The 44,137-nt window shown below is 59.9% G+C and carries 43 protein-coding genes; 12 read left to right on the top strand and 31 right to left on the bottom strand.

Translation table 11 applies throughout. The features are described 5' to 3' along the window. The first annotated feature begins 62 nt into the window (after window positions 1-62). Entirely contained in the window at window positions 63-1,199 is a 1,137-nt protein-coding gene (locus AC24GY_RS28375; RefSeq protein ID WP_487689976.1) for a transposase, read from the top strand. Window positions 1,200-1,403: 204 nt separating this feature from the next. Further along, the gene (locus AC24GY_RS28370) at window positions 1,404-2,027 is read left to right on the top strand and encodes a hypothetical protein (RefSeq protein WP_487689974.1); all 624 of its coding nucleotides are present in this window, start codon (window positions 1,404-1,406) and stop codon (window positions 2,025-2,027) included. Window positions 2,028-2,649: 622 nt separating this feature from the next. Here the strand turns inward: AC24GY_RS28370 and AC24GY_RS28365 are convergent. From AC24GY_RS28365 to AC24GY_RS28340, 6 genes are all read right to left on the bottom strand, one after another. Beyond that, window positions 2,650-3,900: an ISL3 family transposase gene (locus AC24GY_RS28365; protein ID WP_487689971.1), complete on the bottom strand. Its 1,251-nt coding sequence runs from the start codon at window positions 3,898-3,900 to the stop codon at window positions 2,650-2,652. A gap of 458 nt (window positions 3,901-4,358) precedes the next feature. Further along, window positions 4,359-5,204: a ferredoxin family protein gene (locus AC24GY_RS28360; protein ID WP_487689969.1), complete on the bottom strand. Its 846-nt coding sequence runs from the start codon at window positions 5,202-5,204 to the stop codon at window positions 4,359-4,361. 39 nt (window positions 5,205-5,243) lie between these two features. Beyond that, window positions 5,244-5,588 carry a hypothetical protein gene (locus tag AC24GY_RS28355; protein WP_487689966.1) on the bottom strand — a complete coding sequence of 115 codons (345 nt, stop codon included), beginning with the start codon at window positions 5,586-5,588 and terminating at the stop codon, window positions 5,244-5,246. Window positions 5,589-5,737: 149 nt separating this feature from the next. After that, window positions 5,738-7,093 (bottom strand): sigma-54-dependent transcriptional regulator, encoded by a 1,356-nt coding sequence (locus tag AC24GY_RS28350; RefSeq protein ID WP_487689963.1) that lies wholly within the window; start codon window positions 7,091-7,093, stop codon window positions 5,738-5,740. A gap of 348 nt (window positions 7,094-7,441) precedes the next feature. Next, window positions 7,442-7,936 carry a hypothetical protein gene (locus AC24GY_RS28345; RefSeq protein WP_487689961.1) on the bottom strand — a complete coding sequence of 165 codons (495 nt, stop codon included), beginning with the start codon at window positions 7,934-7,936 and terminating at the stop codon, window positions 7,442-7,444. Between the two features lie 12 nt (window positions 7,937-7,948). Then, window positions 7,949-8,443 (bottom strand): hypothetical protein, encoded by a 495-nt coding sequence (locus AC24GY_RS28340; protein ID WP_487689958.1) that lies wholly within the window; start codon window positions 8,441-8,443, stop codon window positions 7,949-7,951. Between the two features lie 206 nt (window positions 8,444-8,649). On the opposite strand from AC24GY_RS28340, the gene AC24GY_RS28335 reads away from it, so the two are divergent. Next, window positions 8,650-12,336, top strand: a complete 3,687-nt coding sequence (locus tag AC24GY_RS28335) for an ATP-binding cassette domain-containing protein (RefSeq protein ID WP_487689955.1) — start codon at window positions 8,650-8,652, stop codon at window positions 12,334-12,336. A gap of 41 nt (window positions 12,337-12,377) precedes the next feature. On the opposite strand, the gene AC24GY_RS28330 is transcribed toward AC24GY_RS28335, so the two are convergent. The 8 genes from AC24GY_RS28330 to AC24GY_RS28295 all read right to left on the bottom strand — a co-directional run bounded on the left by AC24GY_RS28330 (window position 12,378) and on the right by AC24GY_RS28295 (window position 17,876). Continuing rightward, window positions 12,378-12,701: a type II toxin-antitoxin system RelE/ParE family toxin gene (locus tag AC24GY_RS28330; RefSeq protein WP_487689952.1), complete on the bottom strand. Its 324-nt coding sequence runs from the start codon at window positions 12,699-12,701 to the stop codon at window positions 12,378-12,380. Beyond that, window positions 12,689-12,946 carry a type II toxin-antitoxin system Phd/YefM family antitoxin gene (locus AC24GY_RS28325; RefSeq protein WP_487689949.1) on the bottom strand — a complete coding sequence of 86 codons (258 nt, stop codon included), beginning with the start codon at window positions 12,944-12,946 and terminating at the stop codon, window positions 12,689-12,691. Before AC24GY_RS28325 ends, AC24GY_RS28330 begins: the two co-directional genes overlap by 13 nt. A 130-nt stretch (window positions 12,947-13,076) precedes the next feature. Beyond that, window positions 13,077-13,427, bottom strand: a complete 351-nt coding sequence (locus AC24GY_RS28320) for a VOC family protein (RefSeq protein WP_487689946.1) — start codon at window positions 13,425-13,427, stop codon at window positions 13,077-13,079. After that, window positions 13,424-13,888 carry a hypothetical protein gene (locus tag AC24GY_RS28315; protein ID WP_487689943.1) on the bottom strand — a complete coding sequence of 155 codons (465 nt, stop codon included), beginning with the start codon at window positions 13,886-13,888 and terminating at the stop codon, window positions 13,424-13,426. The genes AC24GY_RS28320 and AC24GY_RS28315 overlap by 4 nt, the downstream gene beginning before the upstream one ends. Then, a complete protein-coding gene (locus AC24GY_RS28310; RefSeq protein ID WP_487689941.1) occupies window positions 13,885-15,798 on the bottom strand; it encodes a protein-disulfide reductase DsbD family protein in 1,914 nt (637 codons plus the stop codon). The genes AC24GY_RS28315 and AC24GY_RS28310 overlap by 4 nt, the downstream gene beginning before the upstream one ends. Before the next feature lie 97 nt (window positions 15,799-15,895). Beyond that, on the bottom strand, window positions 15,896-16,135 hold the full coding sequence (locus AC24GY_RS28305; protein ID WP_487689939.1) for a CDGSH iron-sulfur domain-containing protein: 240 nt from the start codon (window positions 16,133-16,135) through the stop codon (window positions 15,896-15,898). A 61-nt stretch (window positions 16,136-16,196) separates the two neighbouring features. Beyond that, on the bottom strand, window positions 16,197-17,222 hold the full coding sequence (locus AC24GY_RS28300; protein ID WP_487689936.1) for a quinone-dependent dihydroorotate dehydrogenase: 1,026 nt from the start codon (window positions 17,220-17,222) through the stop codon (window positions 16,197-16,199). Window positions 17,223-17,225: 3 nt separating this feature from the next. Further along, entirely contained in the window at window positions 17,226-17,876 is a 651-nt protein-coding gene (locus tag AC24GY_RS28295; protein WP_487689934.1) for an SGNH/GDSL hydrolase family protein, read from the bottom strand. Window positions 17,877-18,047: 171 nt separating this feature from the next. Here AC24GY_RS28295 and rpmJ point away from each other — a divergent pair, with 171 nt between their 5' ends. The 5 genes from rpmJ (at window position 18,048) to AC24GY_RS28270 (ending at window position 20,198) form a co-directional block, all read left to right on the top strand. Further along, on the top strand, window positions 18,048-18,161 hold the full coding sequence (rpmJ, locus tag AC24GY_RS28290; protein WP_133796336.1) for a 50S ribosomal protein L36: 114 nt from the start codon (window positions 18,048-18,050) through the stop codon (window positions 18,159-18,161). Window positions 18,162-18,191: 30 nt separating this feature from the next. Continuing rightward, the gene (gene rpsM / locus AC24GY_RS28285; protein ID WP_395731177.1) at window positions 18,192-18,566 is read left to right on the top strand and encodes a 30S ribosomal protein S13; all 375 of its coding nucleotides are present in this window, start codon (window positions 18,192-18,194) and stop codon (window positions 18,564-18,566) included. Between the two features lie 32 nt (window positions 18,567-18,598). Further along, window positions 18,599-19,168 (top strand): 30S ribosomal protein S11, encoded by a 570-nt coding sequence (gene rpsK, locus AC24GY_RS28280; protein ID WP_422323627.1) that lies wholly within the window; start codon window positions 18,599-18,601, stop codon window positions 19,166-19,168. Window positions 19,169-19,195: 27 nt separating this feature from the next. Continuing rightward, a complete protein-coding gene (gene rpsD / locus AC24GY_RS28275; RefSeq protein ID WP_422323625.1) occupies window positions 19,196-19,810 on the top strand; it encodes a 30S ribosomal protein S4 in 615 nt (204 codons plus the stop codon). 82 nt (window positions 19,811-19,892) lie between these two features. Continuing rightward, window positions 19,893-20,198 (top strand): gamma-butyrobetaine hydroxylase-like domain-containing protein, encoded by a 306-nt coding sequence (locus AC24GY_RS28270; RefSeq protein WP_487689930.1) that lies wholly within the window; start codon window positions 19,893-19,895, stop codon window positions 20,196-20,198. A 24-nt stretch (window positions 20,199-20,222) separates the two neighbouring features. Here AC24GY_RS28270 and AC24GY_RS28265 read toward each other — a convergent pair whose 3' ends face one another. From AC24GY_RS28265 to AC24GY_RS28245, 5 genes are all read right to left on the bottom strand, one after another. Then, on the bottom strand, window positions 20,223-20,642 hold the full coding sequence (locus tag AC24GY_RS28265; RefSeq protein ID WP_487689928.1) for a secondary thiamine-phosphate synthase enzyme YjbQ: 420 nt from the start codon (window positions 20,640-20,642) through the stop codon (window positions 20,223-20,225). Between the two features lie 213 nt (window positions 20,643-20,855). Beyond that, window positions 20,856-21,326 carry a redoxin domain-containing protein gene (locus AC24GY_RS28260; protein ID WP_487689925.1) on the bottom strand — a complete coding sequence of 157 codons (471 nt, stop codon included), beginning with the start codon at window positions 21,324-21,326 and terminating at the stop codon, window positions 20,856-20,858. A gap of 121 nt (window positions 21,327-21,447) precedes the next feature. Beyond that, the gene (locus AC24GY_RS28255; protein WP_487689923.1) at window positions 21,448-22,875 is read right to left on the bottom strand and encodes a DUF1501 domain-containing protein; all 1,428 of its coding nucleotides are present in this window, start codon (window positions 22,873-22,875) and stop codon (window positions 21,448-21,450) included. A gap of 36 nt (window positions 22,876-22,911) precedes the next feature. Beyond that, complete coding sequence (locus AC24GY_RS28250) at window positions 22,912-23,832, bottom strand: alpha/beta hydrolase (protein WP_487689920.1); 921 nt, start codon at window positions 23,830-23,832, stop codon at window positions 22,912-22,914. A gap of 13 nt (window positions 23,833-23,845) precedes the next feature. Continuing rightward, a complete protein-coding gene (locus tag AC24GY_RS28245; protein WP_487689917.1) occupies window positions 23,846-26,659 on the bottom strand; it encodes a PVC-type heme-binding CxxCH protein in 2,814 nt (937 codons plus the stop codon). Window positions 26,660-26,800: 141 nt separating this feature from the next. Between AC24GY_RS28245 and lnt the strand changes: the two genes are divergently transcribed. After that, entirely contained in the window at window positions 26,801-28,507 is a 1,707-nt protein-coding gene (gene lnt, locus AC24GY_RS28240) for an apolipoprotein N-acyltransferase (protein WP_422323610.1), read from the top strand. A 6-nt stretch (window positions 28,508-28,513) separates the two neighbouring features. On the opposite strand, the gene AC24GY_RS28235 is transcribed toward lnt, so the two are convergent. From AC24GY_RS28235 to AC24GY_RS28190, 10 genes are all read right to left on the bottom strand, one after another. Continuing rightward, window positions 28,514-29,788: a hypothetical protein gene (locus tag AC24GY_RS28235; protein WP_487689914.1), complete on the bottom strand. Its 1,275-nt coding sequence runs from the start codon at window positions 29,786-29,788 to the stop codon at window positions 28,514-28,516. 191 nt (window positions 29,789-29,979) lie between these two features. Further along, complete coding sequence (locus AC24GY_RS28230) at window positions 29,980-31,083, bottom strand: type IV pilus twitching motility protein PilT (RefSeq protein ID WP_395731191.1); 1,104 nt, start codon at window positions 31,081-31,083, stop codon at window positions 29,980-29,982. A 38-nt stretch (window positions 31,084-31,121) separates the two neighbouring features. Then, entirely contained in the window at window positions 31,122-32,225 is a 1,104-nt protein-coding gene (locus AC24GY_RS28225; protein WP_422323606.1) for a type IV pilus twitching motility protein PilT, read from the bottom strand. Between the two features lie 15 nt (window positions 32,226-32,240). Next, window positions 32,241-32,642: a hypothetical protein gene (locus tag AC24GY_RS28220; RefSeq protein ID WP_487689911.1), complete on the bottom strand. Its 402-nt coding sequence runs from the start codon at window positions 32,640-32,642 to the stop codon at window positions 32,241-32,243. After that, complete coding sequence (locus tag AC24GY_RS28215; RefSeq protein ID WP_487689908.1) at window positions 32,615-33,016, bottom strand: phage holin family protein; 402 nt, start codon at window positions 33,014-33,016, stop codon at window positions 32,615-32,617. The genes AC24GY_RS28220 and AC24GY_RS28215 overlap by 28 nt, the downstream gene beginning before the upstream one ends. 24 nt (window positions 33,017-33,040) lie before the next feature. After that, window positions 33,041-33,406, bottom strand: a complete 366-nt coding sequence (locus AC24GY_RS28210) for an ElaB/YgaM/YqjD family protein (protein WP_487689905.1) — start codon at window positions 33,404-33,406, stop codon at window positions 33,041-33,043. A 114-nt stretch (window positions 33,407-33,520) separates the two neighbouring features. Beyond that, a complete protein-coding gene (locus AC24GY_RS28205) occupies window positions 33,521-34,174 on the bottom strand; it encodes a hypothetical protein (RefSeq protein WP_487689902.1) in 654 nt (217 codons plus the stop codon). Window positions 34,175-34,273: 99 nt separating this feature from the next. Further along, window positions 34,274-34,702 (bottom strand): hypothetical protein, encoded by a 429-nt coding sequence (locus AC24GY_RS28200; RefSeq protein WP_487689899.1) that lies wholly within the window; start codon window positions 34,700-34,702, stop codon window positions 34,274-34,276. Window positions 34,703-34,752: 50 nt separating this feature from the next. Further along, window positions 34,753-36,462 carry an arylsulfatase gene (locus AC24GY_RS28195; RefSeq protein WP_487689897.1) on the bottom strand — a complete coding sequence of 570 codons (1,710 nt, stop codon included), beginning with the start codon at window positions 36,460-36,462 and terminating at the stop codon, window positions 34,753-34,755. A gap of 25 nt (window positions 36,463-36,487) precedes the next feature. Then, window positions 36,488-37,114, bottom strand: coding sequence for a hypothetical protein (locus AC24GY_RS28190; RefSeq protein ID WP_487689894.1), 627 nt, complete (start codon window positions 37,112-37,114; stop codon window positions 36,488-36,490). Window positions 37,115-37,217: 103 nt separating this feature from the next. Here AC24GY_RS28190 and hrpB point away from each other — a divergent pair, with 103 nt between their 5' ends. Next, a complete protein-coding gene (gene hrpB / locus AC24GY_RS28185; RefSeq protein WP_487689891.1) occupies window positions 37,218-39,794 on the top strand; it encodes an ATP-dependent helicase HrpB in 2,577 nt (858 codons plus the stop codon). Window positions 39,795-40,091: 297 nt separating this feature from the next. Beyond that, a complete protein-coding gene (locus AC24GY_RS28180; protein WP_422318923.1) occupies window positions 40,092-40,499 on the top strand; it encodes a hypothetical protein in 408 nt (135 codons plus the stop codon). Window positions 40,500-40,511: 12 nt separating this feature from the next. Here AC24GY_RS28180 and AC24GY_RS28175 read toward each other — a convergent pair whose 3' ends face one another. Both AC24GY_RS28175 and AC24GY_RS28170 read right to left on the bottom strand, forming a co-directional pair. After that, window positions 40,512-41,522: a zinc-dependent alcohol dehydrogenase family protein gene (locus tag AC24GY_RS28175; RefSeq protein ID WP_487689888.1), complete on the bottom strand. Its 1,011-nt coding sequence runs from the start codon at window positions 41,520-41,522 to the stop codon at window positions 40,512-40,514. A 743-nt stretch (window positions 41,523-42,265) separates the two neighbouring features. Beyond that, window positions 42,266-42,865: an LOG family protein gene (locus AC24GY_RS28170; protein ID WP_487689885.1), complete on the bottom strand. Its 600-nt coding sequence runs from the start codon at window positions 42,863-42,865 to the stop codon at window positions 42,266-42,268. Window positions 42,866-42,942: 77 nt separating this feature from the next. On the opposite strand from AC24GY_RS28170, the gene AC24GY_RS28165 reads away from it, so the two are divergent. After that, window positions 42,943-43,875 carry an amidohydrolase family protein gene (locus tag AC24GY_RS28165; protein WP_487689882.1) on the top strand — a complete coding sequence of 311 codons (933 nt, stop codon included), beginning with the start codon at window positions 42,943-42,945 and terminating at the stop codon, window positions 43,873-43,875. Window positions 43,876-44,137: the final 262 nt, after the last annotated feature.

Below are 44,137 nucleotides of genomic sequence, written 5' to 3'. Positions count from 1 at the left end.
CAGAAAAGATGCCAGGCATTTAGTTTATTGACTTTCCCCGCTTTTTGCTCATCTTTGCCCCCATGAAGCCCGCTCAAACCTCTGATCCCCAGACGCTCCCGCTTGAAGAGCAACTCGTCGGTGTGAATGCGAAAACGGGGCTCTATCCTGGCGCGCGGTCGTGGTCTGGCGGGCGGTTCCGCATTCTGGGCAAGGGGCCTCTGGAGTCGTATTGTTACCATGTGATGTCGCGGACGTGTGGTGGGGAGGTGTTCTTTGATGATGTGGAGAAAGAGGCGCTGCGGCGGGTGATCTGGCGCATGGCGGAGTTTTGCGGCATCAAGGTGCTGACCTACTGTCTCATGGGGAATCATTTCCATCTGCTGGCCGAGGTGCCTCACCGGGGGACGTGGTTGCAGCGGTTTGAGGGCGCGGATGGTGAGGCGAAGCTGCTGGAGCACCTGAGCATTCTCTACAGTCGCGCCTACGTGGGTCTGCTGCGCGATGAACTGGCGGATCTGCGGGCGCGCGGCATGGCGGTGCTGGCCGAGCAGAGGCTGGCTGCGCTGAAGAAGCGGTTTTGCGATCTGTCGTTGTTCGTGAAGGAGGTGAAGGAACGCTTCAGCCGGTGGTTCAACAAGCGGCGGGGACGCCGGGGGACGCTGTGGATGGATCGATTTAAGAGCGTGCTGGTGGAGGGCCAGGGCGAGGCGCTGCGCACGATGGCGGCGTACATTGATCTCAATCCGGTGCGTGCGGGGTTGGTCAAAGATCCGAAGGACTACCGCTGGTGCGGGTATGCGGAGGCGCTGGGCGGCAGCCGGAGAGCGCAGCGGGGCCTGTGCAAGGCGCAGGGGAAGCCGGTGGATGGATGGAAGAGCGCGGGAGCGGCGGAGGCGTATCGCTGCCTGCTGCATGCGGAGGGGCGGGAGGTGAAGGATGCGCAGAATGAGACGGTGGTGTCGCGAGGCGTGACTGTGGAGTCGGCACGAGCGGTGCTGGCGCAGAAAGGCAAGCTGAGCCCGGCGGAGTTGGTGAGGCTGCGCGTGCGCTACTTCACCGATGGCGTGGTGCTGGGCAGCAAGGAGTTTGTGGAAGGCGTCTTCGAGGCGCAGCGGGAGCTGTTTGGGCCGAAGCGGAAAGAGGGCGCCCGCCGCATGGCGGAATCGGATGCGCCCTTTTATACGCTGCGGCATCTGCGTCTCAAGCCCCTGGGATGAATCAACCCGAGTGAACTAACGAATTCACCCAACGAAGAGGCCCATGTCTTGGATCGCGTAAACATCGTGGATGGATAACCGCGACGTTTTTGAAATTAACGGTCCCTTTGCCCGAGGGAATGCATTGTTGATGTAGGATTCAGTTGCAAGGAGGCTGCCGCTTGGTCAATAAAAAGACCTGACTCAATTCACTACCCAATCACCATGAATTCATCCGCGTCCCTTTGCACCAAAGTCCTGAGTCTGGCAGTTGTCGTCTGGGCGGTGATGTCCACCAATGTGCTGGCTGCGCAAGATGCGGGGTGGGTGCCGTGGGCAGCGTTTTTGCTGCTGATGCTGCTGGAGGCCTATGCGACCGATTCCAAGCCGGCAGCCTGGTCGCAGTGGTCGGCAGGTCTACAGCGGATCGTGGGGCCGGGCATGCTGCCGTACTACGCGGTGCTGGCCGCTTTCCTGGCCTTTGGGCCTTACCAGGTGCGCCACATTTCACCGCCTAGCCTGCCGGCGTTTTCTGGGGCTCCGACGGGCCGCCCGGGGGGATTTCCAAATCAGTATCCTGGGGGCCAACCCACGCCGGGGCGGCCGACGGGTTTCCCTGGTAATGCTGCGCCGCCACGCCCTACGACTGTCAATCCAGCTCCTGCCCAAGGAAAGCCCGGAACCAATGCCACAGGTGCGCCGCCCAGACCGGCTCCTTTTCCAAGCAATCCAGCGAATGGCGGCTCAGCCCGGACTCCGATTCAACCCGCCACGGGTGCCCCAGCACCCGCCAGCGGCGCTGTGGCTCCAACCTCAACTGCCAAGCCGGCGGCGACGCCTTCGAAGTAAAAGGCTGATGGGCTACACTGCTAAACTTTTTACCAGTGCGCACGGGTAAGGGAGACCGGGCACGGCCGCAAGTGACCGAAGACGACTGAGTTCGCCAGCGGTCGGCATCTCAAGACAATGCTCCCAACGTCGAAGCCTCTGGTGAACGACACCGACTACCCGTGCCAATTCTTTCTGATCCATGCCTTGGCATCGCCGCGCTTTGAGCACCACATCTGCAGCTGTTTCTTCGTGAGCAGGGTAGTAACCGAGGAAGGAGATGATTTTCGGCCACTCGGAGACGACAGGCTGTCGTTCGTCACGTTCCCAACGCTCATATACCTCGCGTAGGGTGTCCAACTGGCCTGCCACGTCCTCCTGGCGCAGGCCCAGAATCAGCCGCTGGTTGCGAAGGTGCTGACCAAGAGTCTGGGGATAGGGGGTAATGCCTTTTTTTCTGAGTATGAATGATTTAAATGCTTCGGGTGCCAGCCGAATCTTGAAAAAGCAAAATGGCAAAATAGGGGGATACGTATTTTGAGTAAATTTTCGCAGCAGGGGCCATCGGCATTAAGTTGTCTGCAACGATGAGCCGTGTGAGGCGGCTGTTTTTTTGCTTAGCAAAAGAGGTTCTACACGGGTTTTAATGGGTGAAGGCGGGCTTGAGATCAAGTCTGCCGCAATGGAACAAGATGCGGATGCGGTAGTTGGCGAATGAGCGGAACCCTCTGGCGGCGCTTTTGATGGACTGGATGCGGCTGTTGAGGCCTTCGCTCGCAGCATTGGTGATGCGGTGTCTGATGTAGTTGAAGATCTCGCGCCAATGTGCGTCGATGAGCTGCACCACCTTCTTTAACGGCTCAAGCCTGCTGCGCATCACCGCCTTGCGCCAGGCTTCGTAGAAGCGCTCGGCGGCAGTTGGCTGGTGGTAGTTCCAGAAGTGGCGGAAGTCTTCCTTGTAGTGCCAGGCGCGGCTGGTTTTGAGGTCGAGCTGGTGCAGGGCGCGAAAGCTCACCGCCGCACTGCTGCGCCTGTCGGCATAAGTGCGCAGCCACTGGTGTTTGCTGCCCTTGAGCGTGGTGTCTCCCGCGCTTTGCAGCAGCCGGTGCTCATCCTTGCGCACGCGGTCCACCGCCGCGTTGAGATGAGCGCTGATGCGGTAACGGTCATGCACGATGTCAGCCGCTGGCAGCACCTTGCGACAGGCCTTCAAACAGGCCTCCCACATGTCCATGGCCACCGCCTTGATCTGCGGACGCTGCGCTGCGGGGATGTGCTCGAGCAGCTTGATGGCGGCATCACAACTGCGCCCGGGCACCACTTCAATGACCCGTGCGGCATCTGCCCGCAGGTCGTTGAGCGTGGTGATGCAGTCATGACCGGCTCCAAAGCTCTTCTCATCCATGCCCGCATGCTCGAACTCCGCAAGGCTGCGACGGTCCAGGCCGCGTGCCACGGCGCGCTCCATGAGTCGCTGGGCCGCCTCCCAGCCTATGTCCAGCAGGGCGCAGGCCTCCTGGGTGCTGGCCGCGCTTTGCAGCACCGCCACCGCAAAGGCCTCGAACATCCAGGTGAAGGACGAGTGCTTCCCGGCCCATGGCACGGCGATGGTTTTGACGCCGCAGTCCTTGCACTGGCAGCGCGGCACCCGTGCACGCAGCACGGTCTCAAACTGCATGGTGTCGAGATGCCGCCACTCACGCTCGGGGGCGTGGTCGAACATGACGCAGGCGTTCTGACACTGCGGCCAAGTAAGCGCAGCACCACGGACATGCCGCAGATCAATGCGCACCTGCTTGGCTGCCAGTTGCAAATCTACCCGCTCGACCTCCCAGTGCTTGTCGAGTCCCAAAAGCAGGCTGTAGTGGTCATTGAGGCTCGGTGATGTGTTCATCCGTTCATTTTACAGCTCCCTCTCACCCATTAAAAGTCGCGAAGAACCAATAATAAATGCTTTGGAATGAATCGCGTTGATACCGTAGCTTCAAGGAATGCCTTGAGCTATTTCAACCGGTGGTGCGGCTTGATCCTCGGCTACCGCAAGGATAGGACCCACAACGGAGATGGAAAGGCCATTGGCAGCTGCAATGCCACAACGGAGGAAGTCATTGGCCAGTCTGGTGCAATAGTCCATGTCTGGAAATCCCTTGCCCGCAGCATACCAATCCTCTGCCTCCATTCCCATGAGGTCTGCAGCTATTTCGTGTGATATACGAACGCGACTGGCCTGCTTGATTGGTTCGCTGTTCTTCGACGCGTATCAACTCGCGCAGATGTTCAAAGCGCGAGGCGTCTGGATTTTGTTTGCTCATGTGAGTAAGTCTGTTGAATCCTAACGCGACAGGTCTTTTTCTACTGCGCAGCCAGCGCCGCCGCAGCCCTCGCCTTGGCGATCTCTGCCTTCTTCAAAATCTCTTCCGTGCTTGGCAGGCTGGCCAGCACATCGGCCGGGATAAACCCATCGCCTACCAGCTTGGTGAGGCACTTCTTGCGCTCGTCCAAGGCCTTGTCGGGGCTGCGTTCTTTGCTGAAGCGGGATTTGGCTGCGGCGCTGCGGTCTTTGAGGGCGGAGTAGATGTCGCCGCCGAGGAGGGAGGAGATGTCTACTTTGATCTTTTCGCGACCGGCTTCGTGCTCGTTGATTTCGTCGCCGTTGATCGGTCCCGCTTGGTATTTGGGGAACATGATGGCGACTTCGGGGCAGACGCGGGAGCAGGCGGGGCAGTTGGTCTTGCAGTTGTCGTTGTTCTGCACCTGGATCTTGTTGTCCTCGCTGACGCCATAGACATCGAAGAGGCAGAAGCTGAGGCACTGCATGCAGTTGGTGCAGCGGGAGTAGTCGATGACGGGGAACCATGGCTTCCATTTGCCGGGTTCGTTCATGGTTTTCTCGCCGCGTGATTTGTCCACCAGCGCCACGATAGCATCAGGCTCAAGACCGGTGATGTCGCAGGTGTCGATGGTGATCTTGCCGGTGGCGTCTTCCAGGGTGGGGGCCTTCCCTTCAAAGGCGCCGAGCACGAGGAGGTTGCGCTCATCATGCGGCATGGCGGGCGCACCGAGACTGCTGCGGGTGACTGTGTAGCCTTTGTCGAGCAGGGCCATCATGACCTTGGCACGGGACTCGGCGGGAAGCTGGATGCTGCCATTTCCTTCGTAGAGGACGACGCGGAGAGGGCGGTGTGTGTGGGTGATCATGGGAAGAATGACGAAACCAGAATGACGAATGACGAAGGATCAGGCAGCGGGTGTTGCTTCGGCGCTGAGGAGTGCGTCGGCGATTTCCTGCGCGGTCTGGGTGCGCATGTTGAGGATCTCGGTGTCGGCGGGGAGGGGGAAACCGGCCTGTTGGAAAAGGCCTTTCACGGCGCGAGGGTAGCAGGCGGCGATGCGGAGCTTGCCACAGGCGGCGATGGCCTGGAGGCGGGGATCGCGGTGGGCGGCCATCTCGCAGAGATCGGAGACGGTTTCAAAGCTGGCGTTAGAGTCGCAGAGCTTCTGCAGAACTTCGTTTTTGACGCCGGTGGGCACGACCTGGGCGTAGGCGCAGCGGCAGTAGAGGATGGTGGCAGGGGTACTCAAAAGGGCGCGAAAAAGGTAGAGATCAGTGTGGGCTCAGGTGGCGTACTACGCAACACCGGCGAAGGCGGGCATGACGAATTTAGGCCTAAAGCACAAAGTCGGCGCGAGGCCGACTTTGTGGTTTAGCGCGAGTCGATTTGTACGAAGACCTACGAGGTGGTCTTGCGCTCAACGTTGAGGCCCATCTTCCGGTACAGCGTGGCGATGGAGACGCCGAGCATGCTGGCGGTCTTTTCGCGGGAGCCGCTGTTGTACTTGAGGGTTTCCTGGATGAAGGCGCGCTCCTGCCCCTTGATGAAGTCATCGAGCGTAGAGCCGATGGGCAGCTTGGTGATGCCTTCGGTGGTGGAAGGGGTGGGAATCTCGATCTGCTGCGTGACTTTGGCCGGCAGATCGGAAGGGCGGACGCGGTCGTTTTCCGCGAAGGCGCAGGCGCGTTCAATGGCGTTGCGCAGTTCGCTGACGTTGCCGGGCCAGTTGTACTTCTCCAGGAATTCGATGGCCCCGGCGTCGATGGTCTTGGGCTTGGAGTCAGTGCGGTCGGCGAGGTCTTTGAGGAAATGCTCGACAAGCGGGCGCACGTCCACGCGGCGTTCACGCAGCGGCGGGATCTTGAGGGGGACGACGGAGAGCTTGTAGTACAAGTCTTCGCGGAACTTGCCGGCTTTCACCGCGTCTTCCAGGGAGGTGGTGCTGGAGACCACGAGGCGGAAATCCGCGCCGCTGGAGCCATTGCCCCAGCCTTTCTTCGACTGGGATTCATCGAGGAAGGTGTTCAACTGGGCCTGAATGCGGGCCGGGAGCTGATTGATCTCCGCCAGATGGATGGTTCCGCCGGAGACGCGGTTGAAGATGGCGGTCTGGCCGAAGAGCTCGGTTTCGAGGGCATCCTCAGGCATGGCGCTGCACTGCAGTTCCTTATAGGGAGAGTTGTTGCGGCGGCTGGCTTCATGCAAAGCGCGGGCGACCATGTGCTTGCCGACGCCGAATTCGCCTTCAAGAAGAACGGGGCTGTCGTTGTTGGCCACGCGGCGCACAATATCAAAAATGCGCTGAATGGCATCGCTATGACCGATGAGCTTCGAGGCCGAGGAGGAACGCAGCGTCGCGCTGGGGATGCTCGTGGGGGTGGCAGCGGCGATGCCGTTGCGCTGCAGGGCCTGATTCACTGTCTTGATCAGATCTCCCAGATCGAAAGGCTTGGTGAGGTAGTCAAAGGCACCCAGACGCATGGCTTCCACGGCGGTTTCCACGCTGCCATGACCGGTGACCATGATGACGGCGGTGCTGGGGAACTGATCCTTGCACATGCTGACGAGATCGAGCCCATTCACATCACCGATGCGAAGGTCCACAATGACGAGGTCGGGCTGGTTGGAACGGATGGCCGCAATACCGTCGATGCCGGTGGTACAGCCAAAAACTTGGTGACCCGCAGCTTTGCAAAGCTTGGTCATGAGTTCCAGGATGGCGGCTTCGTCGTCTATGATTACTAGTTTAGCCATATTATTTTCGTGAAGTGAGAGGCATGGTTGATTGTTAAATAGGCTAAACGTTTCTCAGGATTGCGTCAATTTAAGATTCTCAAAAAAGAGAATGGGGGCATTTGGGGGCATGTCGGAACCACCGATGCACGCGCCATAAGAGCTTGATTGGATGGTCATTGATGCGCTTTCAGCGTCTAACCCGCGATGTAAACAGTGAGGGATTTACCGGGGCCGCGCTGGAGGATCGCAACTCTTGGTTTCTACGAGTGTTTCTTCACCCGCAGTCAATCCAACCAGCACACCCACATGAAATCCAAAACCAACCGACTCTCCTGGCTTTGCGGTGCTCTCGCGCTCAGCGTCGCTTCATTGCAAGCCCAGGATACCAAGCCTGCAGGCCAACCGCCCGCCGTAGTTCCACTTCCTCCCGCAGTGCCCAAAGTGGATGCTCCGCCTCCTGCGGCACCACGTGATCTGCCGCGTCCTGGCGAGCAGCGAGATGGCAATGGTCCCGGACCTGACAAAATGCGTGAGCCGCAGCGCCGCCCGGATGGGGTTGGTCCGCGTGATGGCGCTCAGCCTCAGCGTGACGCACAGCCCCAGCGGGATGGGCAGCGTGGACCTGTGAATCCTCCGCAGAGCGGCGGGCCCGGCCCCATGAATCCTCCCAACGCTGGCAGTCGCACTCCTGATCAGGGGCCAGGACATGGTCGCGAAGGCTTTCGCCGTCCCCCCATGGATGGCCAGCAGGGTGGTGAGCATCAACGCGGCGAACCGCAAACCCAGGGCAATCGAGGCCCGATGAACAACCCGCAGCACGAAGGCAATCGGGGTCAGGAACATGCGGGCCGTCAGGACCATTTCAGACAGCCTTCAGGGCCACGTGGCAATGAACAGGGAGGTTTCCGGCCTCGCGCCGAAGGCCGTGGTCCGCAGTCTTTCGCCCAGCGCGGAGCGTTTGGTGCACAGCGTGGTGGTGAAGGTTTCAGGTCGCCACAGGGTGGAGCTCAGGGCGGGCAGATGCATCGTGGTCGCGGCCCTGAGGGCAGGATGGGGCGTGGCAGGGGCCAGCGTTTTGGGGGGCGGCAGCAGCCTCAGAATTTCGGCAGTTCTCGTGGAGATTCGAGATTTGGCGGTCCACGCGGTCCTGCGCCTCGCTTTGACAAGCATCGTGGTCCCGGCCCGCAGCAGTTTGGGCAGCAACGCGGTGGGGAACATCGTGGCGAAGGCCCCCAGCACTTCGAGCGGCCCATGCATCAGCCACCGCAGGAGGGCATGCGTGGCGGCGACCGGGGGCACGGTCGATCTCCACGAGACGGTGGCCCGCATTTTGCCCCGCCTTTCCACCGGGGTCAGGAAGGACCGCATGGCCCGCCGCCGATGAACCACGAGCGTGGCCGCGAAGGCCCGCCGCGTGATCGGAGCGTGTGACAATTGAGAGCGCCAAAAATCAAGGCATGGCGGCCCGGGCAACCGGGCCGCTTTTTTTTGCGTAATTGCAGGCGGCATTCGCGTCTCGTGTGTTGTGTTTGTGCAAACGAACTCCATAGTCGCGCCGCCGCCCGCAGCCCCGCATGGGCCGCCACGAAATCCACCGCATGAGCTTGGTCAAAAAACTCGCCAAAATGTTGAACTCAAAAGCGCAGTCCTCTGCGAACGGAGTTCATGGACCGGCGGAGCTGCCATGGTGGTCGCCGGACCGGTGGGCACACCTTTGGAACGGTCAGCCGCAGGTTTCAGCCGCTTCAGCCGCCACGGCCAACACCATGCTGCCGGTGCTGATCGAAGTCTTCGCGGCTTTCAGCAAGCTGGACGGCAACATCGAGGAGGAGGAAGTCGAATCCAGTCTCGGCTACCTGCGCTATGACTACCCCGAAGCGATCTACGCCGACATGCGGCGTCTCTACTTTGAGGCGCTGCAGGAGCCGCAGGACCTGACGCAGCGCGCGAAGGAGCTGAGCCAGAAACTCACCCAGGAGCAAAAGATCCTGCTGGGCGTGCAGTTGTACCTGCTCATCTCGCGTGCGCAGCAGAATCAGCGGCAGATGGTGGAGTTCTACCTCTTCATGACGAATCTGGGCATCGCCGCCCAGGCCATCGATATCGTCTATCAGCTCAATGCCGGGGACAAACCGCCGGAGGAGGGGTTTTCCACCAAGGGCGGCCAGCCTTTGGACACGCTGCGCATCGGTGCCACGAAGAACTGCGATGTGCTGCTGCGCTCCCTTTCGGATGACTGCTCCGTGGTGGCGTTCCGATTTCAAAACCTCGTGCTGCTGAAAAACACCGGCAGCATTTCCATCCTGGTCCGCAGCCGTCGGCAGCCGCCGGGAGAATTCTCGCGGCTTTATCCCGGCGAGCGCGTGGTGATGGAGGACGTGACGCTGGACTACAATGACCTGATCACCTACTTCAACTCTAAGAAGACGCTGTCGGGCACGCAGATTTACCTGACCCTCACGGAAAATGGCAGCGCAGAAATCGCCCCGCAACGCACGCGCGGCACGAATCTGCGGCTCAGCTTTGGTCTGGGCGTTACGGTGGAGGCGTTGCGCACGACCAAGGCAACGCTGAATGGCGTGGTGCTCAGCAGCGGCACCGTGGTGGAGGCCAGCATTGAGGACAGCATCATCGCTCATGGCGAAGTGGAAATCGCGCTGCGCGATCTGCGCGTGCGCGCGCAGGAGTTTGGCGGGCAGTTCCGGCTGGAAGGCAGCCGCAACACCTACCTCGTGTCCAACAAACCCGAACTGCTGGATGAGGGGGACATTCTTCTCTCTGAAGACACCGATGGCGAAATCCTGCTGCGCATTGAGTGCAACTACGCGCAAAAGACGGGTGTGCTGGAAGTGCTGCGCTCTTCGCGCCCGCTCTACATTGGCCTGATTCCGGTGCGTGACAGGATCACTCTCAATGACGGTGACACCATCACGCTGGGTGAAGGGCAATACCTGCGCTGTCATTTTGCCGATCGCATCATCGAAGAGGAGCGCAACACCGTGCGCCAGATCGAGGTGCGTGAACTCAGCCATCGATTTGATGGTCGTGACACCGCGCAGGACGGCGTGAGCTTCATCGCGCGTCGTGGTGAGATGATCTGCGTCATGGGGCCCAGCGGCTGCGGCAAGAGCACGCTGCTGCGCATTCTCGGCGGGCAGCTTAAACCCAAGGGGGGCGAAGTGCTGATGAACGGCATGGCGCTGTATGACAACCTGCACAATCTCACGCCCTACATTGCCTACATTCCGCAGGAGGATGCCTTTGACCCCTTGCTGAAGGTGCAGGAAAATCTCGACTTCTCGGTGGCGGTGCGCTGTCCGCATCTGAAAACCGAGGAGCGGCGCAAACGCGTGGATGCAAAGCTTGCGGAACTCGGCCTGGCCGATCTGCGGGACCGGTTGGCAGGCACGCCGCAGCAAAAATTTCTCAGCGGTGGTGAGCGCAAGCGACTCAATGCCGGGCTCGACATGATCGGCATCTCCGACGTGTATCTCTTTGATGAACCGACTTCCGGCCTCTCATCCAAGGACAGCGAGCACGTGCTCGAAATCATTCGCAGTCTGGCGCGCAACAAGATCGTCATCACTTCCATCCATCAGCCCAGCTCGCGTCTGCTGCAGATGTTTGACAAGGCGCTGCTGCTCGACAAGGGCGGCAAGCTAGCCTACTTCGGCACGCCGCAGGGGATGATCGAATACTTCTGGCGCGTGTATCACACGGAAACCGGTCAGGCAGGAGATGCCGAGGCTCAGCCGCCTGACAAGCTCACACCGGACTTCGTCTTCGACGTGCTGGAAACACCACTGCGAGACATCAGCGGAGACATCATTCATGAGCGCAGTGCGGACGGGCATCTGGTGGCTGCGCGCCGCTTTCCGCCGAACTTTTGGCGCGACTCTTATCAGCGGCATCTCATCATGGAGAGCATGGCCAAGCAGCGGTCCGCGCCGGGCAGCACCAGCCTCATTGCCCGGCCCAAGCGGGATGAAAGCCACAGCGCCAGCCGCATGCGCAGCACGCCCAAGCCGCCGAAGCACACCTTCCGCGAGGAGAGCATTCTCTTTTTCACCCTGCTGAAGCGCGCCTTCCTCAGCAAGCTGCGCAACCGCACGAACCTGCTCACGACCCTGCTTGAGGCCCCTTTGCTAGCCTGGATCATTTCCAGCGTGCTCAAGTACTCTGAGGAGGCGCACTACACCTTTGCCACCGCCTTCCACATCCCGACGTACCTCTTCATGAGCCTCGTCGTGGCAATGTTTCTCGGGCTTACCAACAGCGCCGATGAAATCATCCGTGACCGCCACACCCTGAGCCGGGAGCGAAATCACAACCTGCGAACGTTTTACTATCTCAGCGGCAAGATCATCTCGCTCTCCACCTTTGCGCTCATCCAGTGTGTGATTTATCTGCTGATCGGCAACTGGGTGCTCGAGATCCGCGACATGTTCCTGATTCACCTTTGGTGGATGTTCCTCACCTCTCTCACGGGCGTCTGTCTGGGGCTGTTCATTTCCAGCATCGTCAGTGACAATCGCACTGCGGTGAATGCCATCCCGCTGCTCCTGATTCCGCAGATTATTCTTGGTGGTGCGCTGATCAAATACGAGGAGATGAACAAGAACCTCGACCTCGTCTATTCCGTGGGCAAGTGGCTGAAAAAATCCGGCAATGACGAGGAAAACGCCAGCAAACTCAAGGTGCCCTTCATCTGTCAGTTCATGCCGCTGCGCTGGTCTTATGAGGGCATGGTCATCTCGCAGTCCAAGCTCAATCCGCTTACGCGCAACCAGGACTTCCTCGACGAACGTATCCAGTCGCTGCTGCCGCCTTCAGGGGCGGAAATGAATGATCGGCAGCGTCATGAACTGGAGCTCACCAAGCAGTCCCTCGCGGTCGTTTCCGGTCTCTATGCCGAGAACCCGCGCGAAATCTCCAAGCGCCTCGGTTCCATCCGCGATGCCGTGCTCAGCGGCCGCATCGAGCCTCCGATGCTCGACAGCATGCTGCAGCAGAACGACGGCGTCAGTGCCGAAGAAATCTACGTGAATCGCAAGGTGCTCGACCTCGTGACCAAGGCCGAGATGGAACGCGAGGACTATCGTCGTAAGACCAGCCCGAATGTGTTTTTCGGCACGCGGAAGATGTATCTGGGCACCAAGTACAACACCCTTTGGATCAACAGCATCGTCATCCTGTTTACGCTGTCGCTCATCATCGCCGCGGTGGAGTTGAGTCTGCGCAGGCAGTTGACGAAGGTCTAAGGGGCTCTTGTTGCTGCCAAGGGCAGGCCTTCAAGCACTGACTAAGCGCTCCGACTGCCTCGGTCCCGCTTCACCAGCCTGGCTTTTCGGAACAGCATCTCGCCACGCATAACGGAAAGAATGAAAACCCGCTCTCCATCGTGACGATAAAATACACGACATGGAGCTTCGACAATCTGGCGGTAGCGCGACCGTCGCATTTCCGGCAGGCGTGAGCCGCTGTCGGGATGTTTTTCAAGCTGCTCGACATGCTCAAAGACTTTCCGAACCAGATTGCGTGCCGCCTGCGGATCATCGAGGGCAATGTAATCGGCAATGGTGTCGAGGTCACTAAGAGCTGGTTCGGTCCAGATTATTTGAGCCATCGCGACATGCGTTTCTTGGCTTCGGCATGTGTGACAACCCGCCCTTCTTCAATGGCACGTTCTCCGCGAGCGATGCCTTCTAGGATGCCGATTCGCCGGTTGAGTGTCTCAAACGTTTCGACGGCCATCAGATAGGCTGCTGGTTTGCCATGCTGGGTGATGAGCACCGGAGCTTGGTCGGAATCGAGACTGGCAATGATTTCTGTGGCCTTGCGCTTCAGGGTTGTCACAAGTTCTGTTCGCATAAAGTGCTACTTTAGTGCTACTTGCCTCCAGGGCAAGCGGTGAAATGCTCGGCGATCAGGCTCAGTAATGAGGGAACCAAAAAGGTCTGAAGTCTTACGATTCCCCATAGCTTACAGTTGGTTGTAGCGGTTATTTCTCCACAAGCTCAAGGCGGTGCCCATCAGGATCTTTCACGACAGAGCGACGCCCCCATGGGGAGTCTTGAGGCGGGGAGAGGATGGCGTCAGGATAATCGCTGAGGGCAGTAATTACAGAATCAAGAGATGGAACACTGAAGCCAATGCGAGTGCCAAGTGTTGAAGCGCCATTCGGAGAAAGCGGATACAACTCGAAGACACAACTTCCAAGTTTAGCAGACAAATGTTCCGGACCACTGCCATGCCGATGGCGGGTAAACTGCAAACCCAGGCATTCATAGAAAATTGCTGCCCGCTCAAGGTCAGCAGAACGTAGTACGACAAGATTCAATGCCGGAGTCATCGGGGAGGATGGGCCGCTTCTGTTTCTCCTTCGAAGAATTTTAATAAAATGCAGAAGGTTCCGGCAATGAAGATCGGAAGCTCATAAAACAGAACGAAGCGTGTGACGCTTCGATCAAGGTCTAGCTTGGCGATTTCGGGATCGTTTAAGCTGAGCCACCAAAGATAGCTTTGAAAAGCGATCATGAGAAACAAGAAGATGCCGACGCCGAGGCCCCACTGGCGGGGACATTTCCAAATTTTCCAAAGTATGCCTGACCAGATGGCGATGCCGAAAAACGGTGCGAGGGTTATCTCCGCAGGTGCGCCTGGACTTTGGCGCAAGCTTCCGACGATGCTCATGACGGCAACTAAAAGCAGCGACACCATCGCAAGGCGGTGAATCACAGTATTAGTTTTTAGGCTCATGTCAGAAGACTGTTGTGCGCCGAGAGATTTGAATTCTGTGAGCTGCCTGTTCACTTCTCCAACTTCTTCAGCGCCGCCGTCACATTCCCCACCGTGAGCAGTTCATCGAGAATGAAAGGTTCTTCCACGCCGGGGATGTAGAGCACATTCACTGGCACGGCGCGTTTGCCCAGGGCTTCGAGGGCGAGACGGATGGTTTCGTTTTCATCGGACCAGTCGGCCTTGAGGGTGGCGACATGGTGCTGCTTGAAGAGGGCTCGCAGACCTGTGTCGGAATAGACACGTTTGTTGACCTGGCAGGTCCAGCACCAGGAGGCGGTGAAGTCGATGTAGACGGGCTGCTTGGCGGCACGCAGCGCGGCCACTTTTTCGGGCGACCACGTTTCCCAGTGCAACGCATCGGGATCTTTAAGATTCACGGCTTCTTCGGCATGAGTGCGTTTGGCCGAGGCATTGGGCAAGCCGAACCACAGGCCGCCTGCAATGGCGAGGAACGTGAGCAGTCGTGCGATGTTCTGTGTGCGAGCGGGCTTGTGCGGGAGCGCCCAGCGGCCGTAAATCCAGCAGCCCAGGGCGATGAGCACGAGGCTTAGGATGGCGAACAGCACTGGAAGGCCTTCGATCTGATTGGTCAGCACGTAGAGCATGAATCCCACGGTGCCGAAGAGCAGGAAGGACATGCCCTGCTTGAAGCTTTCCATCCATGCGCCGGGGCGTGGCAGTGCGGAGATGAGGCCGGGGAAAAGGGAGAGCATCAGAAAGGGGCTGGCGAGACCGAGGCCAATGAGTGTGAAGATCAGCATCGACTGGTAGGGGGGCATCGCGAGCGTGGCTCCCAGAGCGGTGCCGAGAAACGGAGCGGAGCAGGGGGTGGCGACCACCGTGGCCAGCAGGCCGGAAAAGAAGGAGCCACCGAGTCCACCTTTGGACTGCAAGCCTGAGCCAACGCCGATGGCCGAAGTGCCGATCTCAAACAGGCCTGCCATGTTCAGTGCGAAGATGAGGAAGAAGGCCGCGAGGAAGAAATTGAAAGCCGGTGATTGAAGCTGCGAGCCCCAGCCCTTGTTCAGCGCAATGGCGAATCCGCCCAGCACCCAGAACGAGAGCAGCACACCCACGGTGTACATCAGGCCATGCAGCACCACCTTGCGACGGTCTTCACCCGCCTGCTGCACCACGCTGGTGACCTTGATGCCGAGCACCGGAAACACGCAGGGCATGATATTGAGGATCAAGCCGCCAATGAAGGCGTAGAGGAGCAACTCCGCAAAGGTCAGGGGAATTTTAGGTGCGGCGGTTGGCGCGGCAGCAGGGGCTGTTGCTGGTTCTACAACTTTGGGCGCAGCAGGCTTTGCTTCATTCGCAGCAGGCGCTACGGCTATGCCCTCAGGGCCTTTTTTTTCTGCGGCAGGTGTGCTGCCAAATGCGGCGGCATTCGCTGCGTTGACTACAGGCGCTGCGGCCACATTCAGTGTGAGCGCGACTTCTTTGACAAAGGGCAGGCAGCTCTTCGGATCGCACACGAGCGCATTCACTTTCACTTTCAGTTCGGCACTGCTTCCCACGGCGGCACTGGCTGGTGGGGTGATCTTCACCGGCAGGTACACCGTGCCATCATAGCCATCGCTGATCGCTCCGTCGGTGGAGGGGACTTGATGGGTTGCCGGCCAGGGCAGTTCCTCGATCTGCCAGCCTTCGGGCAGGGTCCAGGTCAGCTTGGTGGGTTTGCCGATGACGCCCGGCGGCAGAACCTTGCCATAGGTGTGGCAATCCTTGGCATGCACTAGTTTGACCGCAGCCTGAAACGGCTGGCCCGGTGCTGCGGCAGACACTGCGGCAACCAGTTCCGCCGTGACGCGCTCCTGCTTCGGAGCAGCGGCTTCGCCAAAGCCAAAGGATTGCGAGTGGGCGATGGTGGCGACGAGCAGCGAGACGGCGAGTGACAGGAAACAGCTTCGATTCATGGTTGGGGAGGGATTGGCAGGTAGGAGAACGCGCCGTGCGGGTTATTCCCATCACGGCGCGTTTCGCGGACTTAGAATACTTAAAGAGCTCTACGAATCAGAGCGCCTTGTGGCTGCCATCGCAGAAAGGCGGGTTCTTGGTGTGCTTGCAGTTGCACAGCCAGACCTTCTTGGCTTCGGGCAGATTGAACTTCTTCGGGCCCAATCCACTGCCTTTGTGGCTGCCGTCGCACATCGGCTGGTGACCGCTCAAACCGCAGGCGCACCACCAATGGTCTCCAGCAGGAAGTTCAACGGCGACGGGTTGTTTCTCGTGAATTTTGGGAAGATTTTCCATGGCGGTTAATCTGGCAGATGGGGAAAGAAGGTCAAGGCGTGCAGGTGGTTGTTGTGACTGGCTATTTGATCGTCTCCAGTACTTCTCTCACGAGGCCCGGTCCACGATACACCAGCCCGCTGTACACCTGCACAAGGACGGCCCCCGCTTTCATCTTCTCAACCGCATCTTTTCCGCAGACGATGCCGCCGACTCCGATGAGCGGGATCTGCTCCTTCAGAAGCATGCGGAAGGCCTGCAGCACGAGGTTGGAGCGCTCACGCACTGGCGCACCACTCAGGCCGCCGGTTTCATTCGCCAGCCGGTGACCTGTGATGGCCGTGCGATCAATGGTCGTGTTGGTGGCGATAACGCCGTCGATGTCCTGTTCATTGAAGACGCGGGCGAGCGCCTCGATCTGCGTCTCATTGAGGTCTGGGGCGATCTTGACGAGAAACGGCACCTGCTTGCCGTGCTCCTGCTTCAGAACGGCCTGTTCTTTCTTTAAAGCAGAGATCAGTTCACGAACTGCCCCCTCGGCCTGGAGATCGCGCAGGCCCTTGGTATTCGGAGAGGAGATGTTCACTGCGATGTAATCAGCGACGGGATATGCGGCCTTCAGGCAGATGAGATAATCACTCACGGCATCTTCGTTCGGCGTGTCGAAGTTCTTGCCGATGTTCACACCGACCACGGCTTTGGTGCGGCGATGCTTGAGCTTTGCCACGGCGGACTGAATGCCGGGGTTGTTGAAGCCCATGCGGTTGATCAGCGCTTCATGCTCGGGCAGGCGGAAGAGGCGCGGCTTTGGATTCCCCGGCTGCGGGCGCGGCGTGAGCGTGCCGACTTCCACGGCGCCAAGCCCAAGCGCTCCCCAGGCCTCCACCGCGCTGGCAGACTTGTCCATGCCGGCTGCGAGTCCGAGTGCATTGGGAAAGGTGAGCCCCATCACGCTGCGCGATTGCTGGGGGCCGCTGACCACTGACCTGAGCATGCCGAGGCGATGCGCGATGATCATCATCTTTACCGTGAGTGTGTGGGCACGTTCGGCATCGAGGCGGAAGAGCCACGGTTTCAGCACGGGGTAAAAAGATTCGATCAAGGTCATGCGTCAGGCGGGGAGGATGGATTTCACGAGTGCTGCCACGGCTTTGCCGAGCCGTCCATGCGCAGCCGCATCTAAATGGATGCCGTCGCTGCCGGGCTCGATCAGTGTTTGCGTATTGAGGAAGCCGCAACCGAGTGAACTGGCAACGGCTTCATAATACTTGGGCAGCCTGCGGCTGTCTTTTTGACCGTTGGGGAACTTGGCGGCGACATCTGGCAGGTGCAGTTGATCGCCGATGGCTGGCGGGCAGAGCAGCAGGAGTTTGGGTGCTTTGTTGCCGATGCCGGCATCGCTGCCCAGGATCATCTGCGCCAGCATTTTGACGCCGGTGGCGATTTCTCCGGGGGAAACGCCATATACGGCTTTGAGGTCATTCGAGCCGAGCATCAGCACCACCAGATCCAGCGGCTTGTGGGATTCCAGGATGGCAGGCAGCACCGTCTTGCCATTGCGTGCCAGCGCAAAGGGGTCGTCGTGCACGGTGGTGCGACCATTTTGACCTTCTTCGATCACCCGAAAGCTGGTGCCCAGTTCGTGGGCCAGAATTCCCGTCCAGCGCACGTCATGCGGGTGGCGTTCAGGGCAGGGGAGAGATATGCTTTCGGGCTTGAAGCCCCAGGTGTTAGAATCGCCAAAACAGAGAACGTTTTTCATCAGGCGTGCATGATGCCTTTCATCGAGGCGGGGGCAACTGCTCTCCACAAATGTGAATAACTCATCAAATTCCAGCTTGCGCCTCTTTTTGTCTGTGTTAGACATCCTGCCCCCTGCTCCAAAAGCAGGGTTTTGAGTTCCCCCAGACTCACCTTCTTTCACTACTCCTGTATGCGCGTCCGTACCTCCGTTAAACCTCTCTGCGAACTTTGCCGTGTTATCCGCCGCAAAGGTGTTGTCCGTGTTGTCTGCAAAAATCCACGCCATAAACAGCGTCAGGGTTAATCCTTTCTTTAAATCCCAATACACTGAATTATGGCCCGCCTGCTTGGAGTCGAAATCCCGAACGAAAAGAAAATCGAATACTCACTTCCGTATATTTACGGCATTGGGCTTTCCGTCAGCCGCAAGATTCTTGCCGCCACCAACATCGACCCGAACATTCGGGCAGGTGAACTGAGCGACGAACAGATCGCTGCGATCACCCAGACCGTTCAGGGGATGAAGATTCCGATCGAAGGCGACCTTCGTCGTGAGCTTCAGATGCACATGAAGCGCATCCTTGGTATCAACTGCTACCGTGCACATCGTCATCGTCGTGGTCTGCCAGTGCGCGGCCAGCGTACACACACCAACGCCCGCACTCGCAAGGGTCCACGTAAGACCGTGGGTGCCCAGAAGGCGAAGTAATCTGAATTTTAGCAACGTCCCCGTTCCATATCATGGCTGAAGAAACGACCCCCACCGCACCCGCCGCCGCAGCACCAGCTCCGGCAGCAGCCCCCGCTCCGGTAGCGGCACCCGCCCCTGGCGCAGCACCTGCTGCTCCTGGTGCAGACCAACGCCCCTCCGGCAGTGGCGACAAGCAGGTTTCCCAGAGCGTCTGGCTCGAAATCGGTGGTGAAGCCGCCGAACAGAAGGTCGTCAAGGCCAAGGGGTCCAAGAACGTCTCCTCAGGTCTTGTCCACGTTTACGCCACCTTCAACAACACCATCGTTACGATCACCGACCGCGCAGGTGGTGTGATCGGCTGGTCCACCGCTGGCAAGATGGGCTTCCGTGGTTCCCGTAAAGGCACTGCATACGCCGCTCAGGTGGTTGCTCAGGATGCCTGCCGTCAGGCAATGGGCCATGGTCTGCGTGAAGCTGAAGTCCGCCTTCGTGGTCCTGGCTCCGGTCGTGAGTCCGCTGTGCGTGCCGTTCAGGCCCTCGGTGTCGAAGTGACCACCATCAAGGACGTCACTCCCATCCCGCACAACGGCTGCCGTCCGCCAAAAGCACGTCGCGTCTAATTTTTCAGCTCTTTTCTCTTACCCACTATGGCACGCTACACAGGTCCTCGCGAAAAAATCAATCGCCGTTTCGGCATTGCGCTTTTCGGTCCTTCCAAATCTCTCGAAACCCGTAATTTCCCACCAGGACAGCACGGCGCCCGCAACACCCGCCGCAAGACCTCTGAGTACGGCACCGCCCTCGCTGAAAAGCAGAAGCTGCGCTATCAGTACGGCCTCATGGAAAAGCAGTTCCGCCGCTTCTTCGCTGAAGCTCAGCGCCGCAAGGGCGTGACCGGTGAAAACCTGCTTCAGATGCTCGAACTGCGCCTCGACAACGTGGTGTATCGCATGGGCTTCGCCAACACCCGTTTTGCTTCCCGTCAGCTCGTCAGCCATCGTCACATCACTGTGAACGGCAAAGTGGTCAACATCGCCAGCTACCAGGTCAAGCCCGGTGACGTCGTCGCCGCCCGCGCCAGCAGCCAGCGCAGCCAGCAGCTCATCGGTCGTTTCCTTGAAATGACCCAGGGCACTCCTGCTTCCGACTGGATGACTGTCGATCGCGACAAGATGAGCGGTGTGGTCAATCGCGTCCCAGTGCGTGAAGAGATCAACCCGATCGCCAACGAGCAGCTCGTCGTCGAACTCTACTCCCGTTAATCCCTCCGGATTAGCCATCATTCTTCAAGAGGGACGCTTTCGAGCGTCCCTTTTGCTTTCCCACCCTCGTAGCCTTTCCCTCATGACACCGACCCGCCTGGAACTCATTGGAACCGAAGTTGCCCTCGTTTGGAGCGATGGCACAGAGCAGTTCATCTCCATGGAAAAACTGCGCGCCGCCTCACCCAGCGCGGAGAATACGGGTGAACGAGATCTGCTCGGTAAAAAGATCGGGGGTACCAATCAAAAGCACTTTCCCGGCGTCACCGTGAAGGACTGGCGGATGGTCGGCGGCTACGCGATCCAGTTTGAGTTCAGCGACGGGCACAACACCGGGCTTTACTCGTTTGATTATCTGCGGGCGCTGGACGGTGTGGATGCCGCGTAAGAGCGGTGGAGAGTGATACCGCGTTCATTCTCCCACCACGCTGACCACAATACTCCGCGTATGTGGAGCCCTGCGGTGCTCGAAGAGAAAAATGCCCTGCCATGTCCCGAGGGCGAGGCGGCCGTTCACGACGGGAATGACTTCGGAGGTGCGGGTCAGCGCCATGCGCAGATGGCTCGGCATGTCATCCGGCCCTTCGTAGGTATGTACGAAATAAGGTGTGTCCTCCGGCACGAGGTGGTCAAAGAAGCTGTGCAGGTCGGTGCGTGCGGATGGATCAGCATTCTCGTAAATCACCAGGCTCGCGCTCGTGTGCTGCACAAAAACTGTGACCGTGCCTGTGCGTATGCCGCTGACGCGCACGATCTCCTGACAGCGCTCGGTGATTTCATAGGTGCCCTTGCCCCGGGTGGGGATGGAGAATTGATGAGCGTGAGCGGCCATGTGTGGAGATGAAGTGGAGGACAGGCTTCCAGCCTGTCAAACGGAGGATAGGCCTCTGGCCTGTCAGGCGGATCGAGGCGTCCCGCCTTCGATTCAGAAACCAAGGCGGGACGCCCCAGGCGGTTGTCAGGCCGGAGGCCTAACCTCCACTCTACAAAAATGCCATGTGATTCTTCATCACATGGCATCTGATTGTTTGCTACACCAGGTCGATTACGACAGCTCAGCGAGCTTGGCCTTCACTGCGGCGAAGTCAGGAAGATCCTTCGGGGTGGCGGTCTGTTCGGCGTATTGGATGACGCCGCTCTTGTCGATGATGAATGCTGCACGGGCGGAGGTGTCGCCGATGCCGGCGAGGCCTGGGAAGAGCACGTCATAAGCCTTGGTGGTTTCCTTGTTCAGGTCGCTGACCAGCGTGATGCCGATCTTTTCCTTCTGAGCCCAGGCTTCCTGTGCAAAGGGGCTGTCCACGCTGATGCCGATGACTTCGGCGTTCAGGTCGCTGTAGGAGCTGAGGCCTGCGGTGATGTCGCAGAGTTCCTGGGTGCAGACGCCCGTGAAAGCGAGGGGGAAGAAAAGCAGGACGGTGTTCTTGCCAGATGGGAGCGAGACATCGCTAAGGCCGGTGGCGGATTTCGATTTGAGGGTGAAGCCAGGGGCTTTGGAGCCGACGGAGAGTGCCATAGAGGTTGTGTGGGTGTGGGTTGCGTTCAGGCCGGGTGGCCAGGAGTCCGGTTATCAAGGCCAGACTGGCCTTCAGGTCAAACTAACGTTGCTGCTCTCCGCTTTGGATGCCCTGCCGTATTTACGCCAGCGGCAGCAGCTCTTTGATGGGATCGCCGAAGGGAAGGATGGGCATCGGGCGGCCCTGGAAGTCATCAAAGCTGTCTTCCGGATCGATGCCGAGATGCTGGTACACCGTGGCCCAGAGATCATTCGGGCTGAGCGGACGCTCGATGGGGAATTCTGCGCGAGGATTCGTCGCGCCGATGACCTGGCCGGTTTGCATGCCGCCGCCGCTGACGATGAAGGACATGGCATTGGGCCAATGGTCGCGCCCGGGCTGACTCACGCCGGTCTGGGTGCCGATCTGAGTGTTGATTCTGGGGGTGCGGCCAAATTCACCGGTGATGATGACGAGTACGTCTTTGTCGAGTCCGCGCTGGTGGATGTCCTCGATCAATGCAGATGCCGCCTGATCATACACCGGCATGCGCCAGCGGGCGTCGGCATACATGTCGCAGTTCACCGCGTGGCTGTCCCAGTTGTAGGTGCAGTTCTTCGGGATGGTCGTGGAGAAGGGATTCTCCCAGACCATGGTCACAAAACGGCAGCCGGCTTCCACGAGACGACGCGCCATGAGTCCGCGCTGGCCGTAGGTGCTGTAGCCGTAGCGCTCACGCGTTTGGGCAGACTCCTGCGTCAGGTCAAAGGCATCACGCACTGAGGGCGTGGTGAGCATCCCAAAAGCCTTTTGGCTGAAGCTGTCCATGGCGTCCATGAGGCCGCTGCGATCCATCTCGCGCTTGAGATTGTCCATGCCCTTGAGCAGGTGCATGCGGTCGTCCATGCGTGAAGCCATGTCAGGCGTCAGGCCGATGTTCTCGACCTTGAAATCCTTGGCGCTGGGATCTCCCACCACCATGAACGGGGAAGCGGAAGGCCCGAGATAGGCTGCGCCCATGGAAAACACATCAATGCCGTTGCGACCGCGATCCACACCTGCCACACAGGTGGGCATGGCCTGCCCGGCGCGCTGCAGCTTGCGCGTGATGATGGACTGCACTGAAGGCGCATCATTGACGAAGCCTACCGGCAACGCGGGATTGCGCCCGGTCATGAAACGCTTGTGCCCGCCGCCATGGTCCGAGAACTCGTGGTGCACGCTGCGGATGATGTTGAACTTGTCAGCGATCTTGGCCTGCTTGGGAAACAGCTCGCAAATGTGCGTGCCGGGCACCTTGGTGCGGATTGGATTGAGCACGCCGCGATATTCCACCGGCGCGTTCGGCTTCATGTCATAGCTTTCCAGCTGCGACATCCCGCCCGGCAGCCAGACAAAGATAACGGACTTGTCCTTGAGCCGTTTTCCCGCCGCCTTGGCAATCGTCTCTGCTCGCAAGGTGTCGCTTAACGACCAGCCAGTGAGCCCGAGCGTGCCCATGCTGAGAAAACTCCGCCGTGACAGCGGGCCGGAGCAGCGGTGGGGGGAGGCGAATGACGAGAAGGACATGGGATGTCACAGATACGTCGGCTCCAGCAGGGACTTTCAGCGCGGCGGATTGGTGCTCTCTGCCGGCGCGACCGCGCTGAAAGTGAGCTGCTGCAGGAAATGATACAACGCTTGCTTCCACTCCGGGGCGTCGTGTTCGTGGTCAGTGACGTGCCATACATGCGGTATGGCCTGGGCCTTCAGCCAGGCATGGAAGTCTTGGCTGATGGAAAAGAGCCCATCCTTGCTGCCGCAGGAAAGCCAGAGCAGGCGGAGGTGTTTGGCTGCATTGGCGTTCGGCAGCAGTTCGGCGGGTTTGCGGGTGTTGGGTGCGGAGGAGAAGCCGCCGACCCATGCAAAGAGTACGGGATGACCCAGACCGAAATTCAGCGCCTGCCCGCCGCCCATGGAGAGCCCTGCCAGTGCGCGGTGATCGCGGTCTGCCTGCACGGCATAGCGTGCCTCAATGGTTGGGATCACATCGTCCAGCAGATCTTGCTCAAAAACCGCAAAGGCTGGCGCATGCTTGAAGACATCGCCTGTGGGCCGGTCGTTTTTCTGCGCCCGGCCGTTTGGCATGACCACGATCATTGGCACCGCTTTCCCATCAGCGAGGAGATTGTCCAGCAGCACGTCCGGGTGGGCGAAGCGTTCCCACTCTGTTTCATCGCCGCCGATGCCGTGCAGCAGGTACAGCACCGGCAGTTTTTTCTCCGGCGTGTAACCGGGGGGTGTGTACACATTCATCCGCCGCCGCGTGCCCACGGTCTTGGAGTCGTACTCGATCATCGTTAGTTTGCCGTGAGGGATACCCTCCCGCCGTTTGTCCCAGCCTTCGGGTGGTGGGGGAAAGGCGGGGCGGTCATCTTCCTTCAGCACGATCGGGCCCCACGACTTGCGCGGCTCGCTTTCGACTGGCTGTGAAAGGGCAGGGGAAGTGGTCAGGACAAAGAGAAGGGCGCGCGCAATAAGGTTCATGGCAGGTGCTGCTTCACTTCAGGCTCATGATGAACGCCTTCACATCGGCGAACTCCTGGGGCTTTAAGATGAGGTTCATCGGTGGCATCGGAGAGATGGGTGTGGCGGTGTAGCCTTCGGCGAGTTTGGCGTTCGGATTGGTGAGGCTTTCGAGGATGTAGGCGGCGTCCTTGCGCGTGGCGATGCCGTCTAGCGCTGGGCCGACGGCGCTGCCCTGGCCTTTGAGCATGTGGCAGTTTTTGCAGGCTGCCACGGGATGCTCCCAGAAGATTTTCGCGCCGCGTGTCACGTCGCCAACGAGCTTGGATTCATCGTCTTCGATTTCGGGGATCAGTTCCACCAGGCGCACATCGTCAAAGTAGGTGTCGCCTTTGCCCACGTGCAGGAGGTTGATGCTCGCCTTGTCGCGGGTCTTGCTGTTGAAGGTGACATCGACTTCGGTCCAGTCCTGCGTGCGTTTGACTGCCGTGGTCTCAGCGCGGCCGAGGTGGTCGTTGAGGCTGGCCTTGCCACGGAAGCCGTGGGTCTTGATCCAGGCGCTGAGTTTGTACTCCGTGTTCGGCTTCAGCGGCACGTCGGCGAAGAAACTGGTGTCAGCATCATCGCGGGTGATGACACGGAAGGACTGCTTGCCGCTGTGGATCATCTTCTCATCGGTGACGATGCTCCATTCGGCCCCAGCATTGCCGGGCTTCGTGCCGTAGTCGCGGTGCTGCCATGCGGTGGGCGTTTTGGAGCCTTCCGCGATTTCTTCAAAACCGGGGTTCGGCAGGAGGTTGGGGCCTTCCTTGTAGTTCAGCGCCTTGTGTTTCTTGCTCAGCATCTTGGCGGCTTCGGCCAGCCATTCGTCATTCTTAACCACCGGATCAATGGCGAGCTTTTTCACGAGCGTCTGGATCTCTGGCGTGGTGGGGAAGTCTGCGAGCTTCACGAAAGCGGCGAGGCGTGTGTGCAGATCGGGATCGGAGATGGTACCGGAGCCGAAGAACAAGTCCTGCGCGGCTTTGTCGTTGCCAAGAGCGCGAATCGCATTGCGGCGGAGTTTGGCGTCTTTGGAGATGAGCGCGGTTTGGTGGGTTTTGGCGTCGAGGATGCCAAGACCGTGAAGCGTCCATAAGGCATGGATCGCTTGGGCACCCTCCATCGGCGCCAACTTGGCATGCAACCCATCAGATAAGGTGACCTTCTTCTCGATCAATTGTCTCTGTGCATTCAAGCGGCTGTAGAGGGAGCCTGCTTCCAAGTTATTAAGAACATCCGTCGGTGTCGGCGGAGGTTGCGGAATTGCCCCAGACCAGTGGTAGCCCTTTTTCACAATCCTGTAAATCCGCCCGCGGCTGTGGTCGCGCAGATCATTCTCATGCGCGCCGCCTTTGCCGGTGGTGGCCACGAAGCCGCCGCGTTCCATGCTCGGCGTGGGATTGTGCTGGATGATGAAGTTTTGGAAATCGGCCACCCATACCGCGCCATCGGGACCGACTTCGGCGTGGACGGGGGAGTTCCATTCATCGCTGCTGGCGTAGATGTTCATGAAGTCGAGCGCCTTCCAGCCTGCGCCATCGGGCTGCACATCGAAGAGGGAGACGACCTTCATGGTCGGCTCGCAGACCATGGCCTTGCCTTGGAAACGCTTCGGCAGATTGCCGCTGTAGATGAAGTTGCTGCCTGCTGCGGAGGTGTAGCCGCCAAAGACATCCACCTGACGGAAGTTCGGCGTGATGGTGTGGCAGGCCTCGACCACGTTGATCTTTTTGGCTGTCATGCCGCGTGAGCCCTCTGGATAAACGGTTCCAGGAATGCCGCCAAAGAAGATGGGTGCGCCGTTCGCGGTGCCACCGAACTGATCGCCCACATCGTTGGTGCTGTGCGCCCAGGCATTGTTGGTGAACTGATGGAGGAACTCGATGGCGCTGCCGTCCGCCTTGAAGCGATACGTTCCCATGGCGAACTGATGCTTCTTGCCGCCGACGTAACCTTCGATGCCGCTGTAGCCCACGCAGCCGTAGAGCCAGTTGTCGAAGCCGTAGTGGAGATTGCTGGCCTGGGCATGGGTGTCGCGGATGCCCCAGCAGTCGATCACGGTTTCACGCACATCGGCTTTGTCATCGCCGTTGGTGTCCTCGAGGTAGATGAACTTTGGCGGCGCAGCCACGATGATGCCTTTGCGCGCAAACACGATGCCGGTGGGGAGGTTGAGCTTGTCGGCGAAGACGGTGAACTTGTCTGCTTTGCCATCGCCGTCGGTGTCCTCACAGATCTTGATGCTGTCCTGGCCTTCGCCGCTGTCGGTCACGCCATGGGGATAGTCGCGTGTTTCCACCACCCAGCAGCGGCCACGCTCATCCCAGGCGAAGGCGATGGGCTTGGCGATGTCCGGCTCGCTGGCGAAGAGTTTCAGCTCACAATCCGCCGGCACCTGTGTGCGCTCCATGCTGGCTTTCACGCTCATGGGCAGTTGCAGTGTTAGCGGTTCAGGGCGCTTCTCGTAATTGGCCACCTGCGGGTGCTTCTTGCGCTCTTCGGGATCGCGCTGTTTGAGGAAGGCTTCGTAGCTGGCTTTGCGCTCGGCGCTGAGTTTGGAAAGGATGGCGTCGCGGCTCAGATCGCTGCCGGGCTTGACGATGAGGTCGTAGTTTTCGGCATTCAGCTCCTCCTTGGCATAGTCAAACCAGATCGCATCGCGTCCCAGATCACGCATGGCCTCATGCAGCGGACCGACGGCGGTTTGCTCCTTGCCCTCGGCATCCAGATACAGCACGCGGATGGGGCCGGTGGGCGCGGCATGGGCTAAAACGGCGGTGAAGAGGATGAGCAGGATTGCTTTCATGGTTGGTGATGTGAAATCTCACTCGAAATAACGCTTTCTGGCCAGCCTGATGTGCGGACAACTTTTGGGAGGAATCGGACACAGTGAAAATGACGGAATGTACGTTTGGCTTTTCGTCTGGCGGCGGCATGATCCCGGCCCGTGACTGATACCAAACGACTGCGCCTGTTCATGCTCATTGCCCCGCTGCTCAGCGGGATCATTCTGACCTTTGCCTTTCCAGGCTGGAATTCCAATCTCGCAGTCTGGCTCTGGCTCCTGCCTTTGCTGGCCGTCTTGTGGCCATGGAAGCATGCAGAGGGTGTCAAAGTGCGTCCGTTTTGGCGCGGCTATCTGGCCGGACTGGCCTTCTTTCTGATCAATCTGAAGTGGGTGCATCATTCGGCGCGCGTGAGGCTTGGCAATGCGATTGACGACTCCTGGTCGGGGCTGCTGCCGGAGCTCGCAGGATTCGGCGCGCTGGTCGGCCTGTCTGGATACTGCGCGGTTTACTTTGGTCTGTGGGCCTGGTTCACGCATCGCTTTGCACGGCCCCATGTGACCACGCTGACCAAGGATGCGTGGTGGCCGAGCACGCTGCATTCCCTGGCGTGTTCCTTTCTCGCTGCTTCGGCATGGGTGGCATGTGAATGGCTGCGCAGCACGACGGTCTTCACCGGCTTTGGTTGGAACGGTCTCGGAGTGGGAATGCAAGGCATGCTGCCTCTCATTCAGGCAGCGGATTTGGTGGGCGTTTTTGGCCTGTCATTTTTGCCGGTGTTTGTGGCCTGCACGGCGTGGAACACGATGACGCGGCTCATCATCGCTTACCGCGGAGAGGGCACGTGTAAAACGCGGCTCGACTTCACCATGGCTTTGATCCTCATGCTCAGCACGGCGGGTTATGGAATGCTGAAGCTGACCGCCAAAGAGCAGGACGCCATCACCGTGCGCACCGTTCTGGTGCAGCCCAACGTGTCGCTGGTGGATGCCGCGACGGGCAGGCTGGCGGAGCAAACGTATCAGCACCTCGATCAGTTCACCCGCATGTATGGCACGGCGAAGGAGGGCAAGACCTCCACGGATCTCATCATCTGGCCGGAGAGCGCGCTGCCGGTCAATCTGGAGGACCGGTATCACTATCTCCCGCAGGACTTTCATCGAAATTACTTCAATGACATGCTGCAGGCCGGAGACTTCAGCCTCTTCTTTGGCACGGATCTCTATAAAAGCGCTGAGATCGGGCATGTGTCTGCCGTGCTGTTTCGTGGCAGCGCCGAGCATCGGCAGGACTACCACAAGGTGCATCTCGTTCCCTTTGGAGAATACCTGCCGCTGAAAAGCATCCCGCCTTTTTCCTTTTTGAGCAGCATGTTTGAAGGAGCTTTTACGCCGGGAGCCAAAACCGAGCCGATGCTGCTGGAGCAGCCGCAGGTGCAGATCATCCCGCTCATCTGCTTTGAAGACACCGTGGGCAGTCTGGCGCGCAAGTTTGTGCGCGAGGCGCCGCAGATGATCGTGAACATCACCAACGATGGCTGGTTCCTCCAAAGTGAAGAACCCGAGGTGCATCTGACCAATGCGCTCTTCCGTGCCATTGAGCTGCGCCGCCCCATGGTGCGTGCCACGAATACGGGCGTGAGCTGCTTCATCGACACCTGTGGCCGCATCACCTCCAGGCTGAAAGATCCTGAGACGGGTTCAACCTTCATCGAAGGAACGCTTCCCGGCGAGGTCAAGGTGCCGCGTGCGGGGCACCTGACGCTCTATGCACGTTACGGAGACTGGTTTGCGCTGACGCTGCTGGGCCTCTGCGTGGCCGTATGGATCTACTGCGGATTGATCCGGAAAACGAACGCGCTTCCTTGAGCGGACTCAGTCACCCCGCCACCAGGAGCGCCAGGTGGGCCGTGGCTTGGGATCATGCTGAGATTGCAGCGGTCCCGGAAAGTGGGCGTCGTTGGCGTTCTCGGCGGGAGGGGCGGCGCTGTCTTCGTTGGAGAATGGCTTGGCGAAGTTCTGAGGGGCAAATTTGGATTTCGCGGTGACGGAGTTTTGCATCGGCGCACGCGGGCGCAGGATGATCTCGGCTTCGACCACGGTGCCTGCCGTTTGAGGCTGAAAGGGAACTGCGGGCGTCGTTGCAAAGACGTCCGGTTCTGGCTGCCAGGGATTGTGAGGTGCTGCGGCGAGCGGGGGATCGAAGGATGCTTCGCCAGGGGCCGCCAGCTCTACCGGGATCTCTGGCGCTGCTGCTACTGCTGCTGTGGGCAGAGGTTCAAAAAAGGGTGCTGGTTCCCACACATGGGCCGCAACGGACGGGGCCGGTGATGGCATGGGGGGCACGGGTGTGAATGGAGGCGCTAGCTGGATTTCATCTGGAAATGCCGCTCCTTGGAACACCGCAGTGGAAAAGAAGAGCGGTGGCCCGGGCTCTTCATGCTGTACAGGGGCGCTGGAAAACATGTGGGAGCGCGCAGGCTCCAGGCTGCTCTTGGGGGCTTCTTGCAGCACGGGTGTGCTGAAGAACATGTCGCCGACGGGTGGGACGTAGGGCGCGGATTCGTTCAGGCTCGGCAAGGGATCTAGACCGAGAGTCCATGCGCCATCTGCTGCAAGGGGAAGCGAGGGAGGGGGCGGTGTATGCAGCAGAACTTCCGCAGGCACGGGTGGAGGCGGCGTCTGCTGCAGTAGTTGCAAGGTCGGTGCCTCCTGAAAAAATAGCGGAGGCGGAGGAGGGGCTTCCGGCTCTTGTTCTGCTTCTACCGCTTCCTCGATCTCGGGAGCAGGTGCTGGAATCGGCTGCGCGGGTTCAGTGAGGTCGGCAAAGGAATCGTTGTCCGGTGGTGATGAACTGGGGAATCCCTCAAATTCATCCAGAAGGAAGGATTCCGGCTGGTAATCTTCTTCGGGCTCTTCTGGCGTGATCTCGGCTGCGGAGAAATCAATGACAGGGGCCTGCTCTTCGCGAATGATCTGGCGGGAAAGCCACTGTTCGACCTGGCTGTCCACGGGGATTTCGGGCGCGAGTGGAGCAGGGGGCGGCAGGCTCTTTGGCGTGGCCGGTGGCGGCGGAGCGGCGGTCTTTTTCTGCTTCAGCATCGCCATGGCCGCAGCACCCGCAGCGAATAGAAGGGGAGCTTTGCCCATGCGTGCGGCAATGACTCCACCAAGAGCCGTGGCCGCAAGGATTGCCAACGGGCCAGGCTCATGACTGGTGCGTTGCGGCTGTTCTGACGAATGGTCCTCGGAAGCCGTGCTCATCCTTGAATTAAAACGATGTTAATTCACCGCAGAAGCTGCGGCAAGACTCAACTGCTTCACTACCAGTCTGCTGCTGACTATTTGTTGGCATCGCCACCGCTGGCGACGGCAAGGCCGGCATCCTCGGGAGGAAGGAAGGCTTTGAAGCGGTTTTTGTCGATGGCCTTCATGTAGGCTTCCATCGGGGTGACGTAGCCGTCACGGAGCTTCTGCCAGATGGCTTCGTCCATGAACTGCATGCCCTGGGATTTGCCGCCGATGATGACGTCGTAGAGCTTCTGGGTGGCACCTTCACGAATGATGGCGCCGACGGCGGGATTGGACACCATGATTTCATTCACGGCGGCACGGCCCTTGCCATCCGACTTCTTCATGAGGAGCTGGGCGACCACGCCTTTGAGCGAAGCGGCGAGCATGGTGCGCACCTGGCTCTGCTGATCGGAGGGGAAGACGTCAATGATACGGTCAACGGTTTTGCGGGCGTTGTTGGTGTGCAGGGTGCCAAAGACGAGCAGGCCGGTCTCCGCTGCCGTAAGGGCCAGCGAGATGGTTTCAAGGTCGCGCATTTCGCCCACAAGCACGATGTCCGCATCTTCACGCAGAGCGGCGCGCAGGCCGTCGGCGAACGACGGGGTCTGGATGGGCACTTCACGCTGGGTGATGATGCTCTTCTTGTTGCGGTGCACGAACTCGATCGGTTCTTCGATCGTGATGATGTGGCGGCGGAAGTTGGTGTTGATGTAATCCAGCAGGGCGGCCAGCGTGGTGGATTTGCCCGAACCGGTGGGGCCGGTGACGAGGACCAAGCCGCTGCGCATGTGGCCGAACTCCTTGACCACAGGCGGGATGCCGAGCTGCTCCAGACTGGCGATCTTGGTGGGAATGATACGGAACACCGCGCCGTAGCCGTGCTGCTGGCGCAGGTAGTTGCAGCGGAAGCGGTTGTCCGCATCCATCTCGTAGGCGAAGTCGAGGTCTCCCTTTTCCTTGTAGCGGTCCCAGGCGCGTGGCTCGCAGATTTCGCGCATCATGGTCTCCATGAGGCGCTCGTCCAGGATCTGGTCGGAGATGGGCTTGATGCTGCCGTGCACGCGCACCTTGGGCGGCTGCTTCTGGCTGAGGTGAAGGTCGGATCCGCCCAGTTCGATGAGCTTCTGGAAATATTGATCAATGATTGGCATGAGACGTTCGCAGTGGTCGGTTGGCGTGGCAGAGGGCCTCAGGATTCGAAGAATTTCTTCATCATGATCTTGTCCTCGGCGCGGAACTCGCATTCTTCGCGGCTGATCTGCCCGGAGGAGTACAGATTGCGCAAGGAATCATCCATGGTGATCATGCCGACGCCTTTGCCGGTCTGCATGACACCCGCGAGCATGTAGGTCTTGCCTTCACGGATACAGTTGCCGACGGCGGGGGTGTTGACGAGCACTTCGAGCGCCATGACGCGGCCGGTGCCGTCGATCTTGGGAACGAGCTGCTGGGAGAGAATGCCGCGCAGGGATTCAGACACCATGATGCGGATCTGATCACGCTGATCGATGGGGAACACATCGAGAACACGGTCCAGGGTGCGGGCGGCGCTGCCGGTGTGCAGGGTGCCGAGCACAAGATGGCCCGTTTCTGCTGCGGTGATGGCCAGGGAGATGGTTTCAAGGTCGCGCATTTCACCCACCATGATCACGTCCGGGTCTTCACGCAGGGCACCGCGGAGAGCGGCGGCAAAGGAGGCGGTGTGGGTGTGAACTTCGCGCTGGTTCACGTGGCAGCCCTTGGGCTCGATGATGTATTCGATCGGGTCTTCCAGGGTGATGATGTGATCCTGCCGCTCTTCGTTGATGGAATCAACCAGCGCGGCCAGCGTGGTGGACTTGCCGCAGCCGACAGGACCGGTGACGAGGATCAGGCCGTTGTGGAAACGGGTGAGCGTCTTGGCCGTGGCGGGCAGGCCGAGATCTTCGACGGACTTGATGCTGGTCTTGATGACACGGAACACCATGTCAATGCCCAGACGCTGCTGGACGACGGAGGAACGGAAACGACCGAACGGAGGCGAGTAGGCGAAATCAACATCACCACGAGATTCGAGCTGTTTGACGTGGGCCTCTCCCAGAAAGCCGTAGGCGAGGCGGCGGGCATCTTCCGGGGTGAGAATTGCCGCATTGTCCCAGATGGGCTGTAGATTGCCGTAGCGGCGCCAGACAGGTTGTGCGCCGGTGGCGAGATGCAAGTCAGACGCATCATACTCCATGCAAAAACGCAGGTAGTCGTCCACGGAGCCTAAAACAGGAAGAAGATCTTGTGGGGGTTGGTTGGGATCGGACATGAAAGGGTGATGACGCTAGACTGCTTCGGAATCCGGGACGTTCGGAGATATTTTCTGGCGCAGGTAAGTTTCAAACAACTGAGTGCCGTAATTCATCAATGATTTACGTGCAAGACCAAGCAAAGGACTGAGGAGCAGAGCAAACAAACCGCTTCTCTGAGCGCCACTAAGGGAACCTTCAGTATGGGGGGCTGTGCCCCGTGAGGGCCAGACGGCCTTCAGCACCGCCAGACCTGCGACGGCGGCGGCTCCAATCCACAGCGCACGGTGCTTTTCCACGCTGCGGGTGATGAGGGCCCGCGGACTCCATTCATCCACCGCATGGGCGGCATGATGCGCCAGAGACGCACGGGCGTCTTCCAGATCACGCAAAGCCTGCTGCTTTGGAGTTAGTTGTTCTTGTTGCTGGCGAGCCATTCGCGATCCCGGCGGAATTGATTGAATGATTCCTCAAAGAGCTGCATGCCGCGCAGCCTGGACTTCAGTCCGGCGAGCAGCAGCACGCCGAGGAAGAGATGAATGCCGGCACCGGCAAGAGCCACCCGCGTCCAGTGCCAGCCATTGGAGTCTGCGATGATCCAGACGAGTGCGGGGGCGGCCAGCATCCAGCCGATGACGAAGGCGGCAAAGGCCAGCATGAACATGCCGGAGAGATTGGTGAGGCGGCTGCCCGCCTCCTGGCCTTCAATGTGCAGCAGGCGGCCGCGTGCCTCAATGTACAAGGCGACGGCGCGCAACAGTCCTGTTGCGCTGGCGCGTTCCTCGGGGGCGGGCGGCGTGCCGGGGTTCATGAAAAGGGGGGCGCGATGTAAGAATCAGCGACGCAGAATGGCCCCGACGACGAACCCAATGCCAAAGGCGGTGAGCAGGGCCTGCAGCGGCTTTTCACGGGCGAATTTTTCTGCCTCGGCGCGCAGGTCATCATAGCGCACACGCGCTTCACTGAAAGTGTGGTCGGCAAATTCTCCGGCCTTTTCCTTGATGTCGGTGGCCTTTTGTTCGGCGGTGTCGCGGAACTGCTGCGCCTTTGTTTCCGCAGCGGCACGGAATTCAGACGCCTTTTGCGCAGCTGCGGCACGGAGCTCCTCGGCGGCTTTCAAGGCGCTGGCTTTCGCGGCTTGAAAGGGGTCATGTGCAGGACTGCTTCCAAAGACGGAATCTGCGGTGGGGTTGTCAGTCATGGTGCAAAAAGTGTGGGGGGTGGCGTGCAGGGCTAAGGGCCTGCTTTACTTCCCTGAATAAAGACGGTCTCTCACGCTTGGCGAGAGGAAAAAACATTTGGTCGATTTCTTCGATCAGGCGCTGCGAACCACGCCCCGAGGGGGGCTTTTCCGCATGGCCGGGGCTGGCATTCTGCGTCGTGCGAGCAGCAAGGCACGCTGCAGCGCAGAGTTCTGCTGTCTGGCATTGGCGATTTCCGCCTTGGCGGCAGCAAGCTCAGACTCAAGCGACTGGATGCGCAGCGTGTCCATGGCGGGCAACGGAGGCAAGGATGCCGCAGGCGGAGGCGGGGGAGGCTTGGGAAGAGCGGTGGTGAAGGGTGGTGGAAGTACTGCGGCTGCCGGCTTTGGCTGGGCGGCCAGCGCGGCCTCAAGTTCGGAGATCTTGGCAAGTGCGACCGCCAGCGTCTGCTGATGCACGGCATCCATTTCCTTCAGGGCATTGGCACCACCCTGATCCACCTGCAGCAGCCGGTGTGAAAGTTCACTGCGCAGGGCATCAAACTGCCGCTGGGTTTTGGCTCTCCAGGACATGGCGTCATGGTGGACGGAGGTGACCTCCAACTGCTGCAGCACAGACTGCTTTTCCATCCTGGTGATTTCAACTTCCATGCGGTGGTTGGCACGGAGGAGCCGAAAGGTGCGAACCAAGGAAAGCAAAAACAAGCCTGTAACGATGCTGAGTGCGATGATCAAAGCCAGAAGCTCCTGAGACAGTTCACTATTCATTCCTGTGTATGCGGCAAATGTTGTTTCAAATCAATTTTGTGGGAGGTACTCGGCTTTCGCAGAATTTCAATTCCGCGAGCCTTTCCGAGATGGCGTGGTTCAGGAGATGTTCAGCGCCGGAACGGGCAATACTGGTTTCTCTTCCGGCGCTACAATCTTCGCCAGCACGGCGGGTGGCGGCGGTGATGGTGCAAAGACTTCAGTCGGCTTGACGGCGGTTTCACAGCGCTGCTGGACTTCCTTGTAACGCAGTTCGGATTCTTCGAGACGTTTGGAGAACTCCGCACGGAAAGAATCAAACATGCGCTGCAGTTCTCCGCGCCAGGCATTGGAATCCGAACGAACCGAGAGGAGCGCCTGATGCTGGTTGATCACCTGCTGCTCCATTTTGGAGGTGCTTTCGCGCAGGCGGGAGTTGGTGCGCAGCAGAAACACAATCCTCACCATCGAGATGAGAAGCAGGCCTCCAACGATTGCCAGACTCAGTTTCAGCGTGGGAACATCGAGAGCAATTTTGGAAAGGTCCATAGGTAAGGACGTGAGCATGTTTCGTTCCAAAATCAATGAGGCCTGCTCATTTATTTAGACCGTTTGCCCTTCGCATTTTTGACAATGCCCGGCTTTTTCCAAGCGCCGACGGGCAGCACTTGCGCGCGTGCCGCCCAAGTTTCCCATGCTGCGGACATGGCTTGTACGCGCTCGGGTTCTGCCGTGGCGAGGTCATGCATCTCAGCACGGTCCTGGTCGATGTTGTAGAGTTCCCAGGGCTTGTTTTCCTTGGCCACGAGCTTCCATGGACCGGCGCGATGAGCACGGTTGCCTTCATGTTCCCAGAAGATGGAACGCGTTGTTGAACTCTGGCCCTTGAAGATGGGAATCAAACTGATGCCTTCTTTGGGGCGGATGGCCTGGCCGTTGAATTCGGCGGGATAGCTTGCTTCGGCCACGTCGGCGCAAGTGGCCATGAGATCGATGAGATGGCCGGGCTGCGTCTCTATTTTACCATGCTGTGCCTCTGGAATCCCTGAGGGCCAGTGGGCGATGAGTGGTGTGGAGATGCCGCCTTCATGCACGAAGTGTTTGTACTCACGGTGCGGTGTGTTGGAGACATTGGCCCAGGCTTCGCCATAGGCGATGTAGTCGTTCGGTCCGCCCGGCATGATGCCCTGGCCCTGCTTAACGGGGTTGCCGTCGCGCGTTTGTTTGGGGATGATTTCCGTCCGCACTGCATCCTGTGCGATCACCGGAAATGTCTTCTCATTGAATGCCGGCGGCTTGGCCTGGCGCCCGATGCCTTCCTGGCAGCCGCCGTTGTCTTGGAGAAAAAGAATGAGCGTGTTTTGCAGCAGGCCCTTTTTTTCCAGCGTGTCCACCACGCGGCCGATGCCCTGATCCATGCGGTCGATCATCGCGGCATAAGTTTCCATGCAGCGTGTTTCCCACTCCTTGTCTTTGACCTGTGTCCAATCGCCGAAGGTTGGGGAGAGCTCCGCGTTCTTGGCGATCAATCCCATCTGCCGCATGCGCAGCAGGCGTGCCTGACGCATGGATTCGTAGCCTGCGTCATACTTGCCTTTGTACTTGGCCACGTCTTCCGGCAGCGCATGCATGGGCCAGTGCGCGGCGGTGTAGGCCATGTACATGAAGAAAGGCTTGTCCTTCTGCGCGGTGGCATGCTCATCAATGTAGCGCACCGCGTGGTCGCTGATGGCATCGGTGTAGTAGTACTGCTTGGGCTGGTACTCAGCATCGGCAAACGGCGAGATCATCGTGTCATCGCGGGTCAGCGTGCCGGGATCGTAGAAACTGCCGGCGCCGGTGATAGTGCCGTAGAAGCGGTCGAAGCCACGATGCAGCGGCCAGTTGTGCTTGGGGCCTTCCGGCTGCGCGTGCTTGGTGACGTGCCATTTGCCCACGGCGTAGGTGCGGTAGCCTGCCGGTTTCAATACTTCCGCAATGGTCACGCAGCGGTTGTTCAGATCGCCGCGATAGCCATCGTGACCGCGATCTTCCATCATGTGTCCGATGCCCGCCTGATGTGGATACAGCCCGGTCAGCAACGACGCGCGCGTGGGGCAGCAGCGCCCGGCGTTGTAGAACTGGCTGAGCCGCACGCCACCCTTCGCGAGGCGGTCCAGATTCGGCGTTTGGATTTCGCCGCCGTAGCAACCGAGGTCCGAGAAACCCATGTCATCCGACATGATGAGGATGATGTTTGGCTGGGCTGCGCGCAGGGAGGCAGCCGTCAGCAACAGGGACGCGAGGGAAAGCAGAAGGCGGTTGGACATGGCGGGAAACACAAGGCTGCTGAACTCACTTCACCTCCGTCACGTCCACCACATTGAGCTGGATGAACTGGCCGTTGAAGGGCTGCGGGGCAGGGGAGACTTCGGGGACGACGAGTTTGGCGAAGTTGGTGATCATGTGGCCGTTCTGGCCGTTGCCGTGAAGGGTGAGCGTGGCGCCGCCTTCGACTTCGATGGTGGCGGTGTAGTCGATGGTGAAGATCTTGTGCCCCACCTTATCCTGGCGGTTGAAAAAGAAATGCTGCGCCGGGGCGGAGACGGTGAGCTGGTAGATGTTGTAGGTGGCGTTGTTGGGTGCGCCGCCGATGTGGAAGTATTCGCCCACCTGCTGGCCGTCCTTGTACATCATCGGCTCCACCACGCCGCGAACGCGGAGGGTGACCTTGTAGCGCTTGCCAGCCTCGCCGCCAAACTTGCGCACGTCGGTGAACTTGTCGTTGGTCGCGGGATCGTTCGTCGCACGCGCGGAGATGCCGTCAGCGCCGGGCTTGGGGTTTTCCGGCATGGGGTCCTTGCAGGCGAATTCGAAACGGTAGCCATCCAGACTGGCGGCGACGGCTTTCAAATCCTCCGCTTGAGAAGCTGGTGCGACGCAGAGGGTGATGGCGAGGAGGAGGGAGGAAAGGCGGTGCATGGAGGGTGGGTTGGGTGAACCGACGAAACGCAGGCCGTGGATGGAATCCACCATCGTTCGTCGAAAAAGATGAAGTTCTGGTTTATAGCGAGCGCCCCACTTCATGCCTGCCCCTACTGCGCTCCCCATTTGGAAAATTCACGCCGACATCCTGCGCACGCTGCAAGGCGGCAATCGCCTGGTGCTGGTGGCGCCGACGGGCTCCGGCAAGACGACGCAGGTGCCGCAGATGCTGCTGGATGCAGGTGTGGCGGGAGACAAGATGATCGTGGTGCTGCAGCCGCGCCGCGTGGCCGCACGCACGGTGGCGGCACGTGTGGCCTCGGAGCGCGGAGGGAAGCTGGGCGCGGAAGTGGGTTATCAGATCCGCTTTGATGACCACACCAGCGTGGGCACGCGGATCTGCTTTGTCACGGAAGGGATTTTGCTGCGCTGGCTGCAGGATGATCGTGCTTTGTCGAAGATCGGTGCGGTGGTGTTTGATGAATTCCATGAGCGCAATCTGCTCAGCGATGTCGCGCTGGCATTGGTGAAGGACTTGCAGCAGAGCCAGCGGCCCGATCTGGTGATGCTGGTGATGTCCGCCACGCTCGATGCGGAGCCGGTGGCCGCGTATTTGAACTCGTGCCCCATCCTTGTCTCCGAAGGGCAGAGCTTTCCTGTGGAGGTGGGCTATCTGCCGGTGCCTGATCAGCGTCCGTTTACGGTGCAGGCAGCGGAGGCGGTGGAGCGCATTCTTTATGAAGGCGAGCCCGGCGACATCCTTGTTGAAGGCGAGCCCGGCGACATCCTTGTCTTCATGCCAGGGCGTGGCGAGATCAATGGCACGTTGGACGCACTGAGAGGCATGAGAACGCAGGAGCGGGTGGCCTGCATTCCTTTGCATGGCGAACTGGAGCCGCAGGAGCAGGACCGCGCCTTTGCGCCGAACGCGCTGCGCAAAGTCATCGTGGCGACGAACGTGGCGGAGACGAGCATCACCATCGACGGCATCCGCCACGTGGTGGACAGCGGCGTGGCACGCGTGGCTCGTTACGACGCCGAACGTGGCATCGGCACGCTGTTGCTGGAACCGATCAGCCGTGCCAGTGCAGATCAGCGCAAAGGTCGTGCTGGCCGCACCGCGCCGGGCACCTGTCATCGCTTGTGGACCTCCATCGGCCACCAGACCCGCGAGGAGCGTAACACGCCGGAGATTCAGCGCAGCGACCTTGCCGAGGTCGTGCTGCTGCTGCACTCGCTCGGCATCCAGGAAGCCGCTACGTTTGACTGGCTGGACAAACCGGACCCCCAGGCCGTGGTGCGTGCGGAGAAGCTGCTGACCATGCTGGGAGCCCTGCACGAGGGCAGGGCGGAGCTCACCCCGGTGGGCCGCCAGATGCTGCGCCTGCCGATGCACCCGCGCTACTCGCGCATGCTCATCGAGGCCAGCCAGCGCGGCTGCGTGCCGGATGCGGCCCTGTGCGCTGCCCTCGTCAGCGGGCGTGATTTGCTGGCGCGATTGGATCGCGATGATGCGCAAATGAAAGGCCTGCGCGAGATGTTTGAGGACAGCGGGGACTCGGACTTCATTACGCTGATGAGGGCCTATGAGTTCGCCAAAGACAACGGCTTCAGCTTTGAGCGCTGCCGCAGCCACGGCATCAATGCGCAGGTGGCCCGGCAGGTGGAGCAGACCTGCCAGCAGATCCTAAACGCCGCGCAGCAGCAGCGGCTGTATGATCGCGACGGCGGGACCACGGCCAAAAGTGACGAAGCCCTGCTGCGCTGCCTCATGGCCGGATTCGTGGATCAACTGGCCAAACGCCGCATGCCCGGCAAGCCCGAGTGCGATCTCACCGAGAACCGCCAAGGCCAGCTTGTGCGTGAGAGCGTGGTGCAGGAGGCTGCGTTTTTCGTGGCCGCCAATCTGCGTGAAGCACCCTCGCGTGGGCCCAATCCGCTGACGCTGCTCAGTCTCGCCACCGCCGTGCAGCCGGCGTGGATCGCGGAGATGTTTCCGCAGCATCTGAGCACCACGGTGGAGCATCTGTTTGATGCGCAAAACAAGCGTGTGGCCGCGATGAAGGTGGTGCGCTACCGCGACCTCGTGATCGAGCAGAAGGCGCAGCAGCGCGATCTGGATCCCATCGCCAGCGGGCGCTGCCTCGCGGAGGCGCAGCGTGCGGGAGCCTTTGACCTGCCGCTGATGGATCATCGGCTGAAACAGTTCATGGCGCGCGTGGATCTCGTTCACGCCACCTTGCCCGAGCTGGAGTTTCCGCGCTTTGATGCGGAGGCCGTCACCGCGTGCCTCGGCCGTGCGTTCAAAGGTCTCTCCTTGGTGAAGGAAGCGCAGGCCGCGCCGCTGATGGCCGCCTTCCATCAGCATCTGGCCCAGGGGCAGGTGAGCTGGCTGGATGAACTGGTGCCGCTTTCCATCCCGTGGCCCGCTGGCGGGAGCCCGAAGGTCTCCTATGCGGGCGAGTCACCGGAAGTGCAGGTGAAGCTGCATGAGTGCTTCGCGCTCACGGAACACCCGACGCTGTGCGAAGGGCGGCTGCCGGTGATGCTCATTCTCTGCACGCCAGATGGGAAGAAGCTGGCGACCACGAAGGATTGGTCTGCCTTTGTCGCGCGTGAATGGCCGAAGCATCGGCAGGCTGTGGCGAAGAAGTTCTCGGGGCTGTTGTGGCGGTAGGTGCGGCAGTGCTATCGCATGCGCGAAGCGTCTGATATGGACTGCGGTTGCGGAGCGAGGAACGAGCGCAGCCACCGCTTTCGCAGGCAGGACGGCTGTCCATCGCGCCACAGACCTTTCGCCGACACTCACCCTAAGGCGCTCGCAGGCCGATGCCCTCCCGCGGATCACGAGACGTTCGAAAGCGGTAGCTGCATTCGTGCCTCGCTGCGCAACCGCACTCCAAATGGGGGGGGGCATCTCTGGGCACTTCAGCCTGCTTGATCTAGATGAGTTTTGCGATACGTCACAACGCCCATGTCCGCCTTTGCGTCCCCCATTGCCTACTACCTTGAACGTTACCACCAGGACGACACCGAGAATGCTTTTTTTGGACTGACTGAGCTGGATCATGAGGCGCTGCCAGAGCTGACGGCGGAGTTTCGTGCGGCCACGGATCCAGACCTGCGTGACTTCCTCCTCCATGTGATTTGGGAGCACCGGCAGACCTCGGTCATTCCGTTGCTGGGCGAGGCATTGAGAGAAGGGGAGAAAGCCGTCTGGAGGCAGGCCATGAATGGGCTGGTGGCGCTGGCTTGTCCTGAGGCCATTGAAGAATTGGGCTCAGCAAAAACGCGTGAGTTTCCCCGCCCGCGTGACACCGAGGAGTTTCGCAGTTGGCTGAAGGAAGCGATTGAGCAGGCAACACAGGGCTGTGGGAGTTAGCCGAAAGCCGCCTCACACCCGGATCACAATCTTCCCAAAATGCTTCCCACTCGCGATGCGCTGGAAGGCTGCCGGAGCGTCTTTGAACTCGAAGGTGGAGTCGATCACAGGCTGCAGTTTCACGCGCTCCATCTCCGCCAGCATCTGGGCAAACATCTCGCGTGAGCCGACGTAGATGCCGTCCAGTCGGATGCCTTTGCGCAGGATCTGCACGGTCTGCACTTCGCCGCTGGTGCCCGTGAGCACGCCGATGAGGGCGATGTGACCGCCGAAGCGCGTGGCTTTGACCGAGCGATTGAGCGTCTCAGGGCCGCCGATCTCGACGACCTTGTCCACGCCCAGGCCACCGGTTTGCATCACGGCCCACGTATCCCAGTCGGGATCGGTCTTGTAGTTGTGCACGGCATCAGCGCCGAGCTGGAGGAGGTGCTTGGCTTTGATATCGCAGCTCGTCGTGGCCAGAACGCGTGCGCCGGCCAGTTTGGCAAACTGCAGGGCGAAGACGGAGACGCCGCCGGTGCCGAGGATGAGGACGGTTTCTCCGGCCTTCAGCCCGCCACGGCAGTGCAGGGCATCCCAGGCGGTGACAGCGGCGCAGGGCAGGGTGGCGGCGGCTTCGGTGGAAAGGTAGTCAGGGATGGGCAGCAGGCTCTCGGCGCGGATGACCGCCAGCTCGCGCAAAAGGCCGTCCACGGCACCGCCGAGCGCCCCGGAGGCATGAGCCTGGCTAAACTCCCCCTCCATCCAGGTGGGCATGAAGGGGCAGACGACGCGGTCGCCGGGATTGAACTGGGTCACGCCTGCGCCCACAGCCGCCACCTCGCCCGCGCCATCGGAGCAGGGAATGCGGGGCACCGGGCCGGTCACTCCACGAATGCCCATGACGTTCATGTAGTCGCGGTAGTTCAGGCAGGTGGCCCGGATGCGGACCAAAACCTCTCCATGGCCGGGCGTGGGATCAGGCAGGGTCACGGCCCGCAGGGAGTCGAGGCCGGTGGTTCCGGTGATTTGGTAGGCGTGCATAGGGCGGGAAGTAGGAGTTGGTGGCGAGGCTACCGGAACTCACTGCGGCAACAAGGTGGAAGTGAGGCTTCGAGGTTTCTCGGAAACAAAGATTTCTGAGGTTTTGCCCAGACAGAAAAACATTCTCCACATGGGGTGTGAACAATTTGCTTGCGATTCACACACAGGGAATGCCGGGGCAGAGCTAGAAAGGCGAGATTGTCAAAAATGAAAGTATTTATGTTGGAAACGAAATAATGACGCCATGAAATCCATAGGTGGAAAATGGCGGTTTGCTCACAGCCTGACCTCGCTGCCTTCTCTGCCTGCCCGTAGAAGGGGCTGTACCTGCAAATGGGGGCGGATGTGAGCGCTCCTTGGCTGTGTTAATGGTTTGCAAATCGTTGATAAACAACGAATTAAAAATGTTATTGGCTGGATGGAGGCAGGGTTCCTACAGTCCGCTGCCTAGTTAGGTGGTCGGCCTATTGTGTGTCGAAATCGTTGCACAACGAACCCTCCCTGCACGTTCCACGATTCAAACACAAGGGTTCCACGCTCAAGGTTTTGTTCCTGATCTGTGACAAACTCTTGGGGAAAATTTCTAGCTTTTGATTCCTCAAGACACAGAAGTGAGAGTTCTCAATTGTTTGTGAATAACCTGTCAAGAACTCCACTTTGCGTAGGGAGAAACTGGGAACAATCGAGTGCCCTCCGGGGCAAATGGGATCTGACGAAAGGGTGCGTGCCCGGCGTGCCCAAGACTAGCGCGCCTCAGCGGCCAGTTTCTCGATCCATTTGCCCAAATCCGGCGGCCGGAAGGCCTCCATGCGGGCCAGCAGGGCGGTGGGTTGAGTCTCAACCAGGACACAGGCGGCGTGCTCGGGCTTGAGAAAGCCGCTCTGGCTCATGTGGGAGATGAATTCAATGAGGCCGTCGAAAAAGCCGCCCACATTCAGCAGGCCCACGGGCTTGTCGTGAAAGGAGAGTTGCAGCCAGGTGAGGGTCTCGAACAGCTCATCCAGCGTGCCAAAACCGCCGGGCAGGGCGATGAAGCCGTCGCTGAGGTCCACCATGAGCTGCTTGCGCTCGTGCATGCTGCCGACCACGTGCAGCTGCGTCACACCGCCGTGGCCGAGCTCCTTTTCCATGAGGGATTTCGGGATCACGCCGATGACCTCTCCCTTTTGCGAAAGCGCCCCGTCCGCAATGGCTCCCATCAGGCCCACATTGCCACCGCCATAGACGAGTCCGATGCCGCTCTGCGCGAGAAACGCACCTAGATCATGCGCGGCGGCGCGGTGGAGGGGATCGCTGCCAGAGGAGGAGCCACAGTAAACACAGATTCGGCGCAGTTGGGACATGGGGGCATGATGAATGATTTCTGCTGCGGGTGCAAAGGCTTGCGCAAAAGGGAAGTTCTTCGCTACGATTAGTGAAGATGAACCCGACACGCCGCTCCTTCCTTGCCTCCTCTGCCGCTGCCGCTCTCACAGGCTGCAATCTTTTCTCACCTTCAGGAAAAGGAAACTGGATCGACGCGCATGTGCATGTGTGGACGCCCGACGTGCAGAAGTACCCGCTGGCCCGTGGGTTTGCCGTCAGCGACATGCAGCCGCCGAGCTTCACGCCGGAGCAGTTGTTTGCCCACTGCAAGCCGGAGGGGGTGAACCGCATCGTGCTCATCCAGATGAGCTACTACCAGACGGACAACAGCTACATGCTGGACATGATGCGTGCGCATCCCGGTGTCTTCAGCGGCGTGGCCATCGTGGACGAGCATGCTGCAGGGCTGGCTGACACGATACGCGGCTTGGTGAAGCAGGGCGTGCGCGGCTTCCGCATCACACCTGGCAAGGTGAAGAACCTCTCTGACTGGCTGGGCTCTCCGGGCATGGCCACGCTGTGGAAGACGGCGGCGGAGCTGAAGGTGAACGTCTGCCCGCTGATCAATCCGGACACGCTGCCGCTGCTGGACAAGATGTGCGAGTGGTACCCGGACACCGGCGTGGTGGTGGATCACTTCGCCCGTCTGGGCATGGCTGGGCCGGCCAAGCCTGAGGAGGTGCAGAACCTGCTGCGTCTGGCACGGCATGCCAAAACGCACGTGAAGGCCTCCGCCTTCTATGCCCTGGGCGCGAAGAAGGCCCCTTATACTGACATGGGTCCGCTGGTCCGTCAGGTACGGGATGCCTTCGGCCCCCAGCGTGTGATGTGGGCCAGCGACTGCCCCTTCCAGGTGGAGCACGGGCACAACTACCACAACGCCATCGCGATCATCCGGGATCGTCTCGATTTCCTCACGGAGCAGGACAAAGCGTGGATGCTGCGCGGCACAGCCGAGAAGGTGTTTTTCTCGGCGGCGGCGGTGTAGGTGGATTCAATCTAATATCACGATTCGCTGAAAACAGGTCTGCCAATGAGCGGGTGAGGCCACTCCACTCGAAACGGCTCAGGGCTTCATTTGAGATCCTGATGGCAGGTGACAGAAGGCTCACTGGGGCAGGACGTGGGCGCTTGGGCGGGAGCTTTGAAAAAGGGGGGGATGTGAAGCGGCAGCAGACCACGCTGGGACGAAGGAATCTACGGACGCGCACAACGCGTCCCTAGTGTGCTTGGCATGAACATGAACTAAT

The sequence above is a fragment of the Prosthecobacter sp. Pr1 genome (genome assembly GCF_057652315.1).
The sequence above is the reverse complement of the archived record's forward strand: the minus strand, read 5'-3'. Positions and strand labels throughout refer to the sequence as shown.

Coding starts and splice junctions, on each gene's coding strand:
- AC24GY_RS28375 (WP_487689976.1), top strand. CDS start 63: ATGAAGCCCGCTCAAACCTCTGATCCCCAGACGCTCCCGCTTGAAGAG.
- AC24GY_RS28370 (WP_487689974.1), top strand. CDS start 1,404: ATGAATTCATCCGCGTCCCTTTGCACCAAAGTCCTGAGTCTGGCAGTT.
- AC24GY_RS28365 (WP_487689971.1), bottom strand. CDS start 3,900: ATGAACACATCACCGAGCCTCAATGACCACTACAGCCTGCTTTTGGGA.
- AC24GY_RS28360 (WP_487689969.1), bottom strand. CDS start 5,204: ATGATCACCCACACACACCGCCCTCTCCGCGTCGTCCTCTACGAAGGA.
- AC24GY_RS28350 (WP_487689963.1), bottom strand. CDS start 7,093: ATGGCTAAACTAGTAATCATAGACGACGAAGCCGCCATCCTGGAACTC.
- AC24GY_RS28345 (WP_487689961.1), bottom strand. CDS start 7,936: ATGGTCCTGACGGCCCGCATGTTCCTGACCCCGATTGCCTTCGTGCTG.
- AC24GY_RS28340 (WP_487689958.1), bottom strand. CDS start 8,443: ATGCGGTCCTTCCTGACCCCGGTGGAAAGGCGGGGCAAAATGCGGGCC.
- AC24GY_RS28335 (WP_487689955.1), top strand. CDS start 8,650: ATGGGCCGCCACGAAATCCACCGCATGAGCTTGGTCAAAAAACTCGCC.
- AC24GY_RS28330 (WP_487689952.1), bottom strand. CDS start 12,701: ATGGCTCAAATAATCTGGACCGAACCAGCTCTTAGTGACCTCGACACC.
- AC24GY_RS28325 (WP_487689949.1), bottom strand. CDS start 12,946: ATGCGAACAGAACTTGTGACAACCCTGAAGCGCAAGGCCACAGAAATC.
- AC24GY_RS28320 (WP_487689946.1), bottom strand. CDS start 13,427: ATGACTCCGGCATTGAATCTTGTCGTACTACGTTCTGCTGACCTTGAG.
- AC24GY_RS28310 (WP_487689941.1), bottom strand. CDS start 15,798: ATGAATCGAAGCTGTTTCCTGTCACTCGCCGTCTCGCTGCTCGTCGCC.
- AC24GY_RS28305 (WP_487689939.1), bottom strand. CDS start 16,135: ATGGAAAATCTTCCCAAAATTCACGAGAAACAACCCGTCGCCGTTGAA.
- AC24GY_RS28300 (WP_487689936.1), bottom strand. CDS start 17,222: ATGACCTTGATCGAATCTTTTTACCCCGTGCTGAAACCGTGGCTCTTC.
- AC24GY_RS28295 (WP_487689934.1), bottom strand. CDS start 17,876: ATGAAAAACGTTCTCTGTTTTGGCGATTCTAACACCTGGGGCTTCAAG.
- rpmJ (WP_133796336.1), top strand. CDS start 18,048: ATGCGCGTCCGTACCTCCGTTAAACCTCTCTGCGAACTTTGCCGTGTT.
- rpsM (WP_395731177.1), top strand. CDS start 18,192: ATGGCCCGCCTGCTTGGAGTCGAAATCCCGAACGAAAAGAAAATCGAA.
- rpsK (WP_422323627.1), top strand. CDS start 18,599: ATGGCTGAAGAAACGACCCCCACCGCACCCGCCGCCGCAGCACCAGCT.
- rpsD (WP_422323625.1), top strand. CDS start 19,196: ATGGCACGCTACACAGGTCCTCGCGAAAAAATCAATCGCCGTTTCGGC.
- AC24GY_RS28270 (WP_487689930.1), top strand. CDS start 19,893: ATGACACCGACCCGCCTGGAACTCATTGGAACCGAAGTTGCCCTCGTT.
- AC24GY_RS28265 (WP_487689928.1), bottom strand. CDS start 20,642: ATGGCCGCTCACGCTCATCAATTCTCCATCCCCACCCGGGGCAAGGGC.
- AC24GY_RS28260 (WP_487689925.1), bottom strand. CDS start 21,326: ATGGCACTCTCCGTCGGCTCCAAAGCCCCTGGCTTCACCCTCAAATCG.
- AC24GY_RS28255 (WP_487689923.1), bottom strand. CDS start 22,875: ATGTCCTTCTCGTCATTCGCCTCCCCCCACCGCTGCTCCGGCCCGCTG.
- AC24GY_RS28250 (WP_487689920.1), bottom strand. CDS start 23,832: ATGAACCTTATTGCGCGCGCCCTTCTCTTTGTCCTGACCACTTCCCCT.
- AC24GY_RS28245 (WP_487689917.1), bottom strand. CDS start 26,659: ATGAAAGCAATCCTGCTCATCCTCTTCACCGCCGTTTTAGCCCATGCC.
- AC24GY_RS28235 (WP_487689914.1), bottom strand. CDS start 29,788: ATGGGCAAAGCTCCCCTTCTATTCGCTGCGGGTGCTGCGGCCATGGCG.
- AC24GY_RS28230 (WP_395731191.1), bottom strand. CDS start 31,083: ATGCCAATCATTGATCAATATTTCCAGAAGCTCATCGAACTGGGCGGA.
- AC24GY_RS28225 (WP_422323606.1), bottom strand. CDS start 32,225: ATGTCCGATCCCAACCAACCCCCACAAGATCTTCTTCCTGTTTTAGGC.
- AC24GY_RS28220 (WP_487689911.1), bottom strand. CDS start 32,642: ATGGCTCGCCAGCAACAAGAACAACTAACTCCAAAGCAGCAGGCTTTG.
- AC24GY_RS28215 (WP_487689908.1), bottom strand. CDS start 33,016: ATGAACCCCGGCACGCCGCCCGCCCCCGAGGAACGCGCCAGCGCAACA.
- AC24GY_RS28210 (WP_487689905.1), bottom strand. CDS start 33,406: ATGACTGACAACCCCACCGCAGATTCCGTCTTTGGAAGCAGTCCTGCA.
- AC24GY_RS28205 (WP_487689902.1), bottom strand. CDS start 34,174: ATGAATAGTGAACTGTCTCAGGAGCTTCTGGCTTTGATCATCGCACTC.
- AC24GY_RS28200 (WP_487689899.1), bottom strand. CDS start 34,702: ATGGACCTTTCCAAAATTGCTCTCGATGTTCCCACGCTGAAACTGAGT.
- AC24GY_RS28195 (WP_487689897.1), bottom strand. CDS start 36,462: ATGTCCAACCGCCTTCTGCTTTCCCTCGCGTCCCTGTTGCTGACGGCT.
- AC24GY_RS28190 (WP_487689894.1), bottom strand. CDS start 37,114: ATGCACCGCCTTTCCTCCCTCCTCCTCGCCATCACCCTCTGCGTCGCA.
- hrpB (WP_487689891.1), top strand. CDS start 37,218: ATGCCTGCCCCTACTGCGCTCCCCATTTGGAAAATTCACGCCGACATC.
- AC24GY_RS28180 (WP_422318923.1), top strand. CDS start 40,092: ATGTCCGCCTTTGCGTCCCCCATTGCCTACTACCTTGAACGTTACCAC.
- AC24GY_RS28175 (WP_487689888.1), bottom strand. CDS start 41,522: ATGCACGCCTACCAAATCACCGGAACCACCGGCCTCGACTCCCTGCGG.
- AC24GY_RS28170 (WP_487689885.1), bottom strand. CDS start 42,865: ATGTCCCAACTGCGCCGAATCTGTGTTTACTGTGGCTCCTCCTCTGGC.
- AC24GY_RS28165 (WP_487689882.1), top strand. CDS start 42,943: ATGAACCCGACACGCCGCTCCTTCCTTGCCTCCTCTGCCGCTGCCGCT.